This is a genomic window from Cytobacillus sp. IB215316 (genome assembly GCF_033963865.1).
Classification (GTDB): Bacteria; Bacillota; Bacilli; order Bacillales; family SM2101; genus Nanhaiella; species Nanhaiella sioensis.
Window position 1 is genome coordinate 1 of record NZ_JAXBMC010000023.1, and the last position, 40,479, is coordinate 40,479.

Genomic DNA, 40,479 nt, shown 5'->3' on the forward strand with positions numbered 1-40,479 from the left:
GGGAATCGAACCCGCGATCTCCTGCGTGACAGGCAGGCATGTTAACCGCTACACCACGGGACCAAATATTCTATACAGTTTATTATGTAATTCTTAATTTTTATAAGTGACCCGTACGGGATTCGAACCCGTGTTACCGCCGTGAAAGGGCGGTGTCTTAACCACTTGACCAACGGGCCATATAATCATAAAATCTCAATTGATTATCAGCGACATTTAATATATTAACATATTTTTAAAATAAAATGCAATAGTATTTTATTTATTTTTGGGCTCTTATTGTAAGCTGTGTTGTTATGTTGACTAAATTAAATAAGACAATATTGAATTGCAATCATTTTTATAGTAATAACAATCCATGAGCATTGGTTGTTAAAGCGTATATCCTAATACTATAATTTAAAAACAACAAAAAAACAATACAACCTTTTTAACAGTCAAAAGGGCTAAAAGTTACCCATTTTAGCCCTTTTGTCTTATTGTAAAATAGACTTTGTCTTTACATACATGTGGTTGTTAGAGGCTGCCATCGCGACTCTAGAATGAAAAATAACAATCAACCTGAAAAAAACTAAAGCAAGAAACAATAATTAACTATATACGCTACGCACAACATTTGTTTGTGATCGATCTGGTCCAACTGAGAAGATTGATAAAGGAATACCTGTTAGCTGTGATACTCTTTCAAGATAATGACGAGCATTTGCAGGTAACTCTCCTAAATTTTTGACTCCTGTAATGTCCTCTGACCATCCAGGCAATTCTTCGAATACTGGCTCACACTCTGCTAGCATTTTCAAGCTAGCAGGAAATTCTTCTATGAGTTGTCCCTTATAACGGTATGCTACACAGATCTTTAATGTCTCGATTCCTGTAAGTACATCAATTGAGTTAAGTGATAGATCAGTGATTCCACTTACTCTACGAGCATGTCGAACGACTACACTATCAAACCAACCGACGCGACGTGGTCTACCAGTAGTCGTACCATATTCACGTCCTACTTCTCTAATTTGATCTCCTATCTCATTCGTAAGCTCTGTAGGAAATGGTCCATCTCCAACTCGGGTCGTATATGCTTTTGATACACCTACAACATGTTTTATTTTAGTAGGACCGACACCTGAACCAATTGTAACTCCGCCTGCGACTGGATTTGAAGATGTTACAAATGGATACGTTCCTTGATCTATATCTAACATTACACCTTGAGCACCTTCGAATAGAACTCTGCGTCCTTCATCTAGCGCATCATTTAACACAACAGATGTATCACAAACATATTTTGCAAATTGTTGTCCATATCCATAATATTCGTCTAATATATCTTCCAATCTAAAGCCATCTACCTCATACATTTTTTCTAATAAACGATTTTTATCTTCAAGGTTTTTAGATAGCTTCTCTTCGAATGCGTCACGATCAAGAAGGTCTGCAATTCGGATACCTATACGAGCTGCTTTATCCATATATGCTGGACCGATCCCCTTTTTCGTCGTTCCAATTTTGTTATCGCCTTTTCTCTCTTCTTCGACCTCATCGAGTTTAAGATGATAAGGTAAAATGACATGTGCACGATTACTAATACGTAAATTATCAGTACTAACGCCACGTTCGTGCAAATAATTCAGTTCTTTAACAAGAGCCTTAGGATCAACTACCATGCCATTACCAATCGTACAAATTTTATCAGCATAAAAAATGCCTGAAGGTATTAAATGTAACTTATACGTGTTACCGTTAAACTTTATTGTATGTCCTGCATTATTTCCACCTTGATACCTTGCAATTACTTCTGCGTTTTCTGAAAGAAAATCTGTAATTTTACCTTTCCCTTCATCTCCCCATTGTGTTCCAACAACGACTACTGAAGCCATCTAGGCACCTCCGCTTTTTCCGAACTTTCATTTTTATTATTATCAAACATGATTAGTGTACCAATTTCATTGTGTATAGTCAATTAAAACCGAACATTATTATTTTATTTAGTAATTTTGTTCGTAGTTTTAATAATTACTTGATTAAACATATTTTTAACAGATTGATCGTAATAAAAATTAAACACATATACAACTAACACCTTTTTTCTGTATAACGATGACTGTTTCGTAAAACACATCATGACAATTGGGACAAACAACATATAATAGTTTGGTTATATAAATAAATGCTTAGCATTATTCGCTTAGAATAAAAATCATATTTCATCTTCCTTTTTAGACGATCAACTTTTCATAAAATGGAAAATTGTATTAGTTAACAAAAAAAGAACCACATGTAGATAATCTCTACTTTGTGGTTCTCTATTATTTTAGTAATCTCCTAAACTAAGCTCCAGCAGGAACACTTGAATCGCCATAGCGTGTCTCTAAGTTTACAAATTTATTATACTCTTTGACAAAAGCTAGTTGTACAGTCCCGACTGGACCATTACGTTGTTTGGCAATAATGATTTCTATTATATTTTGATTTTCTGTTTCTTTATCATAATAATCTTCTCGATAGAGGAAGGATACAATATCAGCATCTTGCTCGATACTTCCTGATTCACGAATATCTGACATCATCGGTCGCTTATCTTGTCTTTGTTCAACCCCACGGGAAAGCTGTGAAAGAGCAATAACAGGTACTTTTAATTCACGTGCAAGTGCTTTTAATGAACGGGATATTTCTGAAACTTCCTGTTGACGATTTTCCCCGCTTCGCCCACTACCCTGTATGAGCTGTAAATAGTCTATTAAAATCATTCCTAGACCACTCTCTTGCTTTAGACGTCGACATTTTGAGCGAATTTCACTAATACGTATACCTGGCGTATCGTCGATGTAAATACCTGAATTAGAAAGGCTCCCCATCGCCATCGTTAGTTTACCCCAATCCTCAGGAGTGAGTGAACCGGTCCTTAAGTTTTGGGCATCAATATTTCCTTCAGCACAGAGCATACGCATTACAAGTTGCTCTGAACCCATCTCAAGACTAAAAATCGCTACATTTTCATCAGTTTTCGTAGCAACGTTTTGAGCTATATTTAACGCAAACGCAGTTTTACCCACAGAAGGACGTGCTGCAACAATAATTAAATCATTACGTTGAAACCCAGCAGTCATTCGATCAAGCTCAGAAAAGCCTGTTGGTATACCAGTAATGTCACCTTTGCGATTGTGTAATAATTCTATATTGTCATACGTTCGAACGAGAACGTCTTTTATACTTTGAAAGTCACCTGCGTTTTTCCTTTGGGCAACATCCATAATTTGTTTTTCTGCTTCATTTAAAAGAACATCTACTTCATCTTCTCGACTGTAGCCATCTTGAGCAATCGTCGAAGCTGTTCTAATGAGGCGACGTAAAATAGATTTTTCTTCCACTATTTTTGCATAATACTCAATATTTGCTGCAGTAGGTACTGAGTTAGCTAAATCACTTAAATAATTTAGCCCACCGATCTCTTCTAAGAGCTTCCCATCTGCTAGTTCTGATGTAACTGTTACTAAGTCAACAGGTTCACCCTTATCTGAAAGTAATAGCATAACATGAAAGATTTTTTGATGAGCAGCTCGATAAAAATCTTCAGGAATTAATATTTCAGAAGCCAAAGTCAATGATGATGACTCAAGGAAAATAGCACCTAATACAGCTTGCTCCGCTTCAATATTTTGCGGTGGTATGCGATCCATTATCATATCACTCATCCACTTTCACCATCCTATAGAAAAAATGTGATTTTTAGAAAAAGGTACGTTTAAAAATGTACACTTTATCATTAAATCACATTTCCACTCATTTTGTATAATTAATTTATTCCTCTATTACCTGAACTTTGACAGTAGCGGATACTTCTGGATGTAGTTTAATAGATACGTTTGTAAATCCTAAAGCTCTAATTCCATCCGCAAGCTCTATTTTACGCTTGTCAATTTTCATTTTATGTTTCGTTTTTAATTGCTCTGCTATTTGTTTACTCGTAATTGAACCGAATAATCTGCCACCTTCACCAGCTTTCGCAGTAAATTCGATGGTGATTTTCTCAAGCTCTGCCTTTAATTTTTTGCACTGATCTAGTTCTGCTTCAGCCTGCTTCTCTTCCTTTTTTTTCTTCGCTTCTAATGAACTAATATTACTTTTTGTTGCTTCTACTGCAAGGCCTTGTTTGAAAAGAAAGTTTTGAGCGTATCCATCAGATACATTTTTTACTTCCCCTTTTTTTCCTTTCCCTTTAACATCCTTTAATAATATTACTTTCATGATTCTTTCCCTCCATCTAAATAATCATCAAGTACTAACTTTAATTCCTGTTCAACTTCATCAATACTCATATTCTCTAACTGTGTTGCAGCATTTGTTAAGTGACCACCGCCGCCGAGAGCTTCCATAATGACTTGGACATTAACATTACCTAAAGATCGAGCGCTAATTCCAATTACTTGATCACTACGCATCCCAACAACAAACGAAGCTGTTACATCATTCATTGATAATAATGTGTCAGCGGCTTGAGCTAATAACACTTGATCATACGTTTCATCAGCATCTCCAAGTGCTATTGTTAAGCCTGATCGATAGATCACCGCTTTTGCTATTAGATTAGCACGTTTTACATAATGATCAATATTTTCTTTTAATAATTTTTGAACGAGTATAGTATCTGCACCGTGAGCACGTAAATTAGATGCAGCATCAAAAGTTCGTGAGCCGGTGCGTAGCGTAAAGCTTTTTGTATCTACGATAATCCCTGCTAACAATGAAGTTGCTTCAAGCATATCCATCTTTAAACCTTTAGGTTGATACGCTAATAGCTCTGTTACAAGCTCAGCAGTAGAAGATGCGTAAGGTTCCATATAGACGAGAAGGGGGTCTTCTATGAAGTCCTCACCTCTTCTATGATGATCGATTACAACTACACTTTCCGTTTTATTAATTAATCTTTCCTCAATGACTAGTGAGCTTTTATGAGTGTCTACAACGACTAACAATGTCTCGTCAGTAATTATTTCAAGCGCTTGTTCAGGTGTAATAAATTTAGACCATAAGTTTGTATCTTTTTTAATTTCATTAATCAGACGTTCGATTCCAGTTCCTATATCATCTTTGTCTAATACAATGTACCCATTATTCTCATTCACTTCAGCAACTTTTAAAATCCCTATTGCTGAACCTATCGAATCCATATCAGGGTTGACATGTCCCATTATTAATACTTGATCACTTTCAGTTACAAGTTCTTTCAATGCATGCGATATGACACGCGCACGTACCCTCGTCCTTTTTTCCATAGGGTTCGTTTTTCCTCCGTAGAACTTCACCTTTCCATTCGTTTGCTTAATAGCAACTTGATCACCACCTCTTCCGAGTGCTAGATCAAGACTTGATTGGGCAAGTACTCCTAACTCAGGTAAAGATGAAACCCCTACTCCAATACCAATACTTAATGTTAAAGGCAAATGGTGCTTTGAAGTTTTTTCTCGAACATCGTCTAATATAGAAAAACTCTCGGTTTCTAATTGCTTCAAGATATATTCATTCAATACAGCGATAAAACGTTCTGATGATGTTCTTTTAATAAAAACCCCGTTTTCCTTTGCCCACTTATTTAATAAAAACGTTACTTGGCTGTTCAAATTACTTCTTGTTTGATCTTCTACTCCTTGCGTAACTTCATCATAATTATCTAACAAAATTACTGCTAGTACAGTCCGTTCATTCTCATATTGAATTTGAATTTCTTTCTGTTCTGTTACATCAAAAAAATAAATCAGACGTTCTTCTGGCTTTACATGTACTTTAACCTTTCGTTCATAAAGCGTAATAATATCATCATCAACTTCTTGCTTAATAATCGGAATTAAGCTCTCTGTAATGTCATGTAGTGAACGTCCTACTAATGTATCCTCTGGAAAATAGGAAGTTAAAAATGAGTTACTCCATTCTACATTAAAGTGTTCGTTATAAAGTAGTATCCCAATGGGCATTTCAAGTAAAGCTTCTTCTCCAACTTTTTTGACTCGGTGGGAAAGAGTAGAAATATAATCTTCTATCGATTGGTTAATTACCCTTTCGGACTTAATAAAAAAGTATATAGGGATGCCAAGGAGCATAAAAGCAATGATTCCGTAGATCCATTGATAAAAAGTAATAATAAGTATCATTAAAATCGAAATACTAATTATTCCATATATAGGATACCGAATTACACTCTTTTTATAGTACGAAGGCACGTTTTTCAGCTCCTAAATTTTAAGATATATGCGCCCATTAGCGCTTAGTTACTATTCTTTTCCGTAGGTCGAACCCTATATCAATTATACCTAAGATTCGAATAATTGGTATAAGAAACAATGAAATGATAAATACAAACAATTGAACAACTTTAGAATAGCCTTTATGGTGTAAGAAATAAAATAATAAAGACATACCTTGAATAATCATTAGTAATTGCAAAATAAAATCAATATTTATCATTGGAAAGAACAAACTTGATTCTTCTTCTATAACAAAAGACATAATGATCGTAATTAAATAATACCAAATGACACTTTTGGGCAGCATAAGATCTCTAAAAGGTGGCCACGGTTCAATATTTATATTAAAACGCTTAATAATCGGTATTGAAACAATTAACGAAATGAGCGCAAATAAAAACGCAGTCATAACAAAAAAGCTTGGTATTAAGTACTGAAATAAATCTACTGTTGCTTGAAATTGTTTAAGGACTTGCTCATTTACATCTTGTCCTACGCCCTCCATCATACTTGTAGCCATCGTTATTGACTCATTCATCAATAATGTCATTTCATTTATGAAATCAATTTTGAAAAGCAACATCGATCCAACATAAATAAATGTAATATTAATTAAGTATATGACCGTTCCAATTAACAGTGTCATGTAATGACTTTTCTTTTTCTTTATTAAATACCCTGTAACAATGCCACCACTTGTAAACATTAATGCAAGCGGTACTGCCAATACTGAACCAACGGCAATTGTTAATAAAATAGCAGGTATAATTAATATTATGCCATTTCGCAAACCATTTCTAATCGTAAAAAGCATAATTGGTAGTGGAAGAAAAAATATTGATACTGATCCAAGGAATGGTATGTACATAGAAATGAACACTAATATAATAAAAATTGCTAGTAGTATAGCTCCTTCTGTTAATACTTTCGTATTCTTCAACAGTTCCACCTCATGTTGGCTTAATTTCTTCATTTTCTTCACTTACTATATCAATTCATCATTAGTACGTAAAGTAAAGTGCGATTGCTCAATCTCAACAATAGAGTATGACGCCTAGTTAACCGACAAACACTGAAGGCACTTTCATATGAAGGGTTTGGAGTTGGATATAAACAACGTTCGTTTTACATAAGGCTGTTGACAGACATATGACAGATCGTCAATGCCCGTATTTATACGGCGAACGAAATAATCACTATAGCTATAACAGCCTGAGGAACAAGACTTAACATATGTATGTACCTATTTAAGAAAGGAAAAAGCAGCAAGGAACCCCCGCTGCTTTAAAAATTATTATTCACCTGTAACATAAGGTAGTAATGCCATTTGACGAGCGCGTTTAATAGCAATAGTTAATTTACGTTGATATTTAGCGCTTGTGCCTGTAACACGACGTGGTAAAATTTTACCTCTTTCTGAGACAAACTTTTTAAGTACATCAATATCTTTGTAATCGATGTGAGTGATACCGTTAGATGTGAAATAACACACCTTACGACGTTTAGCACGTCCTCCTCTGCGTCCTCCTGCCATTGTTCATCCTCCTTTCTATTTCATTTATATATACACGTTCAAGAATAATCGAATAAACTACTCAGCAAATTAGAACGGCAAATCGTCATCAGAAATGTCTATAGGCTGTCCATCATTTGCAAACGGATCGTCATTTACTCGAGTAAACCCTTGATTATTATTATTACGTTGGTTCTGATTTTGTCCAAATTGCTCGTAGCCACCTTGGTTTCCTTGGTGATTATTGCCTGCAGGTCGCTGCTCATTACCTGATCGCGGCTCTAAAAATTGCACACTTTCAGCAACTATCTCAGTTACATATACGCGTTTACCGTCTTGTCCTTCGTAGTTGCGTGTTTGAACACGTCCATCTACTCCAGCTAAACTACCCTTTTTCAAGTAGTTTGCGACGTTTTCAGCTGGTTTACGCCATACAACACAATTAATAAAATCGGCCTGTCGTTCACCTTGCTGATTTGTAAATGTTCTGTTGACAGCTAACGTAAAGGTTGCAACTGCTACTCCACTTGGAGTATATCGTAATTCTGGATCTTTCGTTAATCGTCCGACAAGAATTACACGATTCATCATCAGAACCACTCCCTTTAAAGAACCTCTATTTTACAGAGTTTCTTTCAATTTATATTTATTCTTCTTCTTTTACAACGATATGACGAATAATATCTTCACTAATTTTTGCTAGGCGATCAAATTCGTTAATCGCTTCAGCATTAGAAGCTACTTGTAAAATCATATAATAACCATCACGGAAATCATTGATTTCATAAGCTAGACGGCGTTTTCCCCATTCTTTTACTTCAGCAATCTCCGCACCTTTTTCAGTTAAAACGTTGCTAAAACGTTCAACAACTGCTTTCTTTGACTCATCGTCAATGTTTGGGCGGATGATATACATAATTTCGTATTTTCTCATCACAGTCACCTCCTTTTGGTCTGACGGCTCTCAAATGAGAGCAAGGAGCAATTGAATTAATTACTCACAATACGTGATTATAGCATATGGAGAAGAATATCGCAAGCGCCTTACAAATTTCTGATAAACATTTCGCCATTTCACATGAAGGTGCTTTTTGTCCTCCAATGAAATGGCGAAGTAACCTCGAAGAGATAGACACTCGAGCTTCTTATTGTTAAATAAAATTAACCCTTGTATATACATTTAAGCGCATGCACCTAAAGAGTCTTACAAAACACAATTATGTGAAGCCATTACTTTTACGTCGAGTGTTTTCACATGATTGTGCTTGCCAACAAACAAACACGCACATAACTAACGTTCGTGACATCTTTTCTTCTATAAAGCAAAGACAATGGCTATCACCATCATCTAGCTTCTCAAATTAAGTTAAAGTAGTAACAAAGTTTACGAAATGAGCCTAAACGATTGATACTGTTTTACACATTAAATCGAAAGTGAATGACATCTCCATCTTGAACAATATACTCTTTTCCTTCCAAGCGAACATTACCAGCTTCCTTCGCCGTTGTCATAGAACCTGCCGCTAAAAGGTCGTCGTATGACACTGTTTCTGCTCGAATAAAGCCACGTTCAAAATCTGTATGGATGACCCCTGCACATTGCGGAGCCTTCATTCCTTTACGAAAAGTCCATGCTCTAACCTCCTGAACACCGGCTGTAAAATAAGTAGCTAGTCCAAGTAAGCTATAAGTTGCACGAATAAGTTGATCTAGGCCTGATTCTTCTATTCCGAGCTCTTCAAGAAACATTTCTTTCTCTTCCCCTTCAAGCTCAACAATCTCAGATTCAATTTTTGCACATACTACGATGACTTCTGAATTTTCTCCTGCTGCAAATTCTCTAACTTGCGTTACATATTCATTGTTTGAAGGATCCGCGACTTCCTCTTCACTGACGTTCGCCACATATAGAATAGGTTTAATCGTTAATAAGTGTAGTCCTTTAACAATTTTCATTTGCTCTTCAGTAAACTCAACTGAACGTGCTGGCTTTTCATTTTCAAAAGTTTCCTTCAGCTTCACAAGCACCTCGTGCTCGTACATCGCTTCTTTATCTTTCTGCTTTGCCATTTTGCCAACGCGATCAATTCGTTTATCTACAGTTTCTAAATCTGCTAAAATTAGTTCTAAATTAATTGTTTCTATGTCTGCAATTGGATCCACTTGACCAGACACATGAGTAATATTTTCATCCGCAAAACAACGAACAACATGACAAATAGCATCAACTTGTCGAATATGAGACAAAAATTTATTACCTAAACCTTCACCTTTACTTGCTCCCTTAACAATACCAGCTATATCTGTAAATTCAAATGCTGTAGGTACAGTCTTTTTCGGCTGAACAAGCTCCGTTAATTTCTCCAAGCGATGATCAGGTACTTCTACTATGCCTACATTAGGATCTATTGTACAAAACGGGTAGTTTGCTGATTCAGCTCCCGCTTGAGTAATTGCATTAAAAAGCGTAGATTTACCAACATTCGGTAGACCCACAATTCCTGCAGTTAAAGCCATTGTAATTTCACTCCTCTTATATATCCGCTATCAATTCAGTCTTTCCCAATTATAGTGATTCCTAGTTAAAAAAACAAGGAGTTAAATTTTTTCAATCGCTACAACACAATCAAACAAAGTGCTCCCCATCCCATTATCTGAAATACGATTTGGAGTGAGCAAATTAACACTCCCACCAAACTTACTCCACTGACCTTCATCTATATTAATTGTATTGCGATGTGCTTCTTTCAAAATTCGCACACGTCCCTCTAGTTCTCCACGTTCATTAAACACTTTAACAAGATCATCTTCTTGTAGTCTTTCTTTTTCAGCAACATCTTTTGATACCTCTACCTTAATTTCTTGCATAGAATCAATAAGATGATAGTGTTGCGAATGATTTGATCTCAACGGATGAATGGACAACAAAGTATAAGGATATTTTCCAAGGAGATCTGGATTTTTTTGTTTTGATTCAAGTGGATAATCAATTCGTAACCGGCCATCAAAACCTTTTTGGATTGCTTGTGATGAAGTAAATTCATACTTTCCACTTGCTGTCATAAATTTCTTATCACTCCAAGGAACATGATCAATAGGTAAAGGTAAATGATCATACTTTCTTAATCTCTCAAGTGTAATACCTTTTGTAACTAAATCTCCTAACCCAATATTAATAAATTGTTCTCTATTAAATGCAAAATCATCTGCAAAACCTAAGCGTTTTGCCAACTCTGTCCATATCATTAATTCCGATTTCACTTCACCTGGAGGCTCGACTAATTTTGGACCATAATTCACGTAATGATGATACATAGACGAATAATACACGTCCTCTTCTTCAAATACGGTCGTAGTTGGTAATACATAATCAGCCATCTGAGCAGTATCAGTCATAAATTGTTCTACAACAACTATCGTGTCTACCTTTGAAAAAGCTTGTTTCACTCGATTTGTATTTGGTACTTGTATAACTGGGTTTCCACATGTAACAAAGACCATTTTAATAGGCGGATCATTAGCTAAAAGAATCCCTTCTGCTTGTTGCATCATGGTAAATGTCCTTTTATGCTGTCTGCGATTTGGCAATGACAGTGCATTTATGTCAAAGCTTTCACCGACTTGCTTATTAGCAAAATTCACACCTCCACCAGGAATGCCGATATTACCACTTATTGCAACCAAAGCATCGATCAGACGGATCGTATTCCCTCCATTTGTATATCTTTGCATTCCTAAACCTAAATAAGTCATTGTTGGCTCATTCGCATATATATGAGCTAATTTTGTCATAATATCTTTCGAAACGTCTGTAAGCTCTTCAAGTTCATCTAGTGTTTTTTCTTCAAGTATGTTCAGTAAATCACTATAGCCAAGCGTATGGTTATCAATAAATTGTTGATTTTGTAAATTGAGGCGCACGATCTCTTTCATAATACCTATCGCTAACAAACCGTCCATACCAGGCTTAATCGAAACATATTCATTACTTAATTTTGCAGTTGCATTTGACATTGGATCAATAACTATAATATTGGCACCTTGCTGTTTGGCTTTGGTTAAATTAGCGTATAAATGCATGTTCGTACGCGCTACATTTCTACCCCAAATCACTATATTTTTGCTATTAAATACGTCATCTGGACTATGACTGTATGAATCACCGAAATCCCAAGTTTGTGCTTCTATGCCTGCTCCCCAACAAATACTACCTGTTAGTTCAGTTACTCCTCCATAGCAATTAAAAAAACGTTTATCAAGGTTTGTTAACAATCCACTATTTGAATAATCATGGCTATGAAGTACTGCTGTCGTACCGTACGTTTTTTTTATACCAGCTAGTTTATTAGAGATTTCATTTAGCGCTTGCTTCCATGAAATTCTTTGAAACGTCCCATCCACTTTTTTTAATGGATATTTTACTCTTTCATTAGAATTTGCTCGGTGTTCAAGCATCCTACCCCTTCCACAAATTTTACCTTTTGTAATTGGGTGATCTTGATCTCCTTCAACTTTTACAACCATATTATTTTCAACTGTTACTTCAAAACCACAACTATCCCAACAATTTAACGGACAAGCTGTTTTATACTTTACTCTCACCTTCGTATCACCCTTATAAGAGGTTATTTCAAATTAGCATGATTTTTTACACTAAAGTACGGATAACTTTAAATTATTCCTCATATTTTTCAATAACTTTTTTCATTTTACGTGTGAATTCTTTTCTTGGAAGCATTACACTATGTGCACACCCTTCACATTTAATCCTAATGTCCATACCCATGCGGATAATTTTCCATCTATTCACACCACAAGGGTGCTGTTTCTTCATTTCAACGATATCATTTATTCCAAATTGTTTATTTTCCAACTTACACTATCCTTTCATCCATCTATTTTCATCATTCAATATGGCTGTTTTCGCATTGATTGTTGCTTTTCGTAATTAAAGCTATATACGATTATAACTAACGTTCGTGGCAGCTTTTCTTGTGTACAACGATGACTAACAACATAAAACACTTTTGTATAGTACTAATCTGAAAACAATAGCAACAATGTTTACGAAGAGAGCCTTTGTAATCACTGTTTTCGCACTAATGATTGCTTTTCGTAATTAGAGCTAAATACGATTATAACTAGCGTTCGTGGCATCTTTTCTTCTGTGCAACGATGACCAACAATTATAAACACTTTTTAGAGTACTAATCTGAAAACAGTAGCAACAATGTTTACGAAAAGAGCCTTTAATATTCAGGAAACTGCTTATAGTAAAGTCGATACTACTATATTACCAAGTTTTCATTCCCATTTATACCGATTTGCAATAGGATGGATCAATATTGCTGCAAGCAAATATAAATTTATGACACCATAGATAGGATAGAGAACAGATACTAATGTAGCAAATCCAAATGAAGTAAACGGAATCATAGTAATTAAAGTTAACAATGCAAGGAGCCAAAAAGGGAGCTTTATTTTTTTTCGAAATCTCGTTGTTAAACCGAATATGCCGGAAGCAGCAGTTGTATAGATGGCCGACCATAATAAAAATGACATAATAATCAACATGGCATATGGAAAGTATTTTAATACTCCAAATAACGGAATCTCATAAAGAATCATTTCACTAGCTATTTGTAATAATGACTGATTATAAATAAATGAAATAATTCCTAATAGTAAGCCACTCCCTATACTTGCAATCCATGCCTCTCCAACCCTTTTTATTTCTTTACCAATTGCTGAAAGAACAGCAACTAAAGGTAGAATATTTAATGCTGTAAAAGTAAATGCAGACGGCCAATTTGATTGTTCATTTAGATTAAGATTAATACTTTGTCCATTTTTATATAAAAACAGAAATAATGTTACCATCAAACTAATAATTAAAATCGGTAGAATAAAAATATTAATGGATACAATTCCTTTTAAATCCCATATAAACAAGAATACAAGCATGAAGCAAAAAATTAATATCCCTATCCAATATGGAATCTGTAATATTTCTAATGTAGCTCCGCCACCTGCAAGCATAACAACAGTAGTAGTAAATAAATATAATATTATCATCCAATCATATGCTAATGATAATCGTTTACCTACTAGCCTTTGCAAGACAGGTAGAAAATGTTCAGATTGCTCCTCGTAACTTATTTTCATAATAACAAAACAACTAATGATAAATATTAAAGTAAAAATGATAATAGCAAGTCCACTTTCTTGTCCAAAAAACTGCCAAATCTCTCTTCCAGAGGCGTAGCCTGCTCCAATCATTGTGCCTAATATTAAAAACATCCACTTCAATCCAGACTTTAACATACTCATGCTCCCTCTTTTCATTTAACTATTTTATGTATAGTTTTAATTTTTCCTCCGTATACTGTTACTACTATTACAAAGGAGTGAAAGCTATGAATCTTAAACCAAAATTTTTAAATATTGTTAATGAAAGTACTCGGGTGTCTTATGATGATGGTCACGCAATTAATAGCTTAGCAACAAAACTCCTTTCCTCCTTACCACAAAAAATTCAGCAACCAATTGTATTCGTTTGTATTGGTACCGATCGATCAACAGGTGATTCGCTTGGACCATTAGTAGGTTCAAAACTTGAGGAAAAGAATTTGACTCATTTTCATGTATATGGAACGTTAGAGGATCCTATTCATGCTGTAAATCTAAAAGATAAGTTAATAGAAATTAATAACGCTTACCGGAATCCATTTATCATCGGTATTGATGCTTGTTTAGGGAAGTTAAATAGTGTAGGTTATATTTCAATTGGAGATGGACCTGTTAAACCAGGTGCTGGGGTAAATAAAGAATTACCTGCAGTAGGCGATATTCATATGACGGGAATTGTAAACGTGAGTGGATTTATGGAGTTTTTTGTCCTACAAAATACTAGATTACATATTGTCATGAGTATGGCTAAAACGATTGCAACTGCCATTAATGAGGCACACAACCAATATAGTTTAAAAGAATTATCATCTAGGTTCCTCCGCTAGTTCATATAAAAAAACTGCACCATATTAAATAAAAATGTACATAGTGCAGTCATCAATAACTTGTTGGCTATTTTCGCATAGATTATTATTTTTCATACTAATAATTAAACAAAATTTAGTGACATCTTTTTCTTCTAATTTAGGAACTATAGCAACAAAGTTTACGAAAAGAGCCAACTTGTTATTATATTGTTGCAAGAATGGTTTTGTAGTTACAATTATCAACAAGATTCAGTTATTTACGGTAAAATTGGCCAAAAATACAATACTGTCACAAATAATGATACAACCAATAGACTTGGTAACATGTTTGCAACCCGGATTTTTGTTATCCCTAACATATTTAGACCTATAGCGATAATCATTATACCACCTGTTGCAGTGATTTCTATTATGAGTAATTCCATCAACTTTGGTGGTATCCATTTGTCGATTTGAGTAGCAAATATCGCTAATGAACCTTGATAAATAAACACTGGTATAGCAGAAAAAATCACTCCAACACCTAATGTTGTAGCCAATACAAAGCTAGTAAATCCATCAAGTATTGATTTAGTAAATAGTATATTGTGATCGTTTCTTAATCCACTATCAAGTGCACCTAAAATCGCCATAGCCCCTATAACGAATATTAATGTTGCCGTCACAAAACCTTTAGCAACTGTACCTTCATCCTTTGCCCCTATTTTATTTTCCAGCCATTTACCTAACAAATTTAATTTGTCATCTATCCCCCAAAGTTCACCTAGTATTCCTCCTAGTGCTAAACTTAAGATGACAAGGATAAATTGTTCACTTTTGAGTCCCATCTGTATTCCTAATATGAAAACGGATAAACCAATCCCTTGTAAAACAGTCGTTTTCACTCTTTCTGGAATTCTTTGCAAAAACGTTCCAAATAACGTACCAATAACAATTGATACACAATTAATTACAGTTCCAAGTAATACCATTTCATATCCCCTTCTGGTTGCATTCACTATAATATAAAATGACTAATAAAAAAAAGCCACCGTTAATGATGGCCCATTGAAAATCATTTTGTAGGTGTATCTAGTATATCTAATATTCTTTCTAAATCTTCCTCTGAGAAAAACTCAATTTCAATTTTTCCCTTTTTCTTATTTTGTTTTATGACAACAGGCGTCCCAAACCGATCACGTAATATTGATTCTCTTTCTCTGATAAATATGTTCTTTTCTTTTTTCGGCTTAGATGTTTCACGTGGAACATCTTTATTAAGCTGTTGAACTAATTGTTCTAGTTGTCTCACATTTAATTGTTCATTTATCACTTTTTCAGCTAGTTTTTTTGTCTTTTCTTTATTTTTTAAGCCTAGCAAAGTCCTTCCGTGTCCCATCGTTAATTTTCCTTCAGAAATAAGTACTTGGATTGATTTAGGAAGAACTAACAAGCGAAGATGGTTTGCGATATGAGGGCGACTTTTTCCTAAACGCTGTGCTAATTGCTCTTGTGTAAACTCTAATTTATCAATTAAAGTTTGGTAAGCTAATGCCTCTTCGATAGGAGTTAAATCCTCTCTCTGTAAATTTTCTAATAGAGCGAGCTCCATAATCTGCTGTTCTGATAAATCTCTAATAACAACAGGTACAGTTGATAAATCAGCCTCTTTAGCAGCTCTAAATCGACGTTCGCCTACAACAATTTCAAACCCTTTAATGCTTTTCCTAACAATTAATGGTTGTAATATTCCGTGCTGTAGTATAGACTCTTTTAATTCATCGATTGCTTCTGGTTGAAATGTTTTTCGAGGTTGATATGGATTTGGTCGTAACTCGTTAATTTTTACCTCTTGAACTATTTCTTCATTTCCCACATCCATACTTGCAAATAGAGCATTAATACCTTTTCCAAGACCTTTAGCCATTTGCAACCACTTCCTTTGCTAGATCTAAATAAACTTCTGCTCCTCTTGACTTTGGATCATATATGATAATTGGTTCACCATGACTAGGTGCTTCACTTAACCTTACATTACGTGGAATAATCGTCCGGTATACTTTATCTTGAAAGTACTTTTTCACTTCATCAATCACTTGAATCCCTAAATTTGTTCTAGCATCTAACATGGTTAGTAGAACCCCTTCAATAGTGAGCTCAGTATTTAAATGTTTTTGAACAAGTCTAACAGTATTAAGAAGCTGACTTAAACCTTCAAGCGCATAATATTCACATTGTACAGGTATTAACACTGCGTCAGAAGCAGTTAAAGAATTAATAGTTAATAATCCTAGCGACGGTGGACAGTCAATAATTATATAATCATATTGGTCTTTAATACGTTCTAATGCCCTTTTTAAGCGCACTTCACGTGAAATAGTAGGAACAAGCTCTATTTCAGCACCAGCAAGCTGAATGGTCGCAGGTATAGCATACAAGTTTTCAACTTTAGTTGGGATTGTGACTTCTTCTGCATCAATATCTTCAACTAATATATCATAAATACACTGATCTACTTCTGCCTTTTCAATCCCTGCTCCACTAGTTGCATTTCCTTGTGGATCAATGTCTACTAGCAAGACCTTCTTACCTATGTATGCTAAGCAAGCACCTAAGTTAACAGAAGTTGTCGTTTTCCCAACTCCACCTTTTTGATTAGCAATTGCAATTGTTTTTCCCACGATGTCACCTACCTTTAATTGAACATCAATTTTACCACTTCACTATTTTATCATGAAAATATGCTATTTTACTGTAATTTCTCAAAAAAATAATACTCTTCCTCATATTACTATCACTTATTTGTCTATCATAATGTTTTTTCAAATATGGGTTTGTATATGAAATAACTAACGAGAGGTAGTTTAATGTTGCTATGTTGCATATAACAGGAGAAAAGGTACAGTTACACATATATTTTCCTAACATTACTAACAGCAGCCTCTAGCTAAAGTAGGTAAAAGCAACTTCAAAGCTAAAGAAAAGGATTTTTTCTCATAAACTTTGTTGCATTTATTAACATAGTAGGATGAGGGTTTATCCGAGCTCAATCATTGATAGAGATGCTATGAACTAGTAAAAAAGCGCAAAGAAATAAAACCTCATCTCATGAGGTTTTATTTCTTTGGTATTTTTATTGTAAACTGATAGTATTCGTCGAATTCTTCTTCTTCAGCATTTATTGATAATCCAGTGTCTTCAACCATAGATAACGATTGACGTATTGTATTTACGGCAATCCTCATATCTTTACTAAAAGCCTTTTTACTAGCCTTCTTTTTAACATTTGATTGTTCTAATAGTTTTACAACACGGTCTTCTGTTTGCTTAACATTAAAATGTTTCTCAATAATTTCATGTAATAACTGAATTTGTTTTCTTGGATCTTTTAATGCAATTAATGCCCTTGCGTGGCGTTCGGTAATTTTCTTTTCCATTAAAGCTTGCTGTATTTCATTTGGAAGCTTTAACAAGCGTAATTTATTCGCAACTGTTGATTGTCCCTTCCCAAGACGTTGAGCTAACGCTTCTTGAGTTAAATTATGTAATTCTAGTAATTTGGCATATGCTATCGCTTCTTCGATTGCTGATAATTCCTCACGTTGTAGATTTTCTATTAAAGCAACAGATGCTGTTTCTGTGTCATTGAAGTTTTTTATTATAGCCGGTATCGTATCCCATCCCAATTGCTGAACAGCTCTCCATCTTCGTTCTCCTGCAATGAGTTCATATTTTTGATCATCTAATATACGAACGACTATTGGTTGGATAATTCCGTGTGTTCTAATCGTTGAAGCTAATTCTGAAATTTTTTCTTCCGCAAATACAGACCGAGGCTGATATCGGTTTGGGATGATATCCGTTACGTGCAATTTTTTAATCTCTTCATTTTCTGTTGTTTCAATAATTTCTCTTTCTTCTTTTTCACTTAGTCCAAAGATTCGTGAAAAATGATGTTTCATATGATACACACCACCTTTTAGAAACTCCTCAATTAATATTCTCTATAAAAGGATAAAGTTCCTGCTATTACATTTTACTATTAAATGTTTCACGTGAAACATTCCATTATTCAATCGGTAACTTGTTTGGTGTTCCTGGCTTTCTTGGATATTTTTTTGGTGTTGACTTTTCTTTCTGAATAATAACAATATTTCGTTCACTATTTTCAATTGGTAACAAAAAATGATGAACATCAATCAGTTTACCACCTAGAGTATTTATTGCTTTTGATCCGTTCGTTAACTCTTCTGTTACCGAAGAAGCTTTTAATGCTAAAAACATGCCCTCTTTTTTAACTAATGGCATACATAATTCACACAATACTGACATACGCGCAACTGCTCGAGCAGTTACAACATCAAAGCTTTCTCTCATTTCTGCTTTTCTTCCAAAGGTCTCAGCGCGATCGTGATAAAAGAAAGTATGATCCAAGTGCAGCTCATTAGCAAGGTGCTGTAAAAAGCTAATTCTTTTATTTAAAGAATCAACAATCGAAATTTTTAAATGCGGAAAACAAATTTTCAAAGGAATACTAGGGAATCCTGCACCAGCACCTACATCACAAATTGACAGGTTTTTAGTAAAATCAAAATGAAACGCAGCTGTAATTGAATCAAAGAAATGCTTCAAATAGACTTCTTGTTTATCAGTTATGGCTGTTAAGTTCATTTTATTATTCCACTCAACTAATAACTGATAATACAGCTCAAATTGTTGTAATTGTTGAGAGGATAACTTTATCCCCTGTTCATTCAGCATGTGCTGAAACTGTTCAATATTCATAATCAATTCCTTTCATTGCACAATTAGAAAGTCCTGTGTTGATGCTTCACTGACTTACAACATGTCAAACGATGTTATCATAACACATTCGCCATATACAATGAATAGCTAAACTACTTGCTAAATAATTGTTTGACATGACTCTTAATCAAGGCTGTTTCCCCATTGTTTGTTGTTTATCGTATTAGGACATAAACTCGAACACAACTAGCGCTCTTGGCACATTTTCTTCTGTAACATGATAACTATCATGTAAAACCAATTCTTTTAGTATAAATTAAAATAGCAACAAAGTTTACACAAACAGCCTTTGTATAAAAACTCTCCTTTATCTCCACAGATGAAGGTAACTATTTATGATAAAGGGGCTTATATAGGATTTAATCAGGGCTGCTGGATATATTATTCGTTCGACAGTCTAGCTACCCTTCCTTGCTCAATATATACTAATAAAATTGAAATATCGGCTGGATTAACTCCTGAAATCCTTGATGCTTGCGCAACAGACAAAGGTCTTACTTCATTTAATTTTTGTTTCGCTTCATTTGCAATCCCAGTAATCATATCATAATCAATGTTATCTGGGATTTTTTTATTCTCCATTTTCTTTAAACGTTCTACTTGTTGTAGTGATTTTTCTATATATCCTTCGTACTTAATTTGTATTTCAACTTGTTCAGTGATCTCTTCATTTAATTCTTCTTCGCCAGGAGCTAAAACTTTAATATCTGAATAACTCATTTCAGGTCTTTTTAATAAATCAGATGCTCGAATCCCATCCTTTAGTTCACTACCACCAGCATTTCGAATATGCTCCTGAACTATACTACTAGGTTTAATAATAAATGACTGCAAGCGTTTTTTCTCAAGTGCGATTGCTTCTTTCTTAGCAATAAATTGTTGATACCTTTCTTCCTGAATAAGGCCAATCTGATACCCTATATCTGTTAAACGCAAGTCAGCATTATCATGTCTTAATAATAGACGATACTCAGCTCTTGAAGTCAATAATCTGTATGGCTCGTTCGTTCCTTTTGTTACTAAATCATCAATCAAAACACCTATATACGCATCAGAACGACTTAAGATTAATTCTTCTTTTCCTAAAGCACGATTTGCTGCATTGATCCCAGCCATGATACCTTGACCTGCCGCTTCTTCATATCCTGAAGTTCCGTTTATTTGACCTGCAGTGTATAGGTTTTGTATATTCTTCGTTTCTAATGTAGGCCATAATTGTGTAGGGACAATCGCATCATACTCAATTGCATAACCAGCTCTCATCATTTGGACATTTTCAAGACCAGGGATTGTGGAAAGTATTTGTTGTTGCACATCCTCTGGTAAGCTAGTAGATAATCCTTGTACATATACTTCCTGTGTATTTTTTCCTTCAGGCTCTAAAAAGATTTGATGACGTGGTTTATCGTTAAAACGGACAACTTTATCTTCTATGGAAGGACAATAGCGTGGTCCTGTCCCTTTTATCATACCTGAATACATTGGAGAACGATGAAGATTATCATCAATTATTTTATGTGTGTGCTCACTTGTATACGTTAACCAGCAAGGTAATTGGTCAGCCATTTCTTTTGTAGATTCATATGAAAATGCTCGAGGAACTTCATCACCTGGCTGAATTTCAGTTTTACTATAATCAATAGAATGACTATTTACACGAGGTGGTGTCCCTGTTTTGAATCTAACTAAATCAAATCCTAGTTCCTCTAAATGTTTAGATAAATTAACGGATGGTTGTTGATTGTTTGGTCCACTAGAATATTTTAAATCACCTAAAATGATCTCTCCTCGTAAAAAGGTCCCAGTTGTTATAACAACGGTACTCGCTTTAAAAATCCCACCTGTTTGAGTGATAACACCTGTACACATACCATCTTCTATAACTAATCGTTCAACCATCCCTTGCATTAATGTTAGGTTTTGTTCGTTTTCTAACGTTTTTTTCATTTCATGTTGATATAAAAACTTATCGGCTTGAGCACGTAAAGCTCTTACTGCTGGACCTTTCCCAGTATTCAACATTCTCATTTGAATATATGTTTTATCAATATTTTTTGCCATCTCGCCGCCTAAAGCATCAATTTCACGAACGACGATGCCTTTTGCCGGACCCCCTACAGAAGGATTACAAGGCATAAAGGCAACCATATCTAAATTAATTGTAAGTAGCAAAGTTTTAGCTCCTAGCCTTGCTGAAGCTAAACTTGCTTCACAACCTGCATGGCCTGCACCAATAACAATTACGTCATAATGACCTGCTTGATACCCCATTTGAGTACCCCCTTTATTCAATATTTTTTTCTTGTTGTATCCGCCTCGATTACTTCCCAAGACAAAATTGCGAGAATAACTGATCAATGAGACTTTCATGCACTGCTTCACCGATGATTTCACCTAAAAGTTCCCAAGCTCTTGTCAAATCTATTTGAACAATATCAATCGGTACTCCACTATTAATGCTATTCACCGCATCATCAATAGCAACTTTAGCTTGTGTTAGTAGCGATATATGACGACTGTTAGATACGTAAGTCATATCTTTTGACTCTATGCCTCCCTCAAAGAATAATGAAGAAATTGCTTCTTCTAGCTGCTCAATCCCTTCCTCCTGTAATAAAGAGGTAGATACGATAGGATAATTATTTGCTAATTCTTTTACTCGAGTCATATTAATTGTTTGGGGTAAATCTGTCTTATTAATAATGACAATTACATCCATACCCTCTACGGCATGAAATAGCTGTTCATCATCAACGCTAAGCTCATCATTTGAGTTTAAAACTAATAAGATAAGATCTGCTTCCTTTAATTTTTCTCGTGAGCGTTCTACACCCATTCTTTCGACGATATCTTCAGTTTCACGTATCCCTGCAGTATCAACTAACCTCAGAGGCACTCCTCTTACATTGACGTATTCCTCAATTACATCACGGGTTGTTCCAGGAATATCCGTAACAATTGCTTTATTCTCATGAACCAAACTATTTAATAAGGAGGATTTTCCTACATTCGGTCTACCAATAATTACAGTAGATAAGCCTTCTCTTAAGATTTTTCCTTGTTGAGATGTTTGGATTAGCTTATGAAGTTCATGCTGTACATTATTCGCCTTTGGCAATAATAACTGATGAGTCATTTCTTCAACATCATCATATTCAGGATAGTCAATATTCACTTCTACATGTGCCAAGGTCTCCAAAATATCTTGTCTGAGTCGATTAATTAACTTTGATAAGCGCCCCTCCATTTGGTGTAAGGCAACATTCATAGCACGATCTGTTTTGGCACGTATTAAATCAATAACTGCTTCAGCTTGTGATAGATCTATTCTCCCATTCAAAAATGCTCGTTTCGTAAATTCTCCCGGTTCAGCTAAGCGAGCTCCACCTTTAATTACGGTCTGTAATACTCTATTGACGGAAACTAAACCACCGTGGCAATTTATTTCTACTACATCTTCACGAGTAAATGTTTTTGGCCCTTTCATTACTGAAACCATTACTTCATCTATCGTTTCATTATTTATCGGATCTACGATATGGCCGTAATGAATTGTATGAGAAGGAACCTCTATCAATTTTTTATCTGAAGGTCCTTTGAAAATGGAATCTGCAATACTTAGCGCTTCAGCACCGCTAAGCCTCACAATCGCAATTGCTCCCTCTCCCATCGGAGTAGAGATTGCCGTAATTGTATCAAAGTCCATTCTTTTATTCACCGCTCTCTTAACATAAAATAACAAACATTATTTATTATTAAGCTATTTTCGCAATGGTTGTTGCTTTTAAGTTATAACCACGAGCAAAAACTAGCGTTCGTGACATCTTTTTCTGTAAAAATAGTATACAAACGTTTCGTCACCATTTCCAATTTGGTGATAATAGCAATAAAGTTCACAAAAAAACTTTTATAAAACAGCAACAATCACATAAAACCTCGTTCTCTGATGTAATTTAGTCATTATAGCAACAAAGTTTACGAAAAGAGCCTAATTAATATGACAATAAATATATTTAAAAACGTTTCCCTAAATTTTAAGAATACCATATCTTCAATTATCTAAAAAGATATTTGTATTATCATTTCCCTAATATCCACATTGAATAACCCATTTTAACAAACCTAGATGATTATCAGTTATCCACATGTGAATAAGATCTTTATTTTATTACATGACTTCCAGTTATCTTTATGTAGATTTATTTGACATTGTTGTTTCTTCTTTTGTAATGGCTGTTTCCGGATTCATTGTTGTTTTTCGTATTAAGAAAGAACACCTACACAACTAACTTTTGTGGCATCTTTTCCTTCTGGACAACGATGAATAACATTATAAAACCACTTTTTATAGTACTAAATTGATAACAATAGCAACAGTGTTTAAAAAAAGAGCGTTTGTAATTTAGAACTGCACAATTGCTATTATATTAAAATAGAGAAAAATCATGAAGTTCCGTAATAATTTAATAGAAAAGAGCCATACAATAGCGCTAAATGCATATGAGGAATAATGAGTACGGTTTGTAAAATAAAAAAAGCGACTCAATTTTGAAGACATCAACCAAACAATTACCATTTATTGTAAATAAACTATTGTGTAGTCTATAAACAATAATGTATTATTGCTTAGGTCTCCTATGAGCCACCAATGTACTTATTTTATTGGACTAATTACTATATGTCGATGTGGATCAGAACCTGAAGAATATGTTTTAACTTTATCATTTGTTGCCAATGCAGTATGAATGACTTTACGTTCATATGATGGCATTGATTCAAGTGATATATCCTTCCCAGTTCGAAGTGATTTTTCTGCTAAACGTTGTGCTAACTGATACAACGTTTCTTTCCTACGTTCTCGATAATTTTCGGCATCAACAATAATGTTCAAATAATGGTCTGCATATCGATTTGCAACTAATTGTGTTAAATATTGAAGGGAATTAAGAGTTTGTCCTCTTTTGCCAATTAAGATTGCAATTTTTTCACCTGACAATTGGAAGTTAACATATTTCCCGTCTTGTTTAACTTCAATTTTGACGTGAACACCCATATTTTCTGTAACTTGTTGAAGGAATTGCTGAGCTTCTTCGATCGGATCATGCAATTTGGTAACTTTTACAACTGCTGGCTTAGTGCCAAAAATACCAAATAGTCCTTTTTTGCCTTCATCGATGATATTTATTTCAGTGCGGTCTTTTGTTGTTTTTAACTGTTCTAGAGCTGATTGTACTGCTTCATCGACTGATTGGCCTGTAGCAGTTATTTGCTTCACTTTTTCTTATTCGCTCCTCCCGCAATTTCTGTTTTTATTTCTGGTCCTTTAATAAAATATGTTTGTACAATCATAAATAGGTTCCCAACTACCCAATATAAAGATAATGCTGCTGGAAAGTTAAGTGCAAAAATAATGATCATAATCGGCATAATCCATAGCATCATTGCCATTTGTGGATTTTGATTTTGAGTACCTGCCATCATCATTTTTTGTTGAATAAAAGTTGTTACCCCAGCTATAAGTGGTAATAAATAGAATGGATCTGCTTCCCCAAGGTTAAACCATAAAAATTCATGCTGTTTAATTTCAACAGTTCTCATGATTGCATGGTAAAAACCAATTAAGATAGGCATTTGTATTATTAATGGGAAACATCCCGCTAATGGGTTTACACCATGTTTTTGGAATAGCTGCATCGTTTCTTGCTGAAGTTGTTGTTGAGTTTTTTGATCCTTAGAGCTATATTTTTCACGAAGCTTTTGCATTTCTGGCTGTAATGCTTGCATAGCTTTCGAGCTTTTTGTTTGCTTAATCATTAACGGTAAAATTACTAAACGAATCAAAATTGTTACGATAATAATCGATAATCCATAATTATTATTCATGAGTTCTGCTACAGATGTTATTAACCATGATAGTGGATAAACGATATATTCATTCCAAAATCCGGTACTTTCTTTCGTAATTGGCTGGTTTACTTCAGTACAACCTGATATGATAGCTACTAAACCAATAAGACCAATTACTAGAAGAATTCGCCTTTTCAATCAAATTTCCTCCTCAAATATTATTCAATTTGATCTTTTATCTGATAAAAGTTTAGATTTATGACCATTAAGTATTGTAACATTTTTTAAACAAAAATTCCCTTGCTTATTTTCCACTCTTTAATATTTTTGCTCTTTTACATACATGGTGCAGACTACTTTTTATTTCCGCATAGTCCATTTCAGCAGCTGGTTTTCTAGCAATTATAACGTAATCCATTTCAGCTCTTAGAACATCTTTCGAATCGGTAAACACTTGTCGAATCAATCGCTTTATTCTATTTCTAGATACAGCATTTCCAATCTTTTTACTTACAGACAAGCCAATTCGGAAAAAATCTTGATCTGGTTTTTCAAGTACGTAAATAACAAATTGACGGTTAGCAAAGGATTTTCCCTGTTTGAAAACTTTTTGAAATTCATCATTTTTTTTTATTCGATACTTTTTCTTCATTTTTATCCCCCTGTAATTCATAGGGTTTAACATTATGATGCGCAAAATTAAGAAAAGCCTACGAGATCTATCATCCTTCCGCCAAACACTAAAGCTAGATATTTATGAATAGCTTTAGTCGGCCGCTTTAAGCGACAGCTATAAGTCAAGCTGATAGATTTTGGAGCTACATATAGTTAATGCTCAAGCATGAATAACACTCCAACATAATGTATATACTTTCTTATCTAATTGAAAAAAGACCACTGACGTTTCAGTGGCCTAAGCTGATAATACTTTTCTTCCTCTACGACGACGACGAGCTAAAACCTTACGTCCGTTTTTAGAGCTCATTCGACTACGGAATCCATGTACTTTACTCCGCTTACGATTATTTGGTTGATAAGTTCTTTTCATTATATGACACCTCCCTGAGGAATAGCTGTTAAAGACAGTCTTACTAATTATAGAGAAGAAACATATTAAATGTCAACCTATCATTTTAACTTCAATATTTTTTTAAAATTGACATACTTTCTCACTTTATTAAAGTTATAAAACATTTCTGTGGACAACTTTTTTACATTTATTTTTGTTCTTCTACAGTTATCGACAGCATTTACCCAATATCTCCTTATGTGGACATTTTTTTTAAACAACCTGTTAAAGTTGTGGATAAGCTACTAAAAAGCATTGCAACTATTATATTTTTTTGTTATCATATTTGTGTTTTCTATCTGTGAATAATTTATTTTATAATTACGTTATCCACAAAATGTGGATAACGTGTGGATATTTTATTAAAGGTTGTTTAAATGCTTGTCCACAAGTATGGGGATTTGTCGATAAACTACTTTTCATCATTATAAACTGTTCTCCACACAATTTCTGCGTGTATATTTATTCAGTTATACTAATTATGTGAATGCAATCTAATGTAAGGGAGGGCATGTGTTGGAAAATATTTCGGATTTATGGGATAAAGCTCTCAGTGAAATTGAGAAAAAACTAAGTAAACCCAGCTTTGAAACTTGGCTAAAAGCTACAAAAGCATATTCATTAAAAAATGATACGTTAACCATTACGGCTCCAAATGAATTTGCAAGAGATTGGCTCGAGTCTAGATATTCAGTATTAATTGCAGAAACAATTTACGATATAACAGGCGAACAATTAACGATTAAATTTATTATTCCTCAAAATCAACAAGATGAAGACCTTGAGACAAATGTACCTGCAAAAAAAGTGAAAAAACAGGATAATAATCACCCTGAACTACTGCAAAATATGCTAAATCCAAAATATACATTTGATACCTTTGTCATTGGTTCTGGTAACCGATTTGCTCATGCTGCTTCATTAGCTGTAGCAGAGGCACCAGCGAAGGCGTATAATCCCCTTTTTATATATGGTGGGGTAGGATTAGGTAAAACTCATTTGATGCATGCGATTGGCCATTATGTAATCGAGCATAATCCTTCAGCTAAAGTAGTCTATTTGTCTTCCGAGAAGTTTACAAACGAATTTATTAATTCGATTAGGGATAACAAAGCAGTTGATTTTCGAAATAGATATCGCAATGTTGATGTTTTACTTATAGATGATATTCAATTTCTAGCTGGAAAAGAACAAACTCAAGAAGAGTTTTTTCATACTTTTAATACTTTGCATGAAGAAAGTAAACAAATTGTCATCTCAAGTGATCGTCCTCCAAAAGAAATACCGACGCTAGAGGATCGCTTAAGATCTAGATTTGAATGGGGGTTAATTACAGATATTACACCTCCTGATTTGGAAACAAGAATAGCAATATTGCGTAAAAAAGCAAAGGCAGAAGGACTCGATATCCCTAATGAAGCTATGTTATATATCGCAAATCAAATCGATTCAAATATACGTGAGCTTGAAGGTGCACTTATACGTGTTGTAGCTTATTCGTCACTAATTAATAAAGATATTAACGCAGATTTAGCTGCTGAAGCTTTGAAGAATATCATTCCTAGTGCTACACCAAAAGTAATAACAATCCATGAAATCCAAAAAACTGTTGGTCAGCATTATAATGTAAAACTTGAAGACTTTAAGGCTAAAAAACGTACAAAATCAGTCGCTTTTCCTAGACAGATTGCAATGTATTTATCACGAGAATTAACCGACTTCTCACTACCAAAGATCGGAGAAGAATTCGGGGGAAGAGATCACACGACTGTTATTCATGCACATGAAAAAATTTCTAAATTAATTCAAACAGATTCACAATTACAAAAACAATTGAATGATATTAACTCTCACTTAAAAGCATAGTAGGTTTATACTTATTCTTAATACTGTGAATAACTTAACGCATATTACACACAGTCTATCCACATGTGGATAGACTGTGTTTCCTTTGCTATAATTAGTTATCCACAATTCCACAGCCCCTACTATTACTTCTACTATTTTTTTAAAAAAATATATATATTCAATTGTTACCTAGTTTATGACTAAAGGAGGACTTCATAATGAAATTTATTATTCAGCGAGACTATTTATTACGCAGTGTACAAGATGTAATGAAAGCCGTTTCTTCTAGAACAACAATTCCAATATTAACGGGTATTAAAATAGTGGCAAATGAAAGTGGAGTTACATTAACAGGAAGTGATTCTGATATTTCCATAGAATCATTTATCCCGTTAGAACATGAAGATTTAGAAATTGTTGAACTAGTCAAAAGTGGAAGTGTTGTTTTACAAGCTCGTGTATTTAGTGAAATTGTTAAAAAGCTACCTAAAGAAAGTGTAGAAATTGATGTTCAAAACCACTTTTTGACTATTATTAGATCTGGAAAAGCAGAGTTTAATTTAAATGGCTTAGATGCAGAGGAATATCCATTATTACCACAAGTTGAAGAAAATGATGCTTTTCAAGTTCCGTCTGATTTAGTAAAACAATTAATTAGACATACAGTTTTCGCAGTGTCCACGTCAGAAACACGACCTTTATTGACAGGTGTAAACTTGAAAATAGAAAATAATGAATTGACCTGTATTGCAACAGATAGCCATCGACTTGCTCTACGTAAAGCGAGAATTGATTTGAATACGACAGATGTATCGTATAATATTGTAATTCCAGGAAAAAGTTTGAATGAACTAAATAAAATATTAGATGATTCAAATGATCCAGTTGATATCGTAATTACAGAAAACCAAGTGTTGTTTAAAACAAAACACATATTATTTTTCTCACGATTGCTTGAAGGTAGTTATCCAGATACATCACGTTTAATTCCTGAGGAAAGTAATACTGAAATCAAAGTGTCAGCTAAAGAGTTTTTACAAGCTATCGATAGAGCTTCTTTACTTGCTAGAGAGGATAGAAATAATGTTGTAAAATTAGCCATCTTAGAGGGTGGGATTATTGAAATCTCTTCGAATTCACCGGAAATTGGTAAAGTTATTGAGGAAGTCCAAAGTCAATCTATTAGTGGTGAGGACTTAAAAATTTCCTTTAGTTCAAAATACATGCTTGATGCATTAAAAGTTTTGGGAGAAACAGATATTAATATTAATTTTACTGGAGCGATGAGACCTTTTGTCATTCGTCCTCTTCACGATGATTCAATGCTACAGTTGATTTTACCTGTTCGCACATATTAATTCATGTTAAGAGAGAAGTGTGATGTACAAATATGTAAGAAACAACAATATCTTATATAACCTTCTATCGAATGGGTTATGATCACGAGTTGAAGGCTAGTTCAAAAATAGACATGCTCACTCTCGAACAGTGAATATAGCTCTAATAAATATATCCTTTTTTATCTTTGAAACGTTTTGGCATGGAGTGTTACTTTTCGTAATAAGAAATAAAGTATGTATAAACCAAGTGTTTATAGCATCTTTTCTCGTTTATGATTTAGTCAATTGCATATAATTATTTGTTGCTGTCCTAAATTAGTCTCAATAGCAACAAAGTTTACAAAAAGAGCCTTGCAAAAAAGAAAGCTGCTAGTATGAGAAAAAACTAGTAGCTTTCTTTTCTATCCTCTTATTTTTTAGTACAATGAAGTGATAAGTAATTTTTGAAAGTAACATAATATGTTTACAATATAAACTAGCATAATATTACATGGGAAAGAGAGCGATCATATATGACAAAAATGATCACTATCTCAACTGATATTATTACATTAGGTCAGTTTTTAAAGTTAGCAGATGTAATTCAAACAGGTGGGATGGCGAAGTGGTTCTTAAGTGAACATGAAGTATTTGTAAATGGACAAGCTGAAAATCGTAGAGGACGAAAACTTAAACAAGATGATGAAGTAGTTATTCCTGGATTCGGAACTTTTATTGTGAAAGTATAGTTGGTGGCTGACTTGTATATTGAAGAACTAGCACTGAAAAATTATCGGAATTATAAGAGTGTGGAAGTAACATTTGAAAACAAAGTTAACGTAATATTAGGTGAAAATGCTCAAGGAAAAACAAACGTTATGGAAGCTATTTTTGTCTTGGCGATGGTCAAATCACATCGAACGTCTAATGACAAGGATCTTATAAGATGGGATGAAGAATATGCTAAAATAGAAGGAAGGATTCACAAAAATAATGGTATCCTTCCTTTACAGTTAGTTATATCGAAAAAAGGCAAGAAAGCTAAATATAACCATATTGAACAACAAAAATTAAGTCAATATGTCGGCAATATGAATATTGTCATGTTTGCACCTGAAGATTTACATTTGGTAAAAGGCAGTCCGCAAGTGAGGCGGAGATTTATCAATATGGAGATCGGTCAAGTCTCACCTTTATATTTACATGATTTAAATCAGTATCAAAAGATTTTACAACAGAGAAATCATTACTTAAAGAAACTACAGCTTAACAGGTCAAAAAGCGACCCGATGTTAGACGTTTTGACTGAGCAACTTGTTGAGGCTGCAGCTAAAATCTTGATAAAAAGATATGAATTTTTAGAGCTGTTACAGAAGTGGGCTGAACCAATTCACCGTGGTATTAGCCGAGGATTAGAAAGTTTACAGATTGATTATAAGCCTTCAGTTGATGTATCAGAAGATGTTAGTTTGTCAAAAATGGTAAAATCATTAACGGAAAAGTTTGTTAAAATAAAAGAGAAGGAAATTGAACGTGGGATGACTCTTGCTGGACCGCACCGTGATGATTTAGCTTTTTATGTCAATGGTAAAGATGTTCAAACATTTGGATCACAAGGGCAACAAAGAACAACAGCTCTCTCACTAAAATTAGCAGAAATTGAATTGATTTATGCTGAGACAGGAGAATATCCAATTCTATTGCTAGATGATGTTTTATCAGAATTAGATGATTATAGACAATCTCATTTATTAAATACAATAAAAGGAAAAGTACAAACATTTGTTACGACAACAAGTGTAGATGGGCTTGATCATAGTACATTAGATGAGGCCTCTACTTACCAAGTTGTGTCAGGAGAACTGACAAAACTATCATGAGGTGATGTCATGTTCATTCATTTAGGAGAAGACTTGATTATTAGAAATAGTGATATAATCGCGATTTTGGATCGGCAATTACTCACATCCTCTCCAATTATTGTAGAATTTATAAAAGCACACAAGAGTGATACTGTTCAACTCTCTGGTGAAACAAAATCAGTCGTAGTAACCGTAGATAAAGTTTATTTTTCACCCCTATCATCGAATACGCTGAAGAAAAGAGCACAGATGGGTTCAGAGCTAGATTCAATTTTATTCTAAATATTAAGCAAATTATGATGTGAATTCGAGGTACGTGCTACAACGAGTGAAATATGGAATAAAGACTATCTTTAGACTTAAAGTGTAGGATCTGTCAGATATAATTGTTCTCTATAGTAATTTTTAAAATAGCATTTTTGAACGAGTTCACTGAAAGTGCAGGTGGTTTAAGTGACAATGGAACAAAAAGAAATAGATCAACAAACTTATGATGAAAATCAAATACAAGTCTTAGAAGGACTAGAGGCTGTAAGAAAACGCCCAGGAATGTATATTGGTACCACAAGTGGTAAAGGGCTGCATCATCTTGTATGGGAAATTGTCGATAATAGTATAGATGAAGCATTAGCTGGCTATTGCGATGAAATCAATGTAGTCATTGAAGAAGATAATAGTATTACTGTTAAGGATAACGGGCGTGGAATTCCTGTTGGTATTCATGAGAAAATGGGACGCCCAGCTGTTGAGGTTATCATGACAGTACTTCATGCAGGTGGAAAATTTGATGGTAGCGGCTATAAAGTCTCTGGTGGACTTCACGGTGTTGGAGCCTCAGTCGTAAATGCACTTTCGACTCACTTAGAAGTATTTGTTCACCTGAATGGTGAAATTCACTATCAAAAATATGAGCGCGGCGTACCGTGTGCTGATTTAAAAGTCATCGGTGAGACAGATATAACTGGAACCATTACTCATTTTAAACCTGATGGTGAAATATTTACTGAGACGTTAGAGTATGAATATGATATTCTTGCAAATCGTCTTCGTGAATTAGCCTTTTTAAATCGTGGCATCAAGATTACGATTGAGGATAAAAGAGTCGGAGATAAAAGTAATGAATACTACTACGAGGGTGGAATCATTTCTTATGTTGAACATTTAAACAGAACGAAAGAAGTTATTCATGATGAACCGATCTTTGTAGAAGGAGAAAAAGAAGGAATTTCAGTAGAAGTTGCCTTGCAATATAATGACAGTTATGTGAGTAATATCTACTCGTTTGCCAACAATATAAACACGCACGAAGGTGGTACTCACGAATCAGGTTTTAAAACAGCATTAACTAGAATCATTAATGACTATGCAAGAAAGCATAATATATTTAAAGATAATGACTCAAATCTTACCGGTGATGATGTTCGGGAAGGTTTAACTGCGATCGTATCAATTAAACATCCTGACCCACAATTTGAAGGACAAACGAAAACAAAATTAGGGAATAGTGAAGCGAGAACAATAACTGACTCTCTCTTTTCTGATAAATTGGAAAAATTTCTCCTTGAAAATCCTGTAGTAGCAAAAAGGATAGTCGAAAAAGGAGTTACTGCATCTAGAGCAAGGCTAGCAGCAAAAAAAGCGAGGGAATTAACACGTAGAAAAAATGCACTCGAAATTTCGAATTTGCCAGGAAAACTTGCTGATTGCTCATCAAAAGATCCATCGATCAGTGAGTTATATGTGGTTGAGGGTGATTCTGCAGGTGGGTCTGCAAAGCAAGGTCGAGACCGTCATTTTCAAGCTATCCTTCCTTTACGTGGGAAAATTATTAATGTTGAAAAGGCAAGATTAGATAAAATATTATCTAATAATGAAGTGAGGACAATTATTACTGCTTTAGGTACAGGTATTGGAGAAGACTTTGATATTTCAAAAGCTCGTTATCATAAAATTGTTATTATGACTGATGCAGATGTTGATGGAGCGCATATTCGTACATTATTATTAACTTTCTTTTATCGATATATGAGACAGATTATTGAGTCTGGCTATGTTTATATCGCACAACCACCTCTTTATAAAGTTAGTCAAGGCAAGAAAGTGGCTTATGCATATAATGAACGTGAATTAAACGGAATTCTAGAAGAGTTAACAGGTAATGCAAAGCCAGGACTTCAACGTTATAAAGGTTTAGGTGAAATGAATCCAGAACAGCTTTGGGAAACGACGATGGATCCTGATACTCGTACGTTATTACAGGTCAATCTTCAAGATGCGATTGAAGCTGATGAAACATTTGAAGTATTAATGGGTGATAAAGTAGAACCAAGGCGCAATTTTATTGAAGAGAATGCGCAATATGTTAAGAACTTAGATATTTAATATGAGTTATGCGGTTTAACTGGATAAAAAGCGTGGTTTCGGAAATAATGAGCATTGACTTTCCGGAACCCTTTTTATGTTGGCCGTATGCGCATTATTTATGGTTTTTCGAAATTTAAGCGAAATGTGAATTCATGGTACCTATTATTCTGAAAAACGACTGACTATGCTAACTTGGTGAAGATGCCAACAAATTTTTCGCCTATTAGAAATAGAATCTAATATAAAATAGGTGTATGTGTGCTGCAATTGATTATATTTGTATTATGTAAGTAGCGTTTTATATTAACTTGGTTAATGAATTCCTTTTATATTAAGTAGCTTTAAATCAAAAATATCTATATAATAGATATGTTATAGAAATTTATGTATATTCGTATTTAGTCTTGTTATGACGGGGCTTTGGCATATCACTGTTACTATAAATTGTTTTCTTTTATCTAAGAGAAAAGCTTTAGTCACAATTTTTATGAATAGAGCCAAAATAAAACCACATTTTAATAGTTTCTACTGTTAACTCAGGAGGTGGTTTTCATATTAAGAAAAAAAATGATTTTTATCATGGCCATTGTTGTTGTACTTATCGGATGTTCGCCTAGTCAATCAAATAATGATAGTAAAGGCACTGAGCAAAGAGAAATCGAGCTAACTATTTCTGCAGCTGCAAGTCTCCGAAATGCTCTATCAGAATTAAAATCACTCTTTGAACAAGGTAATAACAATATTAAGATTGCTTATAATTTTGGCTCATCTGGGGCGTTACAGCAACAAATTACTCAAGGTGCTCCTGTAGATATATATTTTTCTGCTGCTAAGGATAACTACGATTACTTAGTTGATGAAGGTATGATTGCACAAGGAGTAAATTTGTTAACAAATGAACTTGTCCTTATTGCACCGAAAGAGCATGGGACAAACATTAGTAAATTTGAAGACCTTACTAGTCCTAATATTTCTCAACTTGCAATCGGTATTCCTGAATCAGTACCAGCGGGGAAATATGCAAAGGAAGCACTACTACATATGGATTTATGGAAAAAAGTAGAAGATAAGCTTATATTATCTAAGGATGTTCGACAAGTATTAACATATGTGGAAACAGGTAATGTTGATGCAGGAATGGTGTATAAAACAGATGCATTAATTTCCTCCGACATAGAAATCGTAGATGTTACTCATAAGTCAAATCATTCATCTATTATTTATCCAGTAGGAATTATAAAAGATACGAAAAATATTCATGAAGTAGAACAATTTTTTGAATTTTTACAGAGTGAACAAGCTTTAACTGTTTTTGAAAAATTCGGATTTAAACCTTTGGAATAAGGAGTCAATCATGACGGTAGAGTTTTGGTCTCCAGTACAAAAATCAATTGAAATTGCTTGTGTCTCAGGTTTAATTGTTCTCATAATTGGCTTAATTATGGGACGCATGATGTCGAAAATAAACTTTAAGGGGAAAGTCATTTTTGAAACAATCTTAATGCTTCCTCTCGTTCTTCCACCATCGGTAGTTGGCTTTTTGCTTATCGTAATATTTGGCAAAAACAGTCCAGTTGGAAGAGGAATTGAAACAATTTTTAATCAATCTATTATTTTTACTTGGTGGGCAGCCGTTATTGCAGCTGTTGTCGTTTCTTTCCCGCTTATGTATCAATCAGTAAAAACTGGCTTTTCTTCCATTGATTTTGGTATTGAAGAAGCGGCACGAATAGATGGTGCAAATGAGTGGAAAGTAGCTATTTTTGTCTCCATTCCTCTTGCATTAAAATCTATTATATCTGGTGCAGTATTAAGCTTCGCTAGAGCTCTAGGTGAATTTGGCGCAACACTTATGTTTGCTGGTAATATCCCAGGAAAAACACAAACAACATCAACCGCTATTTATGTTGCAATAGATTCAGGTAATTTAGAAACTGCTTGGTTATGGGTGTTAATGATGGTTTTTGTGTCATTTATTATGTTAATAGCAGTTCAGTATATTAGATAATATCACTATTTGAGTTATATAGAGTGTGTATATTTGGATAAAATAGTTATTAGTATGCTCAATGTAATGACATTTATATGTGCTACTAAAAAAGTATGTTATGATTATTAAATAATAAAAATGCAACCACCCTCGTAGGAGGTAAATTCACATGTCTGAAAATCAAAGCTCTCGTATAAAAGAAGTAAATATTAGTCAGGAAATGCGTTCCTCGTTTTTAGATTATGCAATGAGTGTCATAGTATCAAGGGCGTTACCTGATGTTAGGGACGGACTAAAACCAGTTCATCGACGTATATTATATGCAATGAATGATCAAGGTATGACTGCAGATAAGCCATACAAAAAATCAGCACGTATCGTTGGCGATGTTATAGGTAAATATCATCCTCATGGAGATTCAGCTGTATACGATACTATGGTTCGTATGGCACAGGATTTTAGCTATCGCTATATGCTCGTTGATGGCCATGGGAATTTTGGTTCTGTAGACGGTGATGCAGCAGCAGCGATGCGTTATACAGAATCACGAATGGCGAAAATATCAATGGAGTTACTTCGTGATATTAATAAAGATACGATAGATTACCAAGATAACTATGATGGATCTGAAAAAGAACCGATTGTTTTACCATCTCGTTTTCCGAACTTATTAGTGAATGGAGCAGCTGGAATAGCTGTAGGTATGGCTACAAACATACCACCACATCAGTTAGGAGAAGTCATTGATGGCGTATTGGCGCTAAGTAAAGATTCTGATATTAGTGTTGCTGAGTTAATGGAAATAATACATGGCCCGGATTTTCCAACAGGAGGAATCATTCTCGGTCGGAGTGGTATTAGAAAAGCATATGAAACAGGCCGTGGATCAATTACAATTCGCGGTAAAGTTGTCATTGAAGAAAAAAATGGTGGAAAAGAAGTTATTATTGTTAACGAACTACCTTACCAAGTGAATAAAGCAAAGTTAATAGAAAAAATCGCAGAACTTGTACGCGATAAAAAAATAGACGGCATAACAGATTTACGTGATGAGTCAGATCGTAATGGAATGAGAATAGTCATCGAAGTTCGAAAAGATGCAAATGCAAATGTGCTGTTAAATAACTTATATAAACAAACTGCATTACAAACTAGTTTTGGTATTAATATGTTGGCATTGGTAGATGGACAACCTAAAGTATTAAACTTAAAGCAGTGTTTGTATCATTATCTGGAACACCAAAAAGTCGTTATTCGTAGAAGAACAGATTTTGAGCTTCGTAAGGCTGAAGCGCGTGCTCATATTTTAGAAGGACTACGAATTGCTTTAGATCATTTAGATGAAGTTATTGCGCTTATTCGTAGTTCACAAACAACAGATATTGCACGGGAAGGTTTAATGAATCAATTCTCGCTATCTGAAAAGCAAGCACAAGCTATATTAGATATGCGCTTGCAAAGATTAACAGGCTTAGAGCGTGAGAAAATAGAAGAGGAGTTTCAAAACCTCTTACAATTAATTGCAGAACTAAAAGAAATTTTGGCAAATGAAGAAAAAATCTTGCAAATTATTAGAGAAGAACTAGCAGAAGTGAAAGAAAGATTTAATGATGAGCGACGTACTGAAATTGCAACAGGTGGGTTCGATTCGATAGAAGATGAAGATTTAATTCCCCAGGAAAACATTGTTATTACCTTAACACACAATGGCTATATTAAACGTCTTCCAGCATCAACTTATCGCAGCCAAAAACGTGGAGGTCGTGGTATCCAAGGAATGGGGACAAATGAGGATGACTTTGTTGAGCATTTATTAACTACATCCACACACGATACAATTCTATATTTTACAAACAAAGGGAAAGTGTATCGTAAGAAGGGATATGAAATCCCTGAGCTAGGTAGAACAGCAAAAGGTATTCCGATTATTAACTTATTAGAGATTGATAAGGATGAGGAGATAAATGCAATTATTCCTGTCACTGAATTTGGAGATGATATGTTCTTGTTCTTTACTACGAAACAAGGGATATCAAAACGCTCACCTTTGTCATCTTTCTCAAATATCCGTAACAATGGGTTAATTGCACTCAATTTAAAAGAAGATGACGAACTAATTTCTGTTAAGCTGACAGATGGAACGAAAAATATTATTATTGGCACCAAAAATGGTATCCTTATCCGTTTTATCGAGACAGATGTAAGATCCATGGGAAGAACTGCGACTGGTGTTAAAGGAATTGCGATAGAAGATGACGATGAAGTTGTTGGTATGGACATTTTAGAAGATGACTCAAATGTTCTCATTGTTACAAAAAAAGGTTATGGTAAGCGAACGCCAGCGATAGAATATCGCAGTCAAAGTCGTGGGGGGAAAGGTTTAAAAACTTGTAATATTACAGATAAGAATGGAACAGTTGTAGCGGTTAAAGCTGTGTCAGGCACTGAGGATATTATGATTATTACAGCTGGCGGAGTACTTATTCGCATGGATGTAGGTGACATATCACAGATGGGCCGAAACACTCAAGGTGTTAGACTTATTCGTCTTGATGAATCTGATGAAAATGAATTTGTAGCAACAGTTGCTAAAGTACAAAAAGAAGTTGAAGATGAATATGATGGAGAAGATGAAGAATTAAATGCTAATGAAGAATTAAATGTTAATGAGGAATAATGCTAAGGTTCACTTTAAGGTGTTTTGTAATTGAAGAAATCAAATATCTATACAACACTGTAGCTCGTTATAGCTCTTCCGTTTGTTAACATTGGTAATGCTAATGCTTCATCTACCTGAGCTAACTTTGTTAAAAGTTACAAAGTTTATGATAAAAGCCTTAATTAAAGAGGGTGACTGAAAAGATCTGACAGTACGCTTTATATGCTGTATATAGAGGTTTTTAACCTCAATTGTTTATACAAGATAGCGAAGTTGTAGAGTCAGATGCTTATTTTCGGTCACCCTTTCTATATATTTTTGGAAATTAAAAAGTAATAGGAGGGATATCCATGAAGGTATCCATTGATCAATTACAGGAAGGGTGTATTCTTTCTGATGATGTCAAGTCGATTTCAAATAGACCTATTATGGCAAAAGGTACGGTTTTAAATGAAGAATTATTAAACATTTTACATATTTTTTTAGTTGATGATGTGAAAGTCGAAACATCTCTAGTAAGTGGTGAATTATTTAAACCAACTAAGCGAAATGGGGAAAAGATAGAAGAGCAAGAAGAAAAATTCCAAACTTTTATTGATCACTATTTACAAGTAGTGCAGTATTATAAAAAAATGTTTATTAGCTGGCAAGCAGGTTCACCAGTTGATATTGGTGATATAAGAAAGCAACTACTACCATTGCTAGAAAGGTTCTTAGAAAATCCATCAGCTATTTTTGTGCTACTACGTCATAGTACAAAAGAAGATTATTTATATCATCATGGAGTAACCGTTAGTTTATTAGCTGGCTTTTTAGGTAAACAGTTACAATATAGCCAAGGAGATTGGATACAAATTGCATTAGCAGGCTTTTTATGTGACTGTGGTATGGCAAAGATAAATCCTAAAATACTTAAAAAACAATCTTCTCTAACTGAGGAAGAAAGATTAGAAATAAACAAACATCCTGAATACAGCTATAAAATGGTTGAAAAAATTGGCGTGCTAAAAAAAGGTGTTAAGGAAGCGGTTCTTCAGCATCATATTAGAGATGATGGAACAGGTTACCCTATAGGAATGCTTAAAGGAATACTGCACCCTTTTAGTAAAATAGTTGCAGTAGCAGATGTATATCATGCAATGACATCTGAACGTGAATATAAAGCGAAACAATCTCCATTTGTGGTCATGGATTTGATTATTCAAGATAGTTTTGGAAAATTAGACACGAATGTTGTACATGCGTTAACAAAAGTAGTTACGAATTATGCTAACGGTCAAAAGGTAAAGCTATCAAATGGCCATACAGGAAAAATAGTTTTTGTTGAAGAAAAAAACCCTACTCGACCGATGGTCAGTTTATTTAAAACTAATGAAATCATTCATTTAAAAGATTATAGAGACGTCTATATTGAAGAAATCGTGTAGAAGACTACTTTCGATTTAATGACGTTTCTTTAAATTAACAACTAATGTACATAGCTAGTATTTGAGCCAACATTACTAAACTTCATTTTTGTTATTGTTATTTATTAATTGGCTGCTTTGCATGATTATTGTTTTTTCGTACTAAGAAATTAATACATATACACTAAAGCTTCTAGGCATCTTTTCTTAGATATACTCTTTTGGTTGTTGTAATTTTGTAAATATAACAATAAAACTTATGGAAAGAGCAATATGAATAGAAAGAGTTAGTTGTTTTATTATTATGAAAATTACTTACTACCTTGCGTTCATGCACTTTCCCTGCTATACTAATCAAGGTCAACAAGTTGTCAAAGAAAGTCGTGTTTTTTTTACAAAAAACAATTGACGAATGATAGATAACTATGTTAATATATAAAGGTCGCTTCAAAAGACGACATTAAAGTTCTTTGAAAACTAAACAAAACAAAAGCGTCAACGTTAATTTTTTTAAACAAATGAGCAATCAAACTTTATTGGAGAGTTTGATCCTGGCTCAGGACGAACGCTGGCGGCGTGC

34 protein-coding genes and 1 tRNA gene are annotated in these 40,479 nt (G+C 34.2%); 11 read left to right on the forward strand and 24 right to left on the reverse strand.

Translation table 11 applies throughout. The features are described 5' to 3' along the window. Positions 1–107: 107 nt before the first annotated feature. The 13 genes from SLH48_RS20820 to SLH48_RS20880 all read right to left on the reverse strand — a co-directional run bounded on the left by SLH48_RS20820 (position 108) and on the right by SLH48_RS20880 (position 14,076). Positions 108–179, reverse strand: a tRNA-Glu gene (locus SLH48_RS20820). A 411-nt stretch (positions 180–590) separates the two neighbouring features. Continuing rightward, a complete protein-coding gene (locus SLH48_RS20825) occupies positions 591–1,877 on the reverse strand; it encodes an adenylosuccinate synthase (protein ID WP_320259692.1) in 1,287 nt (428 codons plus the stop codon). Positions 1,878–2,327: 450 nt separating this feature from the next. Further along, entirely contained in the window at positions 2,328–3,692 is a 1,365-nt protein-coding gene (gene dnaB / locus SLH48_RS20830) for a replicative DNA helicase (protein ID WP_214482818.1), read from the reverse strand. A 106-nt stretch (positions 3,693–3,798) separates the two neighbouring features. Then, positions 3,799–4,245 (reverse strand): 50S ribosomal protein L9, encoded by a 447-nt coding sequence (gene rplI, locus SLH48_RS20835; RefSeq protein WP_320259693.1) that lies wholly within the window; start codon positions 4,243–4,245, stop codon positions 3,799–3,801. Continuing rightward, complete coding sequence (locus tag SLH48_RS20840) at positions 4,242–6,215, reverse strand: DHH family phosphoesterase (protein WP_320259694.1); 1,974 nt, start codon at positions 6,213–6,215, stop codon at positions 4,242–4,244. The genes rplI and SLH48_RS20840 overlap by 4 nt, the downstream gene beginning before the upstream one ends. A 37-nt stretch (positions 6,216–6,252) precedes the next feature. Next, complete coding sequence (locus tag SLH48_RS20845; protein ID WP_214482815.1) at positions 6,253–7,179, reverse strand: YybS family protein; 927 nt, start codon at positions 7,177–7,179, stop codon at positions 6,253–6,255. 354 nt (positions 7,180–7,533) lie between these two features. Continuing rightward, complete coding sequence (gene rpsR, locus SLH48_RS20850; RefSeq protein ID WP_214482814.1) at positions 7,534–7,773, reverse strand: 30S ribosomal protein S18; 240 nt, start codon at positions 7,771–7,773, stop codon at positions 7,534–7,536. A 69-nt stretch (positions 7,774–7,842) separates the two neighbouring features. Further along, positions 7,843–8,343 (reverse strand): single-stranded DNA-binding protein, encoded by a 501-nt coding sequence (gene ssb, locus SLH48_RS20855; RefSeq protein WP_214482813.1) that lies wholly within the window; start codon positions 8,341–8,343, stop codon positions 7,843–7,845. 55 nt (positions 8,344–8,398) lie between these two features. Further along, positions 8,399–8,686: a 30S ribosomal protein S6 gene (gene rpsF, locus SLH48_RS20860; protein ID WP_214482812.1), complete on the reverse strand. Its 288-nt coding sequence runs from the start codon at positions 8,684–8,686 to the stop codon at positions 8,399–8,401. 482 nt (positions 8,687–9,168) lie between these two features. Continuing rightward, positions 9,169–10,269, reverse strand: coding sequence for a redox-regulated ATPase YchF (gene ychF / locus SLH48_RS20865; protein WP_320259695.1), 1,101 nt, complete (start codon positions 10,267–10,269; stop codon positions 9,169–9,171). 81 nt (positions 10,270–10,350) lie between these two features. Further along, on the reverse strand, positions 10,351–12,354 hold the full coding sequence (locus SLH48_RS20870; protein WP_320259696.1) for a molybdopterin-dependent oxidoreductase: 2,004 nt from the start codon (positions 12,352–12,354) through the stop codon (positions 10,351–10,353). Between the two features lie 73 nt (positions 12,355–12,427). After that, the gene (locus SLH48_RS20875) at positions 12,428–12,625 is read right to left on the reverse strand and encodes a DUF951 domain-containing protein (protein WP_320259697.1); all 198 of its coding nucleotides are present in this window, start codon (positions 12,623–12,625) and stop codon (positions 12,428–12,430) included. Between the two features lie 431 nt (positions 12,626–13,056). Next, positions 13,057–14,076: a hypothetical protein gene (locus SLH48_RS20880; RefSeq protein WP_214482808.1), complete on the reverse strand. Its 1,020-nt coding sequence runs from the start codon at positions 14,074–14,076 to the stop codon at positions 13,057–13,059. A 92-nt stretch (positions 14,077–14,168) separates the two neighbouring features. On the opposite strand from SLH48_RS20880, the gene yyaC reads away from it, so the two are divergent. Further along, entirely contained in the window at positions 14,169–14,768 is a 600-nt protein-coding gene (gene yyaC / locus SLH48_RS20885; RefSeq protein WP_320259698.1) for a spore protease YyaC, read from the forward strand. A gap of 239 nt (positions 14,769–15,007) precedes the next feature. On the opposite strand, the gene SLH48_RS20890 is transcribed toward yyaC, so the two are convergent. From SLH48_RS20890 to rpmH, 11 genes are all read right to left on the reverse strand, one after another. Continuing rightward, positions 15,008–15,721 (reverse strand): DUF554 domain-containing protein, encoded by a 714-nt coding sequence (locus tag SLH48_RS20890; RefSeq protein ID WP_320259699.1) that lies wholly within the window; start codon positions 15,719–15,721, stop codon positions 15,008–15,010. Positions 15,722–15,804: 83 nt separating this feature from the next. Beyond that, positions 15,805–16,656, reverse strand: coding sequence for a ParB/RepB/Spo0J family partition protein (locus SLH48_RS20895; protein WP_214482805.1), 852 nt, complete (start codon positions 16,654–16,656; stop codon positions 15,805–15,807). After that, positions 16,649–17,410, reverse strand: a complete 762-nt coding sequence (locus SLH48_RS20900) for a ParA family protein (RefSeq protein WP_214482804.1) — start codon at positions 17,408–17,410, stop codon at positions 16,649–16,651. The genes SLH48_RS20895 and SLH48_RS20900 overlap by 8 nt, the downstream gene beginning before the upstream one ends. A 435-nt stretch (positions 17,411–17,845) precedes the next feature. Then, a complete protein-coding gene (gene noc, locus SLH48_RS20905; protein WP_214482803.1) occupies positions 17,846–18,691 on the reverse strand; it encodes a nucleoid occlusion protein in 846 nt (281 codons plus the stop codon). 106 nt (positions 18,692–18,797) lie between these two features. Then, a complete protein-coding gene (rsmG, locus tag SLH48_RS20910) occupies positions 18,798–19,514 on the reverse strand; it encodes a 16S rRNA (guanine(527)-N(7))-methyltransferase RsmG (RefSeq protein WP_320259700.1) in 717 nt (238 codons plus the stop codon). A 402-nt stretch (positions 19,515–19,916) separates the two neighbouring features. Next, positions 19,917–21,806 carry a tRNA uridine-5-carboxymethylaminomethyl(34) synthesis enzyme MnmG gene (gene mnmG / locus SLH48_RS20915; RefSeq protein ID WP_320259701.1) on the reverse strand — a complete coding sequence of 630 codons (1,890 nt, stop codon included), beginning with the start codon at positions 21,804–21,806 and terminating at the stop codon, positions 19,917–19,919. 49 nt (positions 21,807–21,855) lie between these two features. Then, entirely contained in the window at positions 21,856–23,241 is a 1,386-nt protein-coding gene (gene mnmE, locus SLH48_RS20920; RefSeq protein WP_320259702.1) for a tRNA uridine-5-carboxymethylaminomethyl(34) synthesis GTPase MnmE, read from the reverse strand. A 948-nt stretch (positions 23,242–24,189) separates the two neighbouring features. After that, entirely contained in the window at positions 24,190–24,810 is a 621-nt protein-coding gene (jag, locus tag SLH48_RS20925; RefSeq protein WP_214482800.1) for an RNA-binding cell elongation regulator Jag/EloR, read from the reverse strand. Continuing rightward, a complete protein-coding gene (gene spoIIIJ, locus SLH48_RS20930) occupies positions 24,807–25,580 on the reverse strand; it encodes a YidC family membrane integrase SpoIIIJ (RefSeq protein ID WP_320259703.1) in 774 nt (257 codons plus the stop codon). The genes jag and spoIIIJ overlap by 4 nt, the downstream gene beginning before the upstream one ends. A gap of 106 nt (positions 25,581–25,686) precedes the next feature. Then, positions 25,687–26,034 carry a ribonuclease P protein component gene (gene rnpA / locus SLH48_RS20935; RefSeq protein ID WP_320259704.1) on the reverse strand — a complete coding sequence of 116 codons (348 nt, stop codon included), beginning with the start codon at positions 26,032–26,034 and terminating at the stop codon, positions 25,687–25,689. Between the two features lie 261 nt (positions 26,035–26,295). Further along, on the reverse strand, positions 26,296–26,430 hold the full coding sequence (gene rpmH / locus SLH48_RS20940) for a 50S ribosomal protein L34 (protein WP_214482797.1): 135 nt from the start codon (positions 26,428–26,430) through the stop codon (positions 26,296–26,298). A 537-nt stretch (positions 26,431–26,967) separates the two neighbouring features. Between rpmH and dnaA the strand changes: the two genes are divergently transcribed. The 10 genes from dnaA (at position 26,968) to SLH48_RS20990 (ending at position 39,920) form a co-directional block, all read left to right on the forward strand. Beyond that, a complete protein-coding gene (gene dnaA / locus SLH48_RS20945; RefSeq protein WP_320259705.1) occupies positions 26,968–28,317 on the forward strand; it encodes a chromosomal replication initiator protein DnaA in 1,350 nt (449 codons plus the stop codon). Positions 28,318–28,517: 200 nt separating this feature from the next. After that, positions 28,518–29,657 carry a DNA polymerase III subunit beta gene (gene dnaN / locus SLH48_RS20950; protein WP_320259706.1) on the forward strand — a complete coding sequence of 380 codons (1,140 nt, stop codon included), beginning with the start codon at positions 28,518–28,520 and terminating at the stop codon, positions 29,655–29,657. 494 nt (positions 29,658–30,151) lie between these two features. Continuing rightward, positions 30,152–30,367, forward strand: coding sequence for a S4 domain-containing protein YaaA (gene yaaA / locus SLH48_RS20955; protein WP_214482794.1), 216 nt, complete (start codon positions 30,152–30,154; stop codon positions 30,365–30,367). A 12-nt stretch (positions 30,368–30,379) separates the two neighbouring features. Beyond that, positions 30,380–31,498 carry a DNA replication/repair protein RecF gene (gene recF, locus SLH48_RS20960; protein ID WP_214482793.1) on the forward strand — a complete coding sequence of 373 codons (1,119 nt, stop codon included), beginning with the start codon at positions 30,380–30,382 and terminating at the stop codon, positions 31,496–31,498. A gap of 9 nt (positions 31,499–31,507) precedes the next feature. Beyond that, positions 31,508–31,762 carry an extracellular matrix regulator RemB gene (gene remB / locus SLH48_RS20965; protein WP_214482792.1) on the forward strand — a complete coding sequence of 85 codons (255 nt, stop codon included), beginning with the start codon at positions 31,508–31,510 and terminating at the stop codon, positions 31,760–31,762. 177 nt (positions 31,763–31,939) lie between these two features. Next, entirely contained in the window at positions 31,940–33,862 is a 1,923-nt protein-coding gene (gene gyrB / locus SLH48_RS20970) for a DNA topoisomerase (ATP-hydrolyzing) subunit B (protein ID WP_214482907.1), read from the forward strand. A gap of 561 nt (positions 33,863–34,423) precedes the next feature. Next, complete coding sequence (gene modA / locus SLH48_RS20975; RefSeq protein ID WP_250886657.1) at positions 34,424–35,188, forward strand: molybdate ABC transporter substrate-binding protein; 765 nt, start codon at positions 34,424–34,426, stop codon at positions 35,186–35,188. A gap of 10 nt (positions 35,189–35,198) precedes the next feature. Beyond that, positions 35,199–35,852, forward strand: a complete 654-nt coding sequence (gene modB / locus SLH48_RS20980; protein ID WP_320259707.1) for a molybdate ABC transporter permease subunit — start codon at positions 35,199–35,201, stop codon at positions 35,850–35,852. A gap of 151 nt (positions 35,853–36,003) precedes the next feature. Further along, positions 36,004–38,511, forward strand: a complete 2,508-nt coding sequence (gyrA, locus tag SLH48_RS20985) for a DNA gyrase subunit A (RefSeq protein ID WP_320259708.1) — start codon at positions 36,004–36,006, stop codon at positions 38,509–38,511. A 332-nt stretch (positions 38,512–38,843) separates the two neighbouring features. Beyond that, a complete protein-coding gene (locus SLH48_RS20990) occupies positions 38,844–39,920 on the forward strand; it encodes an HD-GYP domain-containing protein (protein ID WP_320259709.1) in 1,077 nt (358 codons plus the stop codon). The last annotated feature ends 559 nt before the right edge of the window (positions 39,921–40,479 follow it).

Excerpts from the sequence above, each read along its gene's own strand:
- SLH48_RS20825 (WP_320259692.1), bottom strand. The coding sequence starts at position 1,877 with ATGGCTTCAGTAGTCGTTGTTGGAACACAATGGGGAGATGAAGGGAAA.
- dnaB (WP_214482818.1), bottom strand. The coding sequence starts at position 3,692 with ATGAGTGATATGATAATGGATCGCATACCACCGCAAAATATTGAAGCG.
- rplI (WP_320259693.1), bottom strand. The coding sequence starts at position 4,245 with ATGAAAGTAATATTATTAAAGGATGTTAAAGGGAAAGGAAAAAAAGGG.
- rpsR (WP_214482814.1), bottom strand. The coding sequence starts at position 7,773 with ATGGCAGGAGGACGCAGAGGAGGACGTGCTAAACGTCGTAAGGTGTGT.
- ssb (WP_214482813.1), bottom strand. The coding sequence starts at position 8,343 with ATGATGAATCGTGTAATTCTTGTCGGACGATTAACGAAAGATCCAGAA.
- rpsF (WP_214482812.1), bottom strand. The coding sequence starts at position 8,686 with ATGAGAAAATACGAAATTATGTATATCATCCGCCCAAACATTGACGAT.
- ychF (WP_320259695.1), bottom strand. The coding sequence starts at position 10,269 with ATGGCTTTAACTGCAGGAATTGTGGGTCTACCGAATGTTGGTAAATCT.
- SLH48_RS20880 (WP_214482808.1), bottom strand. The coding sequence starts at position 14,076 with ATGTTAAAGTCTGGATTGAAGTGGATGTTTTTAATATTAGGCACAATG.
- yyaC (WP_320259698.1), top strand. The coding sequence starts at position 14,169 with ATGAATCTTAAACCAAAATTTTTAAATATTGTTAATGAAAGTACTCGG.
- SLH48_RS20890 (WP_320259699.1), bottom strand. The coding sequence starts at position 15,721 with ATGGTATTACTTGGAACTGTAATTAATTGTGTATCAATTGTTATTGGT.
- SLH48_RS20895 (WP_214482805.1), bottom strand. The coding sequence starts at position 16,656 with ATGGCTAAAGGTCTTGGAAAAGGTATTAATGCTCTATTTGCAAGTATG.
- noc (WP_214482803.1), bottom strand. The coding sequence starts at position 18,691 with ATGAAACATCATTTTTCACGAATCTTTGGACTAAGTGAAAAAGAAGAA.
- rsmG (WP_320259700.1), bottom strand. The coding sequence starts at position 19,514 with ATGAATATTGAACAGTTTCAGCACATGCTGAATGAACAGGGGATAAAG.
- mnmG (WP_320259701.1), bottom strand. The coding sequence starts at position 21,806 with ATGGGGTATCAAGCAGGTCATTATGACGTAATTGTTATTGGTGCAGGC.
- mnmE (WP_320259702.1), bottom strand. The coding sequence starts at position 23,241 with ATGGACTTTGATACAATTACGGCAATCTCTACTCCGATGGGAGAGGGA.
- rnpA (WP_320259704.1), bottom strand. The coding sequence starts at position 26,034 with ATGAAGAAAAAGTATCGAATAAAAAAAAATGATGAATTTCAAAAAGTT.
- rpmH (WP_214482797.1), bottom strand. The coding sequence starts at position 26,430 with ATGAAAAGAACTTATCAACCAAATAATCGTAAGCGGAGTAAAGTACAT.
- dnaN (WP_320259706.1), top strand. The coding sequence starts at position 28,518 with ATGAAATTTATTATTCAGCGAGACTATTTATTACGCAGTGTACAAGAT.
- yaaA (WP_214482794.1), top strand. The coding sequence starts at position 30,152 with ATGACAAAAATGATCACTATCTCAACTGATATTATTACATTAGGTCAG.
- remB (WP_214482792.1), top strand. The coding sequence starts at position 31,508 with ATGTTCATTCATTTAGGAGAAGACTTGATTATTAGAAATAGTGATATA.
- gyrB (WP_214482907.1), top strand. The coding sequence starts at position 31,940 with ATGGAACAAAAAGAAATAGATCAACAAACTTATGATGAAAATCAAATA.
- modA (WP_250886657.1), top strand. The coding sequence starts at position 34,424 with ATGGCCATTGTTGTTGTACTTATCGGATGTTCGCCTAGTCAATCAAAT.
- modB (WP_320259707.1), top strand. The coding sequence starts at position 35,199 with ATGACGGTAGAGTTTTGGTCTCCAGTACAAAAATCAATTGAAATTGCT.
- gyrA (WP_320259708.1), top strand. The coding sequence starts at position 36,004 with ATGTCTGAAAATCAAAGCTCTCGTATAAAAGAAGTAAATATTAGTCAG.
- SLH48_RS20990 (WP_320259709.1), top strand. The coding sequence starts at position 38,844 with ATGAAGGTATCCATTGATCAATTACAGGAAGGGTGTATTCTTTCTGAT.